The following is a 57040-nucleotide window of genomic DNA, read 5'->3' as shown; positions in this document are numbered from 1 at the left end:
GGGGCGGCGGGTCATGGATGTGGCGCTGATAGCCGTGGCGGGGACCCTGTTGGGCGTCATCGCCACGCACTGGTTCCAAGGGCGGGCCAGCGAACGCACGGCCTCGCTCGCCCGGACCGAGCAGCTCCGACAGGAGCGGATCGCGACCTACAGCGCCTACGCCGGCGCGGTCGTCGACTACCGGCACAGCCAGAACGACCGCTGGTTCCGGGCGTTCAAGCAGCCCGGCTCGGAGGAGGCGGAGGAGTCCCGGCACGCCTCCTACCGGCAGCGCACCGCCGCACGACAGGCTCTGTTCCGCGTCCAGTTGGTGTGCGACGACCCGGCTCTGCGCCGGCTGGCGGAGGCCGCCTTCGAGGAGACCCACTGCATGCACGACGCGGAGGGCGAGTCCGAGCGCGCCCGCCGCTCCGCGCAGGCGAAGGAGGCACTCGCCGTGTTCATCGCCGCCGCCGCGCCCGGCATCCGCTGAGCGGGGGGGCGGCACATGGACCTCGTCGCGCCGGTCGTCGTCGAGCCGCTGAAGCGCCGCCGCTGCTCGGAGTGCGGGCAGGGCCCGCTGGAGCGGATGATCGTCGAGTTCAACGCGCCGGTCTGTCTGGACTGCGCGGACCTCGGGCATCTCGTCTTCCTGCGGCGCGGGGACACCGCGCTCACCCGGCGGGCCCGCGAGAACAGCACCCTCTGGGCCGTGGTCGTACGGCACAACCGGCGCCGCACCCGGTACGAACGACAGGGTCTGCTCGTCGAGGAGGCGGCGCTCGCCGGGGCGGAGCGCGCCTGTCTGGCGGACGCGGACGCGCGGGCCAGGCGGCGGGCCAGGGACGCCGTACGGCGCGCGGCGCTCGACGCCGAGGTCACCGAGGTCCTCCGGGCGGAGATCCTGCGACTCTTCCCGTCCTGCCCGGCGGACCGGGCCACGGAGGTCGCCGTCCACGCCTCGGCGAAGGGCAGTGGACGGGTCGGGCGCACGGCCGCTGGCCGCGCGCTCGACCGCGGCGCCGTCACGGCCGCGGTGCGGGCCTCCGTGCGGCACGTGGACACGCCGTACGACACCCTGCTGATGCGGGGGGTTCCTCGGCACCAGGCCCGGACGAGGGTCGCTCCCGCCATCGAGGCGGTGCTCCGGGCCTGGCGTCACGGCGCCGAGAACGCCCTCGGCCGGGGACACGGCTGACGGCTCGGGCGTCAGCGCGTGTCGGCCGCTGAGACGGGGATCGTCAGGCGCGGTCTCCGGCGCGGCGCGCGCGACGGTACAGCAGGGCGCCGCCGAGCAGCAGGGCGGCGCTCGCGGGGGCGGCGTACCCGATGGTGTCCGAACCGGTGGCGGCCAGCGAGGCGGAGCTCGACTCGCCCTGCGGCGCGGGCGCCGGAGCGGGGGTCTCGGTCTCGGCCTGCGGAACCGGCACGTGGCGCACGGGGGTCCCCGGGCGCGGGGTCGGCTTCTCGATCGGCTGCTGGGGCTTGCCCGGGCCGTTGACCGAGGTGTTGCCGAAGACCGGGTTGCCGACACCGACCACGTTGACCGAGTTGCCGCTGAGGTTCACGGGCAGGTCGATGGGCAGCTGGAGGCCGTTCCCGGAGAGCACGCCGGGAGATCCCGCGACATGGGTCTCGGCCGTGGAACCGCCGCCGTTCGACGAACCGCCGCTCTGGGAGCCGCCCCTGCCGGAGCCGCCCGCCTGCTCGCCGCCGCGCGGGGTGCCGGGCTGGTCCTTGTGGGACCGGTCGCCGCCCTTCGACGACTTGTGCCCCCCGGACTCGGGCGCGGCCGAGCGGTTCGCACAGCCGTTGCCGAAGGCCGGGTTGAGGAGCCCGACGACGTTGACCGTGTTCCCGCAGACATTGACCGGCACGTGCACCGGCAGCTGAACCGTGTTGCCGGAACCGACGCCCGGCGAACCGACCGCGGCGCCCTGCGCGCCGGAGTCGGCGTGCGCGGCGCCCGCCGAGAGCGCGAGCGCTCCACCCGTGACCAACAGTGTGGCCAGACCACTTCGGCGAATCTGCCTCATGGCTTCCTGCCTTCCGGAGTTGTGCACGGGCAAGTGCCCGTACCGGAATCAACGCGACAAACGCGCCTCCCGGATCCGCCCATTGAGGGGTTTCACTCCAACGAGTGGGAATCCGTTCGAACGTTCCGTCAGTGCCCCAGAAGGTCGGTGAGGGCGCCGACCGGGTCCGGATCGGGGGCGCCGCGCGGCCACCAGTCCTCCCGTCCGGCGTCCGACTCGTACCCGTACCAGAGGCCGTCCCGGCCCAGACGGAGCTGGAGGGACTCGGTGGACAGCCGGTTGCGCCAGGGGCGGAAGGCGGGGAAGTCGGCGGCGATCAACGCGGGCCTTGCGCGGTCGAACGGGCCCGCCGGCGGATCCCAGGGCTCCTCCAGTACGGCGAGGCCGGCTGCGCCGCCCTGCCGCCAGGCGGCGACGGCGCGGGCGAGGTCCGTGGGCGTGCGGTCGAGCGCGTACGCCAGGTCCCGGTAGAGCGCGCGGGTCGAGGCGGTGAGTCCGGAGCCGGGGTGGGCGGCGGCCAGCCGGACGGCGTCCTGCCAGGGGGTGAGCGCGGCGACCGGGTCGTGGCCGGTGGCGAGGAAGGCGAGGGCCCGGGCGGCGGCCTCGGTGGCGAGCAGGTCGAGGGCGAGCGGATCGGGGGCGTCGGGATCGGGCGGGAAGACGGCGGGGCGGCCGGGACGGTCCGGGACGGGCAGCTCGGGCGGCAGCGGCAGCGCGGGCCCGGTGGCGCTGAGCACGGCACGGGCGGGGACGGTGGGCATCGGGGGCGCCGCGGCGGTGGTCTCGGCGGCGGACCTCGCGGCGTTGCGCCGGGTGAGTTCGGCGAGGAGTTCCTGCTCGCCACGGCCTCTCATCAGGAAGAGGACGAACGGGTCCTCGTCGAGGAGGCGCGCGGCCTGGTAGCAGAGGGCGGCGGCATGCTTGCAGGGGTAACCGTCGTCCGGGCAGGAGCAGTCGGGGACGAGGTCGCCGGGCGCGGGCAGCAGTCCGGTGACCGCCTCAAGGGCGTGCGGCACGTCCTTGTCGAGCAGGGCCGCGATGTGGTCGGGGCGGGCGGTGGCCTCGTCGAGGAACCGCTCCCAGCCGTCGTCGCCGAGGGTCCGCATCCTGATCTCGGTGCGGTACGGGCGGGGGCGGCTGCCGTGGACGTACGCGACGACCCGGCCGGGGGTGACGGTGATCGCGTCGACATGGCCACGGCCTGCGTACGCCTTGCCCCGGGCGAGGCGCGCCGGGTCGAGGGCGGCGTCCTCCAGGGCTTCCACCCACGCGTTCCCCCACCAGGTGGCGGCGAACCGCCCGTCGGGGGCCTCGCGGGGCGCGACCTGGGGGAAGCTGCGGCGGCGGTCGTCGTGGCGGGGGACGGCTCCGCGCGCGCCGCGTGCGCTGTTCACGAGGACCTCCTCAAGGACACCAGGTCGGCCAGCTCCCGGTCGGTCAGTTCGGTGAGGGCCGCCTCGCCCGAGCCGAGGACGGCGTCGGCGAGCGCCCGCTTGGCCCGGAGCATCTCGGCGATCCGGTCCTCGACGGTGCCCTCGGCGACGAGCCGGTGGACCTGCACCGGCTGGGTCTGCCCGATGCGGTAGGCCCGGTCGGTGGCCTGCTCCTCCACGGCGGGGTTCCACCAGCGGTCGTAGTGGACGACATGGCCGGCCCGGGTGAGGTTGAGGCCGGTGCCCGCCGCCTTCAGGGAGAGCAGGAAGACGGGCACCTCGCCCGCCTGGAAGTGGTCGACCATCCGCTCCCGCTCGGCCACCGGGGTGCCGCCGTGCAGGAGTTGGGCGGGGACGCCGCGCGCGGCCAGGTGGTCGGCGAGCAGCCGGGCCATCGACACGTACTGCGTGAAGACGAGCACCGATCCGTCCTCGGCGAGGATCGTGTCGAGCAGTTCGTCGAGCAGCGCGAGCTTCCCCGAGCGGCCGGCGAGCCGCGCGGTGCCGCTGCCGCGTGGCGCCTGTTCCTTCAGGTACTGCGCGGGATGGTTGCAGATCTGCTTGAGGGAGGTCAGCAGCTTCATGACGAGGCCGCGCCGGGCCATGCCCTCGGCCTCCTCGATCTGCCCCATGGCCTCCCGGACGACCGCCTCGTACAGCGAGGCCTGTTCCCGGGTGAGGGAGACGGGGTGGTCGGACTCGGTCTTGGGTGGCAGCTCGGGGACGATGCCGGGGTCGGACTTGCGGCGGCGCAGCAGGAAGGGCCGCACGAGCCGGGCGAGCCGCTCGACGGCCTCGGCGTGCTCGATCTCCTCGTGGTTCTCCACGGCGCGGGCGTGGCGCGCGCGGAAGGCCTTCAGCGGGCCGAGGAGGCCGGGGGTGGTCCAGTCGAGCAGCGCCCAGAGTTCGGAGAGGTTGTTCTCGACGGGGGTGCCGGTGAGGGCGACCCGGGCGGGCGCGGGGATCTCGCGCAGCGCCTTCGCGGTCGCGGAGAAGGGGTTCTTGACGTGCTGGGCCTCGTCGGCGACGACCATCCCCCATTCCCGCGCGGCGAGTTCGGCGGCGCTGGTGCGCAGGGTGCCGTAGGTGGTGAGGACGAAGCCGCCCTCGGCGCCCGCGAGATCGCGCTCGGCGCCGTGGAAGCGGCGTACGGGCACGTCGGGGGCGAACCTCCCCACTTCCCGCTGCCAGTTGCCGAGCAGGGAGGCGGGGCAGACGACGAGGGTGGGGGCGCGGCGAGCGCGGCGCAGATGGAGGGCGATCAGGGTGACGGTCTTGCCGAGGCCCATGTCGTCGGCGAGGCAGCCACCCAGGCCGAGCGAGGTCATCAGGTCGAGCCAGGCCAGACCGCGGAGCTGGTAGTCGCGGAGGGTGGCGGTCAGGCCGGGCGGGGGCTGTACGTCCTCGGGACCGGCGAGGAGCCGGTCGCGGAGCGTGGCGAGCGCCCCGACGGGGACGGCGGGCACGGTCTCGCCGTCCACCTCGGCGGTGCCGGTGAGGGCGACGGCGAGGGCGTCGACCGGTTCGAGCAGGCCGAGTTCCCGCTTGCGGGCCTTGCGGACGAGGGCCGGGTCGATGACGACCCACTGGTCGCGGAGCCGTACGACGGGCCGGTGCGCTTCGGCCAGGAGGTCCATCTCTCGGTCGGTGAGCGGATCGCCGTCGAGGGCGAGCTGCCAGTTGAACCGCAGCAGTTCCTCGCTGTCGAAGAAGGCGGTGCCGTCGGTCGCGGAGCCGGGCGCCGCCTGGGCGGGGCGCACGACGGCGGAGGCGCTGAGCGAGCGGGCGAGCTCGCGCGGCCAGTGGACGGCGACCCCGGCGTCGGCGAGGCGGGCGGCGGCCGGGCCGAGCAGTTCGTACAGCTCGTCCTCGGCGACGGCGAGGACGTCGGGCACGTCCCGCTCCAGGAGACGGGCGAGCGGGGGCCAGACGCGGGCGGCCCGGCGCAGGGCGAGGACGGCGTCGATCCGGGCGCGGGGGCCGAAGTGCTCGCCGTCCCCGGCCCACAGGGCGGTGGCGTCGATGACGAGGGTGGGGTCGGCGAGGCTGTGGATCTGGAGGATCGCGGCGGCGGCGTGCCGTCCGCGGTCAGCCCTTTCCCTCCGGTCGTCGCCCACCCGGTCGTCCGGGCCGGTACCGCCTCCGGTCGGGTCCTCCCCCGCGGCCGAGTCGAAGAGCTCCGACGCCGACAGGTCGAGGCGGAGCGAGACGCGGACGCCCGCGTCCATGCCTGCCGCCGCCTCGGCGGCCCAGGCCCGCGCGCGGGGCAGGTGCTGCGGGGCGCGTGCCGCGAACGGCGCCCCGACGGCGTACGCGGCTGCCGGGCTGCGGGGCAGGATGTCGGCGACCGCGTCGAGGAAGGCGCGCACCAGGGCCTCGGGGTCGGGCAGCCGCAGCGGTCCGCTCCCGGGGACGGGCACGGCGTGCGCCTCGTAGGGCAGGGCCGCGGCGACGGCCCGCAGATGGGCGATGTCGTCGGCGTCCAGCGGTCCGGCCCGCCAGGCGTCCAGGTCCTCGGGGGTCAGACCGGGCAGCAGCCGACCCCGTGCCAGGAGGTGCAGAGCGTGTAGGGCGGCGGCGCCCCAGCCGGCCGTGGCGGGGTGCGCGGCCGGATGGTGCCGGGCCTCGACGAGATGGGGCAGGGCGGCGTCGACGGGGAGTGTCAGGGCGGGCACGGTAAGGCTTCGGGCCCCGCCGCCGTGCCGCCGGACCACGGTCAGCTCGACGCGCTCCGCGCCGCTGTCCGCCGGGTCCGGGAGGGCCGCGCCGTCGGGTGCCCAGAACGCGACCCGCCCCTCGCGGGGCAGGGCGGCGGGCAGGAAGACGGCGGCGCTGCCGATCCAGGTGTGTGCCACTGCTTCGCTCTCCTTCCCGCCGGACGGGTTCGATCGGGTGGCGGAAGCCCGTACGGCGGAACTTCCGACTGGACCTCCGACCTTACGGGTGAGGTCTGACAACGCCCGCCAGGCGGGGTCGCCCGAGCGGCCCAGCCCCGGATGACAGCGGACTCCGGGGGCGGAAGGGTGGCGAGCAGCGCGTCGACCGTGCCAGGGACCGGCCGCGCCGGAGCTCCGCCACGACCGAGATCGACCACGACAGAAGAGGATCCGCCATGTCCGTACGCCGGCGTCTCACGACCGCCACCGGGGCCGTGCTGCTCACCCTCGCCGTCGCCGGTTGTTCGGGCCTGGGCCGCACCGCCGTGGGCACACTCTCCTACGAGACGCAGCGCGAGCTGGCGGTGACCTTGACGAGCCCCTCGGTGAGGGGCTGCCACCGCCTCGCGCCCAGCGGTGTGACCACCGTCGTGAACAACACCCTGGTCGACGTCGTGATGTACCGGACGCGCGACTGCAAGGGCGAGAACTCCATCTACGTCCCCACCAACAGCTCCAACCGGATCGCGCCGGGCACCCTGCCGTGGCGCAGCTACAGCGTCATCCACTAGCCACGACACGGCGCCGCTCCCGGGCGTCCGTCCTCGCCGGGACCGGCCGGTCCCGGCGCCGGTTCCCTTCCCCGGCCATCGGGTCCATCCTGGAAGTGCCCTTCCATGGGCTCCGACGGGAGACGGTGACCGTCATGCGGACCGGGAACGAACCGGCGAACGCGCGCAGCGCCCTGCGTCTGAGGTTCTGGCTGAGTGTGTGGGGGCTGCTCTGGGCGGCCTTCGGCACGACCGTGTTCTCGCTTCTCGACCGCGTCGGCTGGGCCACGGCCTGCGGTGTGCTGTTCCTGGTGGTCCTGGTCGACATGACGATGGTGCTGCACCACATCCACCAGGGTCCGCACTGGCAGCCGGGCCGGAACGTCCCCCCGTACGAACCCGACCACGGCGGCACCCGCCGCTGAGAGCCGTTGTGGCGTGCCGAGGCCCGCGCTCCGCGTCAACGGCCGGCCGCGCCTACTTCTCCGAGTCGAAGCCCGCCGCCTGGAGGTACTCCGGCTTGGGGTCGAGCGCGGCGGCGAGCCGGAAGTGCCGGGTGGCCTGGGCGGTCAGGCCGGAGCGCTCGAAGGTGCGGGCGAGCGCGAAGTGCGCGAACGCGTTGTCCGGCTCGCGCTCCAGGACCAGTTCGAATTCCAGCTGGGCGGGACGCAGCTGCGCGGCGGCGAAGAACGCCCGGGCGCGCAACAGCCGGGCGGCCGTGTTCTCGGGATGGGCGGCGATCACCGAGTCCAGCAGCTTGACGGCGCCCCGAGGGTCCCGCGCGGCCAGCAGGTGCTCGGCGGCGCGGAAATCGATGACGTGCGTTTCCGGGTTTCTGTCGGCCACCATGGCATCCTTCCCCTCGATCCGGTGGTTGAACACCGGACCCGGCACCCTCATTCCGCCGCCGGGCAGGCCGCTCCCCAGCGGCTCCTAGGCGGTGCCGGCCGCTCTGCTCTCCAGCTCCTCCCACACCTTCCGCACCTGCGGTTCCAGCGCGTCGAGCGGCCCGTCGTTGTCGATGACCACGTCCGCCACCTCCAGCCGCCGCGCACGCGTGACCTGGGCCGCCATCCGGTTGCGCGCCTCGGACTCGGCCATGCCCCGGAGCCGTACGAGCCGGTCGAGCTGGGTCTCGGGGGACGCGTCGACGACCACGACCAGGTCGTACAGGGGTGCGAGGCCGTTCTCGGCGAGCAGGGGTACGTCGTGGACGACGACGTCTCCGCTCCCCGCCCGGCCCTCCAGCTCCGCCGACCGGGCCCCGACCAGGGGGTGCACGATGGCGTTGAGGGTGGCGAGGCGGTCGGGGTCGGCGAACACGATGGAGCCGAGCTTCGGCCGGTCGAGCGCCCCTTCCCCGGTGAGTACGCCGTCCCCGAAGGCCTCGACGACGGCCGCGAGCCCCGGCGTACCGGGTTCGACGACCTCGCGGGCGATCCGGTCCGCATCGATCAGCACGGCCCCGTACGAAACGAGCAGCCGTGACACTTCGCTCTTGCCGGCGCCGATCCCGCCGGTCAGGCCCACCTTCAGCATGAGCGGCAGCTTAGGGCCTGCCCCGGCGTGGCTAGGCGTCGCCCTCGCGCTCCGCGAGGAAACGCTCGAACTCACGGCCGAGCTCGTCCGCCGACGGCAGGTCGACCGGCTCCGCGACCAGGCTGCCGCGGGTCTCGGCCCCGGCCACCGCGTCGTACTGGTGCTCAAGGCCCTGCACGAGCGCGACCAGTTCCTCGTCGCCCTCGCCGATCTGGCGGTCGATCTCGGTCTGGGTGCGGCGGGCCTCGGTCCGCAGGGAGTGGGCGACCCCGGGGAGGACGAGGCCGGTGGCGGCGGTGACGGCCTCCAGGGCGGTCAGGGCCGCGTCCGGGTACGGGGATCGCGCGACGTAGTGCGGGACGTGCGCGGCCACACCGAGGGTGTCGTGACCGGACTCGGTCAGCCGGTACTCGACGAGGGACTCGGCGCTGCCGGGCACCTGGGCCTCGTCGAAGGGGCTGCGGTGGCCGGGCATGAGGTCGGTGCGGCTGCCGTGCGGGGTGAGTCCCACGGGGCGGGTGTGCGGCACGCCCATCGGGATGCCGTGGAAGTTCACGGAGAGGCGCACACCGAGACGCTCGATGATCTGCCGGACGGCGGCGGCGAACCGCTCCCACTCCACGTCGGGCTCGGGGCCTGACAGTAGGAGGAAGGGGGCTCCGGTGGCGTCCTGGACGAGGCGGACCTCGATGGACGGCGTCTCGTACGCGGTCCAGCGGTCACGCCGGAAGGTGAGCAGCGGGCGGCGGGCGCGGTAGTCCACGAGCCGGTCGTGGTCGAAGCGGGCCACCAGCTGGTGGGGCAGGGTGTCGAGCAGTCCCTCGATGATCTGCTCGCCGGTCTCGCCCGCGTCGATGTAGCCCTCGAAGTGGTAGAGCATGACCAGCCCGGCCGACTCCTGCGCCAGGGCCAGATCGACGACCGCCAGGCCCTTCGCGTCCCATTCGTACAAATCCTGGGGATCAAGCACGATTACCGCTCCTCCTCGTGTTCTCACTGAAAACGTCTCGCGCCTCGCGACCATTCCCGTGACGCGCCGCCTTCCGGCGGGCGGTCCTCCGGCCGTGACCCCGCGAACTCCGGCCACTGGTCCAGACCTTGACACGTCCAGCACCACTCCCTACCGTCTCGGGACAGCATCGCGTTCAGCATTTCGACCATCGTGCACATACAGGAACTCCCCCACTCCGCACGGAAGGCATCCCCATGCGCACCCGGACGCTGCTCCTCCCCCTGATCCCGGCGCTCCTCGCCGTCCCCCTCGCCACCGCCCCGGCCTCCGCCACCCTCACCTCCACCTTCGCCGCGACCGTCGAGGTCTCGACGGCGGCGCAGCTGAAGACCGCGCTCACCCATGCCCGCCCCGGCGACACGATCCACCTCGCGGACGGCACGTACACGGGGAACTTCAAGGCCACGGCCCAGGGCACCTCCTCGGCCCGGATCACCCTGACCGGCTCCTCGCGCGCGGTGCTGACCGCCGGCGGCGGCTACGGGCTGCATCTGAACGGCGCCTCGTACTGGACGGTCGAGGGCCTCACGGTGAGGGGCGGCCAGAAGGGGATCATGGCCGACGCCGCGGAGAGCGTGGTGATCGACGGGGTGACCGTGCACGACCTGGACATGGAGGGCGTGCACTTCCGCAACTCCAGCAGGAACGGGGTGATCAGGAACTCGCGGATCTACGACACCGGGAACGACGGCCGGGGCATGGGCGAGGGGGTGTACGTCGGCACCGCCAACACGCTCGCCGACCGCAGCGACAACGCGCAGATCCTGAACAACGTCATCGGTCCGGGCGTCGGCGGCGAGAGCGTCGACATCAAGGAGGGTACGACCGGGGCGCGGATCGTCGGCAACACCTTCGACGGGCGCGGGCTGACCGGCGCCAACTACGACGACTCCTGGGTCGACGTGAAGGGCAACAACGTCCTCATCGAGAACAACACCGGAGTGAACACGACCAACAACGGCTACGAGACCCACACCCAGCAGAGCGGCTGGGGCTGCGGGACCGTCTTCCGCGGCAACCGCTCGGATCTGACCGGGGCCACCGGAGCGCAGCGGCTGGCGATCAACGTCACCAACCGGAGCGGGAGCTGTGCGACCACGGTGTACGCCTCGAACACGGTGACCGGCGGGAACGGCCTGACGAACATCCCCGTCACGCCCTGATCCGAAGGACGGTCTCCGCCGGGGAACAGCGCCGGAACATGACCGAGGCCCGCTTCCCCGAAGGGAAGCGGGCCTCGATTCGCTAGCGGCTAGCGCTCAGCGGAGAGCCTGTTCAGCTCTGGCCGCCGGCCAGCTTCTCGCGCAGGGCGGCAAGCGCCTCGTCCGACGCCAGGGCGCCGGAGTTGTCGTCCGACTCCGAGGAGTACGAACCACCCGAGATGCCCGCACCGGCGTTGCCACCGGCGGCCGGGGCGGCAGCGCCCTCGGCAGCAGCGGCCTCGTCGGCCTCGCGGGACTTGATGACCTGAGCCTGGTGCTGCTCGAAGCGAGTCTGCGCCTCGGCGTACTGGGTCTCCCAGGCCTCGCGCTGGGTCTCGAAGCCCTCGAGCCAGTCGTTGGTCTCGGGGTCGAAGCCCTCGGGGTAGATGTAGTTGCCCTGGTCGTCGTACGACGCGGCCATGCCGTACAGGGTCGGGTCGAACTCGACCGAGGCCGGGTCGGCACCGAAGGACTCGTTGGCCTGCTTCAGCGAGAGGCTGATGCGACGACGCTCGAGGTCGATGTCGATGACCTTGACGAAGATCTCGTCGTTGACCTGGACGACCTGCTCCGGGATCTCCACGTGGCGCTCGGCCAGCTCGGAGATGTGGACCAGACCCTCGATGCCCTCGTCCACGCGGACGAACGCACCGAACGGAACCAGCTTGGTGACCTTACCCGGGACGACCTGACCGATCTGGTGGGTCCGGGCGAACTGCTGCCACGGGTCCTCCTGCGTCGCCTTCAGCGACAGGGAGACACGCTCGCGGTCCATGTCCACGTCGAGAACCTCGACGGTGACCTCCTGGCCGACCTCGACAACCTCGGACGGGTGGTCGATGTGCTTCCAGGACAGCTCGGAGACGTGCACGAGACCGTCGACGCCACCCAGGTCCACGAAGGCACCGAAGTTGACGATCGAGGAAACGACGCCGGAGCGGACCTGACCCTTCTGCAGGGTGGTGAGGAACGTCTGGCGAACCTCGGACTGGGTCTGCTCGAGCCAGGCGCGGCGGGACAGGACCACGTTGTTGCGGTTCTTGTCCAGCTCGATGATCTTCGCCTCGAGCTCCTTGCCCACGTAGGGCTGGAGGTCGCGGACGCGACGCATCTCGACGAGGGAGGCCGGCAGGAAGCCACGGAGGCCGATGTCGAGGATGAGACCACCCTTGACGACCTCGATGACGGTACCGGTGACGATGCCGTCTTCTTCCTTGATCTTCTCGATCGTGCCCCAGGCACGCTCGTACTGAGCGCGCTTCTTGGACAGGATCAGGCGGCCTTCCTTGTCCTCCTTCTGGAGAACCAGGGCCTCGATCTCGTCGCCGACCTTGACGACCTCGTTCGGGTCGACATCGTGCTTGATCGAGAGCTCACGGCTCGGGATCACGCCTTCGGTCTTGTAACCGATGTCGAGCAGGACCTCGTCCCGGTCGACCTTCACGATGACGCCGTCGACGATGTCGCCGTCGTTGAAGTACTTGATCGTCTCGTCGATCGCGGCGAGGAAGGCTTCCTCGTTACCGATGTCGTTGACCGCAACCTGCGGGGTGGTGCTGGTGGCGGTGGTCTCGGTGCTGCTCGTCATGTGGGAAAGGGCTCCGGTTACGGACAGAAAGTCGTAGGTACTGCTACGCCGAGAGCCCGTATCGCACCAAGAAGCCGGACAGCCAATGAAGCAGCCTTCCCGAGGACGGGAGGAGCCTCGAAAACCGAGGGGACATACAACAGGTACGAGCGCGGCCTGCTCCGTCTGAGGCGCGCAGGCCCGCAGCGCAACCTTTAGCATACGGGGGCGGCCGGACAGGGTCAATGCGCGAAGCGCACACCCGGGGCAGATCCCCTCAACTCCGGCACCAACTTGTGTCCTTCCACGCCTCATCGGCGGGATCCGCGCACAGCGGCACTGAGCGCAAACTACATCGGCGGGCGAGATGAACCAAGAGTACGAACACGAAGTCCCCTCCGACTCGGCCGAGGACGAGGCGGAGGCGACCCGGCGTGACGCGGGGGACGCGGAGAGCAGCCGGGCCAGCCGTGGCTGGTGGGACAGGAACGCCGACGAGTACCAGAGCGACCACGGATCGTTCCTGGGCGACGACCGGTTCGTCTGGGGTCCGGAGGGGCTCGACGAGGCGGAGGCCGGCCTCCTCGGGCCGGCCGCGTCACTGAAGGGCCTCGACGTCCTGGAGATCGGCGCGGGCGCGGCCCAGTGCTCGCGGTGGCTGGCGGCGCAGGGGGCGCGGCCGGTGGCCCTCGACCTCTCGCACCGGCAGCTCCAGCACGCGCTGCGGATCGGCGGGGAGGTGCCGCTCGTGGAGGGCGACGCGGGGGCGCTGCCCTTCCGGGACGCCTCCTTCGACCTGGCGTGCTCGGCGTACGGCGCGGTGCCGTTCGTCGCCGACCCGGTGCGGGTGTTCCGTGAGGTGCGGCGGGTGCTGCGGCCGGGCAGCCGGTGGGTCTTCTCGGTGACCCACCCGATCCGCTGGGCGTTCCCGGACGAGCCGGGCCCCGAGGGCCTTTCGGTCGCGGCCTCCTATTTCGACCGCACCCCTTATGTGGAGCAGGACGAGCAGGGGCGGGCTGTGTACGTGGAGCACCACCGGACGATCGGCGACCGGGTGCGGGACGTGGTGGCCGGCGGCTTCCGGCTGGTGGACCTGGTCGAGCCGGAGTGGCCGGCGTGGAACAGCCAGGAGTGGGGCGGCTGGTCCCCGCTGCGGGGGAACCTGATCCCGGGAACGGCGATCTTCGTCTGCGAGCGCGCGGAGTAGCGGTGGGGTAGTCGTACGGCCGGGACGCGGCCGTACGGCACCGGCGCACCCATCTGAATCGTTACGCTTTTCGTACTTATAGGTGGGTCCTGTGGACAACGGGGCCCACCTTTTTTCTTCGCGTACGAGACTGAGTGCGTGATCCGAAATGACGCACTCGACCGTCTCCCCGTCCGCCATGCCGTCCCCGAGCTGCTCGACGCGCTCGACCGGCGCGGTACGGCCGTGCTTTCCGCGCCTCCCGGCACGGGCAAGACGACCCTGGTGCCGCTCGCGCTCGCGGGCCTCATAGGGGAGGGACCGGGGCGGCGGGTCCTGGTGGCCGAGCCGCGCCGGATGGCGGTGCGGGCGGCGGCGCGCCGGATGGCGTGGCTGCTGGGCGAGGAGGTCGGCGGCACGGTCGGCTTCTCCGTGCGCGGCGAGCGCCGGACCGGGCCCGCGACCAGGGTCGAGGTGGTGACCACGGGCATCCTGCTCCAGCGGCTCCAGCGGGACCCCGAGCTGGCGGGCGTGGACGTGGTCCTGCTCGACGAGTGCCATGAACGGCATCTGGACGCCGACACGGCGATGGCCTTCCTCGTGGACGTGCGGGCCACGCTGCGGCCGGAGCTGGCACTGATCGCCGCCTCGGCGACGAGCGACGCGGTGGCCTGGGCGGATCTGCTCACGGTCCTGGAGGGTTCGGGCCCGGCGCCGGTGGTGTGGAGCAAGGGCGAGGGTCACGGCTGCCGGGTCCACTACGCGGCTCCGCCCGCCGGCATCCGGCCCGCGCACGGCACCTGGGTGGACCCGGCGCTGCTGCGGCACGTCGCCGCGACGGTCCGGCTGGCGATGGAGCGGCACGAGGGGGACGTCCTCTGTTTCCTTCCGGGTACGGGGGAGATCGCCCGGACGGCCGGACTGCTGGCCGGCGTCGACGCGGAGGTGCTCCAACTGCACGGGCGGGCCGCCGCGCCAATACAGGACGCGGTGCTGCGCGGCACCGAACCCGGCGGTGGGCGCAGGGTGGTGCTCACGACCTCGGTGGCCGAGTCGAGCCTGACGGTGCCGGGGGTGCGGATCGTCGTGGACTCGGGGCTGGCGCGGGAGCCGCGGACGGACCACGCCAGGGGGCTGGGCTCGCTGGCGACGGTGACGGTCTCCGAGGCGACAGCGACCCAGCGCCTGGGCAGGGCGGGCCGTGAGGCCTTCGGGCAGGTGTACCGGTGCTGGGACGAGGCGAACGACGGGGGCAGGCCGCGGTTCCCGTCTCCGGAGATCAAGGTCGCCGACCTGGCGGACTTCGCCCTCCGGGTCGCCTGCTGGGGCGATCCGACGGCGCGGGGGCTCGCCCTGCTCGACCCGCCGCCCGCCGGGGCGATGGCGGCGGCGCGCTCGGTCCTCGGGTCGATCGGCGCCGTGGACGCGGCGGGCCGGGCCACCGTGCGCGGGGTACGCATGTCCCGTCTGGGGCTCCACCCCCGGCTGGGGCGCGCGCTTCTGGACGGCGCGCCGGAGGTCGGGGCACGGCGGGCGGCGGAGGTGGTGGCACTGCTCAGCGAGGAACCGCCGCGCGACTACGGGGACGACCTGGCGGCGGCCTGGCGGACGGCCCGCCGGGGCGCCGACGGATACGGCGCCCGCTGGAGGACGGAGGCGCGCCGCCTGGAGCGCTCGGCCGGGGAGGCGACGGGCGGAGCGGGAGCGGGCGGTACGAGGAAGGAGGGTGTCGGGCCCGGCGGTGGGGGACGGGACGGTGCGGGCACGGCCGGTGCGGAGAGGGGCGGTGCTGGTACTGGCGGTGCTCGTACTGGCGGTGCCGGCACTGGCGGTGCCGGTTCTGGCGGTGCCGGTTCTGGCGGTGCCGGTTCTGGCGGTGCCGGTTCTGGCGATGCTGGTTCTGGCGGTGCGGGAGGGGGCGACGCCGGGAAGGGGGCGGTGTCGGCCTGGGTGCCCGGCGCGGTGGCGGGGGGTGTGGTCGGGGACGACGCGGTGGTCGGGCTGGTGACGGCGCTGGCCTTTCCCGAGCGGGTGGCTCGGGCCCGGGAGCAGGGCGGGTATCTGATGGTGTCGGGGAGCGGGGCCCGGCTCGCCGAGGGCTCCGCGCTGCGGACCTCCCCCTGGCTGGCCGTGGCGGTGGCGGACCGTACGGCGCGGGACGCGACGGCCCGGGTGCGTCTGGCGGCCGTGGTGGACGGGGAGATGGCCCGGTGGGCGGCGGGGCACCTGCGCTCCACCGGTGAGGAGGTGCACTGGGAGGAGGGAGACGTGGTCGCCCGCTCGGTCGACCGGCTGGGAGCGGTCGAGCTGACGGTCCGTCCGCTGGGGGCGAAGGCCGATCCGGCGCTCGTGAGGGAGGCACTGCTCGACGGTCTGCGGCGGGAGGGGCTCGGGCTGCTGCGGTGGAGCCGGGAGGCCGGGGAACTGCGCGAGCGGCTGGCCTTCCTGCACCGGGAGCTGGGTGAGCCCTGGCCGGACATGGCGGACGGGACGCTGGTCGACCGGGCCGGGGAGTGGCTGGAGCCGGAGCTCTCCCGGGCCGCGCGGCGCGCCGATCTGGGGCGGATCGACGCCGGGGAGACCCTGCGGCGGCTGTTGCCGTGGGCGTCGGGCGAGGCGGGCCGGCTGGGCGAGCTCGCACCGGAGCGGATCGAGGTGCCGAGCGGTTCGAGGATCCGGGTCGAGTACGGGGGTGAGCGGCCGGTGCTCGCGGTGAAGCTCCAGGAGATGTTCGGGCTGGCCGAGACGCCCCGGGTGGCGGGGGTCCCGGTCCTTGTCCATCTTCTCTCCCCCGCCGGACGGCCGGCGGCCGTGACCGCCGACCTGGCGTCGTTCTGGAGGGACGGCTACCGCGCGGTGCGGGCGGAGCTGAGGGGGCGGTACCCGAAGCACCCGTGGCCGGAGGACCCCGCGACGGCGGAGCCGACCCGGCACACGAGCGCGCGGCTCAGACGGGAGGGGCGACCGGGGCCCCGGTCGTGAAGGTGTCGGTGGGCGCGTCGTCGGCCGGACGGCGGGAGCGGGCTTCGAGCCAGAGGGAGAGGGCGAGGAGAAGGAGAGCCAGGACGGTGAAGCTCCAGGGCAGGTAGGAGACGAGCATCAGCACCATCAGACGGTTGGAGGAGACCATGTCGCCGATGCTCTTGAGGTAGTCCTCGCGCATCTTCACGTGCCCCTCGAAGACCGTGAGGGTGTCCTGGCCCATCAGCGTCTTGGCGTTGCGGAGCTCCTCCTTGTGGATCTCCTCGCCGTTGACGGGGGCGCCGGTGACCGGCTCGATCCAGAACATCCGCTTGGTCGAGTACCAGCGGGTGAGACCGGATTCGGTGATGACCTCCGGCGGGATCTTCACCGGCATGGTCTTGGGCATGGGGACCTGGGTCCACGGAATGGTCTGCTCGAAGTAGTAGACCTCCATGCCCCGGAAGGTGCGGGTGCCCACGAAGTGGATGGGGGCCGAGGTGCGGGTCTGGGCGTCGAAGTACTGGTAGTCACGCTTCTCGGTGAGGAAGGGGAACTTGAACTCGATGCCCTCGCGCCGGACGGCGTCGCCGTCGACGGATTCGCCGGTGACGTGGACGGGGTCCTGGGAGTGGGCGTCGAAGATGTACCGCTCGGGGACCTTGGAGACCATCTTCCCGTCGGGGCCCATGACGTAGGCGAGGGCGTCCCAGACGACGACGTCCCGGCCGGCGTCCCGCTCGATGCGTCGCGACTCCTCCACGTTGCCCTTGAGGGTCTGGACGATCGTGATCTTGTCGACCTGCTCCGACTTGAGCGTGGAGTAGTTGAGGAGGGTCGCGGGCTTCGCCTCCAGGACGGTCTCCTGGTACTGGTTCGACGGGATCTTCGCCAGCCTGGGGAAGGCGTACCAGCGCAGGGTCGGGGCCATCGCGGCGCAGAAGACGGCGAGGGAGAGCAGGACGAGACTGGCTCGGCGGCGCACGGTCGCCCCCTACTTCTTGGGGCCGGGATCGGCGGTCAGCAGGGGCTTGGGCGAGGTGGGGCCGTCGGGCGGCAGATCGACCACCGAGATGAGCAGGACGAAGAGGAGGACTGGTGCGAGTCCGATGGCGGCGGCGACGAGGGCACGCATGGTCGGCCTCCCGGTATGCGATCTGATGAGTCGTCAGGGCGGGGGCACCGTAGCAACGTGACCGCGAGATGAGAACACGTTGTACCCGGGGAACGCGGAGCGCCGCCCCTCCGCCCGGTGGGCGGAGAAGCGGCGCGGGGAGGCGGCGCTGAGCGCGGGTGGTGTCCGGCCGAGGGCCCGGGGTCAGGCCGAGGGCGAGGAGGAGGGGGAGGAAGGGGAGGCGGAGGGGGTGGCCTCGGGCGAGCCGCTGCCGGACGGGGACGGGTCCGGGGAAGGTGTGGCCGGTGCCGTGACCGTCAGCTTGATCTCCGCGCTGCCTCCGCCGGGCGCGGTGAGGCGCAGCACGTAGTCGCCGGCCTTGTCGCCCGCGAAGAGCTCGGGGAGGGAGATCAGACCGCTCTCGTCGGTCGTGAGGGTGAGGGTGCGCAGGGGCTTGCCCGCCGCGTCCTTGAAGTACGGACCGTCGGCGCTCTCCTGGGTGTCCGCCGCCGAGGCGACGACCACGGCGGTGACGACGACTCCGGGGGCGAGCGCGCCTCCGTCGGTGGCCTTGACCTGCACCCGCTGGGCGTAGGCGGTGCCGGTGACGGCGGAGAGGGGGTCACCCGCGACCCGGGCGAGGGTGTCCGCCCGCCGCTCGGTGACGGTCGCGGTGAACTCGGTCGCGCCCAGGGTGCGGCCCACGACGGTGGCCTTGATCGTGAACGACCCGGTCTTCTCGCCGGCCTTCGGCAGGGGGGCCGTCGCGATGCCGGTGGAGCCCGTGGTGACGGTCGCGGTGGTCGAGCCGCCGGGGAAGCGGGTGTCGGTGGTCCCGGTGATCTCGAAGCGGATGTCGACCCCGCTGACCGGGGCGCCGACGCCGTCGAGCGCGGCGACTGCGGGGGCCTTGACGAAGGCGCTCCCGGTGGTCGCGGTCAACGGGCCCGTCGCGACGGGCGAGAGCCGGGTGACCTTGGCGGCGGCCGGGACGGTCGGCGGCTTGGTCGGCGTGGTGACCGGGGGCTTGACGGGGGTCGGGGGCTTGGTCGGCGGCGCGGTGGCATCGCCCGGGGTGCCCGGCTTCGGCTTCGGCTTCGGCGAGGGGGTCGCCGGGATCCGCGGCGGCGGCGAGGTGGGGGCGGGACGGTTGCCCTGGCCCCGGCCGTCGCTGCGGTCGACCGGGAGCACGCCCGTGCCGTCCGGGACCTGGTGGGTGCCGCGCTGGTAGTACGTGAACCAGGACAGGACCGTGTTCAGGTACTCCGTCGAGCGGTTGTAGCTGAGGATCGCCCGGTCGAGGTCGGCCTTGAGCGCCAGGTTGCGGTCGTTGGCGCAGAGGTACAGACCGGCGGCCTGGGCGGCGTCGTAGATGTTGTTCGGGTCCTTCTTCCCGTCGCTGTTGGCGTCCTGGCCCCAGGTAGCCCAGGTGGACGGGATGAACTGCATCGGGCCGACGGCGCGGTCGTGGGTCTTGTCGCCGTCGTAGGCGCCGCCGTCGGTGTCGGAGATGTTGGCGAATCCGACGCCGTCGAGGACGGGGCCGAGGATCGGCGAGAGCGTCGTGCCGTTGGCGTCGACCCGGCCGCCGCGCGCCTGGCCGGACTCGACCTTGCCGATGCCGGCGAGCAGCTGCCAGGGCAGGTTGCAGCCGGGGTCGGTGGAGCGGATCGACTGCTCGGCGCGCTGGTAGGCGGAGAACACGGACGCGGGTATGCCGGCTTCGGCGGGCCCGGTGAAGACCGGCGGAAGGGTGGGCATCGCCCCGGGCTTGTTCGGGGTGTTCAGCGGCGGGAGGTCCGTGTAGTACGGCGAGTCACCGGTGGCGGAACCGTCGCCGGACGGCGTCGCGGTGTCCCCGGCGCCGACGGAACGGTCGCCTCCGGCGTTGTCCGTGGGCGGAGAGACCGTCTCCGGAGCCTGCGAGGCGGCGAGCGCGGCGACCGCCGCGGCCACCACCGCACCGCTGGTGGCTCCCCTGCGCAGCCTGCGGCCCAAGTGCGTCGCTGACATGTCCGTGGTCCCTTCCCCCTCGACTCCGGCCCCACACTCCCCGCGTGCGACCCCTGGCGACCCTATGCCAACTCCAGCCCACCGGGCACCGGCGCCTGACCCTGTTTCACGCTTTCGTCACCTCTCGGCCGCTTCCGGACCGGACGCGTACCGGAACGGGCGCGGGCGGGACCGAAGGCGTACGGCACCGGAGGCGTACGGGAACCGGGGGGCGGGTCCGGGGCCTCTTCCTCTGCGGCCGACGAGGTGCCTCGGCCGTCACCACCGGAGCCTGGGGGACGTCCCGTTGCCGTTCACGCTGAGTCATGCCGCTGCCGTGCTGCCCGGACTGCGCCGGAACGGGACCGCGCGCGGGCCGCTGGTGGCGTCCGCGCTGCTCGCGGGCTCCTTCGCGCCCGACATGACCTACTTCGCCGCCACGGCCTTCCCCGGAGCGATGACCTTCGGGGACGTCACCCACTCCCCCGTCGGCATCGTCACCGCCGACGTGCTGATCACGACCCTGCTCGTGGGCCTGTGGCTGACCGTGCGCGAGCCGCTCGTGGCGCTGCTGCCCACCGGACGGCGCGGGCGGGTGTACGGGCTGGTCCGGGGCCTGCCCTGGCGTGACCGGCACCCCGCCGTGCTCGCCGGGTGGTTCGTCCTCTCCGCGGCGCTCGGCGCGACCACACACGTCGTGTGGGACTCCTTCACCCATATCGACCGCTGGGGCACGCGGGCGATCCCGGTGCTCGGCGACGTCGTCGCCGGGTTCCCGGTCTACCTCTACACGCAGTACGGGAGTTCGGCGCTGGCCCTGGGACTCCTCGGGTGGTTCCTCGCGCGGGCGCTGCGCTCCGCCGCTCCCGGCCCCGAGCTGCCCGCGGGGGTGCCGGTCCCGGACCGGCGGGGGCGGCTCCTGGCCGTCGGGCTGATCGGCGGCTGCGTCCTCGCCGGGATCGCGCACCGGGTGCTGCGCTGGGCCGCGTACTGGGGCTGGGACCGGATCGAGACGCCCCTGGACGTCATTCCGACGGCCTGCTTCGGCGCCGGCGCGGGGCTCGCCGTCGGGCTCGTGCTGTACGGGACGTGGGTACGGCTGTCCGCCCGGCCGGGCCGGGCCACCCCTGTTCCTTCGGGGGAAGCCGCCCTGTCGGAGGAAGCTGTTCCGTCGGGTCGGCCCGTTCCGGAGGGCGCGGGCCCGGCGTCTCGTGCGGGGCGCTCCCGTCAGGGGTATCGCTGATCTTCTCCGGCGGCGTGAAGCCCCGGGCCTCGGCGCCGCCGGAGAGGGCGCGGTGCACGACGAGGGCGACCCCCTCCAGGGTCCGTACGCCGTACCGCTTGGTGGGGTTGTCGTGGCTGAGGAGGGCGATCCGGTAGTCGATCGCACCGCCCGGGGCGGGGGCGGCCGGGCGCGCGAAGCCGATGCTGTGGACGCGCCAGGCGTGGGCGTCGCGGGACAGCCAGCCGTTCTTGAGGTGGACCTTGACCGTGGAGGGGGCTCCCGCGGAGACGCCCCAGGCCTGGCCGCGGACGACCTGGCCCATCAGGTCCATCGCCACGGCGCGGCGGGAGACGGCGGCGAGCAGGGCCAGTTGGTCGCGGGCGGTGGTGCGGGTGAGTCCCCAGTAGCGGTCGCGGCCGAGGACGGTGTCCTGGGCGCCGGCCTCCCGCAGCACCCTGTTCAGCCGGGCGCGGGAGAGCCCCTCCCACAGCTCGGATGCGGCGGTGTTGTCGGAGCGGGTGATCATCGCCTTCATCCGCCGGGATTCCACGGCGGTGGGCGCCCGGCCCAGTTCCTCCGCGCGGCCGAGGACGGCCTGCAGGATGAGGACCTTGGCGATGCTGGCGGAGTCGTAGGCCAGGGTGTCGCCGAGCCGGCAGCGCAGTCCGCGTCCGGGGTCGTGGACGGCGACGGAGACCGTGCCGTCGCGGCCCTTGAGGGCGGCCTCGATGTCCTGGGAGAGCCGGGCGGCGAGGGCGGGTTCGCGGGCCGAGGTACACAGGGCGGGGGCGCGGTGTGCCGCCGCGGGCCAGGACCAGGCGGTGGCGGACGCGCCGAGGAGGGCGCCGAGCAAGGCCCAGGTGGGGAGGTGGGGGCGGCGGCGCGGGATCATGCTGCCCAGTTTCGGGAGCGGGGGTGGTGGGCCGCCTTCTGACTGGTCCGACTGGCGCACAGGCGGCGGGGCCGGATCCGTACTGCCGCTACGCCCCTGCGCCTTGGCCCGCACTACCGGTGCGGTGCACGTGTGGTGCGGGTACGGGCGTAGGAGCCTCGGCCCGGCAAGGGGCGACGTCCCGTGTGCCCACCCTCCCCCAGACTTCGTCCGGGGGGACCCCCACGCCCCAGCGGGACGATTGCCCACACGGCGGCGGGGCGGCCGGCGCGGGTGGGGGCACCCGCGCCGGCCGGTGTCAGTGCGCCGCCGAGTCCCAGTTCGGGCCCACGCCTACCGAGACGTCCAGCGGGGCGCGCAGGTCGGCCGCGGCCGACATCTGTTCGCGGAGCAGGGCCTCGACCCGCTCGCGCTCGCCGGGGGCGAGTTCGAGCACGATTTCGTCGTGGACCTGGAGGAGCATCCGGGAGGCGAGGCCCGCCTCGGTCAGCGCCCGGTCGACCTTGAGCATGGCGACCTTGACGATGTCGGCGGCCGTGCCCTGGATCGGGGCGTTGAGCGCCATCCGCTCGGCGGCCTCGCGGCGCTGCCGGTTGTCGCTGTTGAGGTCGGGGAGGTAGCGGCGGCGGCCGAGCATCGTCTCGGTGTACCCGGTGGCGCGGGCCTCGTCGACGACGCGGCGCAGGTAGTCCCGTACCCCTCCGAAGCGCTCGAAGTAGGTGTCCATCAGGCCGCGGGCCTCGCCCGGGTCGATGTTCAGCTGCTGCGAGAGGCCGAAGGCGGAGAGGCCGTAGGCCAGGCCGTACGACATGGCCTTGATCTTGCGGCGCATCTCGGCGTCGACGGCGGACCGCTCGACGCCGAAGACCTGAGAGGCGACGGTGGTGTGCAGGTCCTCACCGGAGGTGAAGGCCTCGATGAGCCCCTCGTCCTCGGAGAGGTGGGCCATGACGCGCAGCTCGATCTGGCTGTAGTCGGCGGTCATGAGGGCCTCGAAGCCCTCGCCGACGACGAAGCCGTGCCGGATGGCGCGGCCCTCGTCCGTCCGCACCGGCACGTTCTGCAGGTTGGGGTCGGTGGAGGAGAGGCGGCCGGTGGCGGCGACGGTCTGGCTGAAGGTGGTGTGGATCCGGCCGTCGGCGGCGACGGTCTTGATCAGGCCCTCGACCGTGGAGCGCAGTCGTGCCTGCTCGCGGTGGCGGAGCATGATCACCGGCAGGTCGTGCTCGGTCTGGCCGGCCAGCCAGGCGAGCGCGTCGGCGTCCGTGGTGTACCCGGTCTTGGTCTTCTTGGTCTTCGGCAGGTTCAGCTCGCCGAAGAAGACCTCCTGGAGCTGCTTGGGCGAGCCGAGGTTGAACTCGTGGCCGACGGAGGCGTGCGCCTCCTTCACGGCCTGCTGCACGGCCCCGGCGAACTGCTGCTCCATGGCCTCCAGATGGTCGCGGTCGGCGGCGATGCCGTGCCGCTCCAGGCGGGCGAGGAGGGCGGAGGTCGGCAGCTCGACCTCGTGGAGCAGCTCGCGGGCGCCGACCTCGCCGAGCCGCTCCTCGAAGGCGCCCGCCAGGTCGAGGACGGCCCTCGCCTGGGTCATGAGGGCCTCGGCCTCGGCGGTGTCGTCGGCGCCGAAGGCGAGCTGTCCGTCGGCGGCGGCGGCCGGGGCCAGCTCACGGCCGAGGTACTCGACGGAGAGCGCGTCGAGGGCGAAGGAGCGGCGGCCGGGCTTGACGAGGTAGGCGGCGAGGGCGGTGTCCATGGTGACGCCCGCGATGCTCCAGCCGTGCTCGGGGAAGACCCGCATGGCGCCCTTGGCGTTGTGCAGGGCCTTGGGGCGGCCGGCGTCGGAGATCCACTCGGCCCAGGCGCGCTCGTCGGTCTCGTCGAGCGCGCTGGGCTCGAACCAGGCGGCGGCGCCGCCGGCGGCGGCGAGGGCGATCTCGCTCACGTTCCCCGTGCCGAGGGCCCAGCTGTCGACGGTGGCGACGCCGAGGGGCTCGGTGCCGTGCTCGGCGAGCCAGGGGGCCAGCTCGCCGGCGCCGAGGACGGTGCCGTCGATCTCGACCCCGGCGGCGGGGGCCGGGGCGGCCTCCTCGGCGGCGCCCGGGTCGACGGCGAGGAGCCGCTCGCGCAGCGAGGGGTTGCGGATCTCCAGGGTGTCGAGGACGAGGGCGACGGCCCCGCGGTCGTACGGCTCGCGGGCGAGGTCGGTCACCGTCTTCGGCAGCTCGACGTCCTTGGACATCTCGGTGAGCCGGCGGTTGAGCTTGACCGCTTCCAGGTGGTCGCGGAAGTTCTGTCCGGCCTTGCCCTTGACCTCCTCGGCGCGCTCGACGAGCTCGGCGAAGGAGCCGAACTGGTTGATCCACTTGGCGGCGGTCTTCTCGCCGACGCCGGGGATGCCGGGGAGGTTGTCGGACGGGTCGCCGCGCAGGGCCGCGAAGTCGGGGTACTGCGAGGGCGTGAGGCCGTACTTCTCCTGGACCTTCTCCGGGGTGAAGCGGGTCAGCTCGGAGACGCCCTTGGTGGGGTAGAGCACGGTCGTGCGGTCGGAGACCAGCTGGAAGGAGTCCCGGTCGCCGGTCACGATGAGGACGTCGAAGCCCTCGGCCTCGGCCTGGGTGGCGAGGGTCGCGATGACGTCGTCCGCCTCGAAGCCGTCGACGGCGAAGCGCGGCGCGTGCATCGCGTCGAGCAGCTCGCCGATCAGCTCGACCTGCCCCCTGAACTCGTCGGGGGTCTTGGAACGGTTCGCCTTGTACTCCGGGAACTCCTCGGACCGCCAGGTCTTGCGGGACACGTCGAAGGCGACCGCGAAGTGCGTGGGGGCCTCGTCGCGGAGCGTGTTCGCCAGCATCGAGGCGAACCCGTAGATCGCGTTCGTCGGCTGTCCGGTCGCGGTGGTGAAGTTCTCCGCGGGCAGCGCGAAGAACGCCCGGTACGCGAGCGAGTGCCCGTCCATGAGGAGCAGGCGGGGGCGGGTGTCTGCGGGGTTCTTCGATGCTGTCTCGGCCACACGACGATCCTGCCACGGACCGCTGACAATCCCGTCCACACCGGTGGGGTCCCGGGCTGTCGGTGCCGCGTGACAGGATCGGAGACGTACGACACAGGATTACCGCTCAAGGGAGAGCGCGATGGTCAGCAAGCCGCCGGTCGGCGACCCGGTCCAGGACGCACCGCAGGTCACGCCGCCGCAGCACGCCGCCGCCGGCCTGCCCGCGGTCGGTCACACGCTGCGGATCGCGCAGGAGCAGATGGGCACGCTGCGCACCGCCCGGACCCTGCTCAAGGTCAATCAGAAGGACGGTTTCGACTGTCCCGGCTGCGCCTGGCCGGAGGGCGACAAGAGGCATGTGGCGGAGTTCTGCGAGAACGGCGCGAAGGCGGTCGCCGAGGAGGCGACGCTGCGCCGGGTGACCCCGGAGTTCTTCGCCGCGCACCCGGTGGCGGACCTGGCGACCCGCAGCGGGTACTGGCTGGGGCAGCAGGGCCGGATCACGGAGCCGATGCTGCTGCCCGAGGGCGGCGACCGGTACGAGCCGGTGACCTGGGAGCGGGCCTTCGCGATCCTCGCGGAGGAGCTCCGGGCGCTCGGCTCCCCCGACGAGGCGCTCTTCTACACCTCGGGGCGTACGAGCAACGAGGCCGCGTTCCTGCTCCAGCTCTTCGCCCGCGAGTTCGGCACGAACAACCTGCCGGACTGCTCCAACATGTGCCACGAGTCCTCGGGCTCGGCGCTGACGGAGACCATCGGCATAGGAAAGGGCAGCGTCTCCCTGGAGGACCTGCACCGGGCGGACCTGATCATCGTGGCCGGGCAGAACCCGGGGACGAACCATCCCCGGATGCTCTCCGCCCTGGAGAAGGCGAAGTCGGCGGGCGCGCGGATCATCTCGGTGAACCCGCTGCCGGAGGCGGGGCTCGAACGCTTCAAGAACCCGCAGGGCATGCTCAAGGGCGCCGCGCTCACCGATCTCTTCCTCCAGATCAGGATCGGCGGCGACCAGGCCCTCTTCCGGCTGCTCAACAAGCTGGTCCTGGAGACGGCCGGGGCGGTCGACGAGGCGTTCGTCCGCGAACACACCCATGGGTACGAGGAGTTCGCCGAGGCGGCGAAGGCGGCCGACTGGGACGAGACGCTCACCGCGACCGGTCTGACGCGCGCCGAGATCGAGCGGGCTCTCGAGCTGGTGCTCGCCTCGGAGCGGACGGTGGTCTGCTGGGCGATGGGGCTCACCCAGCACAAGCACTCCGTGCCGACCATCCGCGAGGTGGTCAACTTCCTGCTGCTGCGCGGGAACATCGGCCGGCCGGGCGCCGGGGTGTGCCCGGTGCGCGGCCATTCGAACGTGCAGGGCGACCGCACGATGGGGATCTTCGAGCGGCCCGCGCCCGCCTTCCTGGACGCGCTGGACAAGGAGTTCGGGATCGTCTCGCCGCGCCACCACGGCTTCGACGTGGTGCGGTCGATCCAGGCGCTGCGGGACGGCGAGGCGAAGGTGTTCTTCGCGATGGGCGGGAACTTCGTCGGCGCGACCCCGGACACCGAGGTCACCGAGGCCGCGATGCGGAACGCCCGGCTGACCGTGCACGTGTCGACGAAGCTGAACCGCTCGCACACGGTCACGGGCACGCGCGCGCTCATCCTGCCCACGCTCGGGCGTACCGACAAGGACGTGCAGAAGAGCGGCAAGCAGTTCGTGACGGTCGAGGACTCGATGAGCCTGGTGCACGCCTCGCGCGGCAATCTGCCGCCGGCGGGCCCGCGTCTGCTGTCGGAGCCGGCGATCGTGGCGCGGCTGGCGCGCGCCGTCCTCGGAGCCGGATCGGCCACGCCCTGGGAGGAGTTCGAGGCGGACTACGCGACGATCAGGGACCGCATCGCGCGCGTGGTGCCCGGTTTCGAGGACTTCAACGCACGGCTCGCGGCGAACCCCGGCGGCTTCGCGCTGCCGCACGGGCCGCGTGACGAGCGCCGTTTCCCGACGAAGACGGGCAAGGCCAACTTCACGGCGGCGCCCGTGGAGTACCCGCGGGTGCCGGAGGGGCGGCTGCTGCTCCAGACGCTGCGCTCGCACGATCAGTACAACACCACCATCTACGGTCTGGACGACCGCTACCGGGGCATCAAGGGGGGCCGCCGGGTGGTGCTGGTGCATCCGGAGGACGCGGCGGCGCTGGGCTTCGCCGACGGCGCGTACGCGGATCTGGTGAGCGAGTGGACGGACGGCAGCGAGCGGCGGGCGCCCGGCTTCCGGGTGGTGCACTACCCGACGTCACGGGGGTGCGCCGCGGCCTATTACCCGGAGACGAACGTGCTGGTGCCGCTGGAGTCGACGGCGGACGTCAGCAACACCCCCGCGAGCAAGTCCGTGGTCGTCCGTCTGGAACAATCCCCTTCCGCCTAAGCGTTTGCTCAGGCGGTATCAGCAGCCGTACGAAGAGCAGTCGCCGTACGAAGACGAACGGAGCCGGCCCATGGGTGAGCAGCAGCACGTGACGTTCCCGCAGGAGGTCATCGACGAGTACGCGGCGCTGGGCGTCGACCTCCCGGCGCTCTTCTCCGCCGGGCACCTGGGGAACCGGATGGGTGTCCAGATCGTGGAGGCGTCCGCCGAGCGGGTGGTCGGCACGATGCCCGTGGAGGGGAACACCCAGCCGTACGGTCTGCTGCACGGCGGCGCGTCGGCGGTGCTCGCCGAGACGCTGGGCTCGGTCGGCTCGATGCTGCACGGCGGGTCCTCCCGGATCGCCGTGGGCGTCGACCTGAACTGCACCCATCACCGCGGGGTGCGCAGCGGGCTGGTGACCGGTGTGGCGACCCCGGTGCATCGGGGTCGGACGACGGCCACGTACGAGATCGTGATCAGTGACGAGCAGGGCAACCGGGTCTGCTCGGCGCGACTGACCTGTCTGCTGCGCGAGGTCACCGCGAAGGACGCCGCGATGCCGGCCGGCGGCGGCCCCGCCGCGGGCGGGGAGCCGGGCTCCGGCGCGGGCGCCGCGGTGACCCCGGGCGCCTGACCAGCGACGGACCACGAAGGGGGCGGCACCCGTAGGTGCCGCCCCCTTCGGCGTTCCCGCCCGTCCCCCGCCCGTCCCCCGCCCGCCCGCTCGTCACGCTGTGTCACATGCACACGAGGGGCCCCGACCAGAAGCGGAAGGGCCGGTTCGTCCGCTCAGGTTTCTGCCGTTGTCCGATATCCGGAGAGTCCGCTGAGCGGACCGTCAGTACCAAGAATCGCTCAAGCCCCTTAGCGGAACTGGGCGTTCTCAGTATGTGAACACCGCGTTAGCGACCCCTATGCCCCGGTATTCCCAGGCGCCGCGCACACTCTTCCCCCCTCGGCATAACAAGACAGTCACATCCTGACCTCGCCGCTCCCCGACCCTCCCCACCTGCGCTTAGAGTCACCGCCAGTCACCGCGCCGCCGGGCGCGTTCTACTGCACGGCCCTGTACCAAACCCAGTACGGCCCGGCGTTCCAAAACGGCACCCCTCGCTCCGCAGCTTCACGGCACCGCCTCTTCCGAGGGGGCCGCGCCAGGGAAAGGACCCTTCGTGCGAAACCGTTCGTTGCTCATACTCACCACCGCGGTCACCGCGGGAGCGCTCACGCTCACCGCCTGTGGTTCTCGCGACGACAAGGGTGGCGCGGCCGAGAACGGTGACGGCGGCAACGTCACCGTGACCATCGGTCTCGACGCGCCCCTCACGGGTGAGCTGTCCGCCCTCGGCCTCGGCATCAAGAACTCGGCCGACCTCGCGGTCAAGACGGCCAACGAGAAGGCCTACGTCAAGGGCGTGACCTTCAAGCTGGAGACCCTGGACGACCAGGCGCAGCCCTCCGCCGGCCAGCAGAACGCCACGAAGTTCGTCGCCGACAAGGGCGTCCTCGGCGTCGTGGGCCCGCTGAACTCCTCGGTGTCCGAGTCGATGCAGAAGGTCTTCGACGACGCCAAGCTGGTGCAGGTCTCCCCGGCCAACACCAACCCGTCCCTGAGCCAGGGCCCCAACTGGTCCACCGGTGACAAGAAGCGCGGCTACAAGTCGTACTTCCGTACCGCGACCACGGACGCCATCCAGGGCCCGTTCGCCGCGCAGTACGTCTTCAACAAGGCCAAGAAGACCAAGGCCTTCATCATCGACGACAAGAAGACCTACGGCGCCGGCCTCGCGGGCACCTTCAAGGGCGAGTTCGAGAAGCTCGGCGGCAAGGTCCTCGGCACCGAGCACATCAACCCGGACACCAAGGACTTCTCCGCGGTCGCGACCAAGGTGAAGAGCTCCGGCGCCGACGTCGTCTACTACGGTGGCGAGTACCCGGCCGCCGGCCCGCTGGCCAAGCAGATCAAGGAGGCCGGCGCGAAGGTCACCGTCGTCGGCGGCGACGCGATCTACAGCCCCGAGTACGTGAAGCTGGCGGGCGCCGCGGCGGCCGAGGGCGACATCGCCACCTCCGTCGGTTCGCCGATCGAGTCCCTGCCGTCCGCCAAGGAGTTCCTGGCCAACTACAAGGCCAAGGGCTACAAGGAGGCCTACGAGGCCTACGGCGGCTACGCCTACGACTCGACCTGGGCGGTCATCGAGGCCGTCAAGAAGGCCACCGAGGGCAACGGCGGCAAGGTCCCGGAGCGCGCCAAGGTCGTCGAGGCCATGCAGGGCGTCTCCTTCGAGGGTGTGACCGGCAAGGTCTCCTTCGACGAGTTCGGTGACACCACCAACAAGCAGCTGACCGTCTACAAGGTCACGGGCGGCGCGTACAAGCCGGTCGAGTCCGGCACCTTCGGCGGCTGATCCTCAGCAGTCCCACTCTCAGCACCACCTTCATCGCGCGGGGGGCCGCACCAGGCGCCCCGCGCGGTGTCACATCCGTCGAAAGTCTCGGAGGACAATGCGGTGAACGAACTGCCGCAGCAGCTGGTCAACGGCCTGCTACTGGGATCCATGTACGGGCTGGTCGCCGTCGGCTACACGATGGTCTACGGCATCGTCCAGCTCATCAACTTCGCCCATGGCGAGATCTTCATGACCGGCGGCTTCGGGGCGCTCACGGTCTGGCTCATCCTGCCCGGCGGCACCACGATGTGGGTCGCGCTGCCCCTCATGATCATCGGTGCCGTGCTCGTCGCGACGACGATAGCCGTCGGGGCCGAGCGCCTGGCCTACCGCCCGTTGCGCGGTGGCCCCCGCCTCGCCCCGCTCATCACCGCGATCGGTCTCTCGCTCGCCCTCCAGCAGGCCGTCTGGACCTTCTACCCGGAGGCGAAGTCCGCCCGGACCTTCCCGCAGATCCCCGGCGGTCCGATCGAGCTCGGCCCGGTCACCATCCAGACCGGCGACGTCTTCCTCCTGATCGCCGCCCCCATCTGCATGGCCGTCCTCGCCTTCTTCGTGATGCGCACCCGCGTCGGCCGCGGCATGCAGGCCACGGCGCAGGACCCGGACACCGCGAAGCTCATGGGCGTCAACACCGACCGGATCATCGTGATCGCGTTCGCCCTCGGCGCCGCGTTCGCCGCGGTCGGCGCCGTCGCCTACGGCCTCAAGTACGGCGTCGTCGACTACAAGATGGGCTTCCTCCTCGGACTCAAGGCGTTCACCGCCGCCGTCCTCGGCGGCATCGGCAACATCTACGGGGCCATGATCGGCGGTGTCGTCCTCGGCGTCGCGGAGACCATGGCGACGGCGTACATCAGCCACATCCCCGGTATGGATCAGCTCGGCGGCCAGTCCTGGGCCGACGTCTGGGCCTTCGTACTCCTCATCGTCGTACTCCTCGCCCGGCCACAAGGCCTCCTCGGCGAGCGCGTCGCGGACAGGGCGTGAGCACCATGACCACCATCTCCGAGAACACCACGGCGGCAACGGCTCCCACCACCGACGCGACCGGCCTCATCGGCTTCGTGCCGGCCAAGGCCGCCCGCGCCCTCGCCCTCGGCGGCGGCGTCCTCACGGTCGCCAGCTGCTTCCTCTCCTGGACCTGGACGCCCCGCTTCCCCGGCGACCTCACGTTCTACGGCTCCCCCGCCGGCCTGCAGATGCAGGTCCTGGTCCTGGGCCTGCTCACCGTCCTCTTCGCCCTCTCGTCGTACGGCGTCAAGGGCACCCGCTGGCTGACCCCGGCCGGCGGTGACGCGGCCCTCAAGCTCGCCGCGCTCGCCTCCTTCGGCACCGCCTGGTTCACGGTCGGCGCCATCAGCATCGAGCTCGGCGGCCCGGTCAACCTGGAACCGGGTGGCGCGATCCTCGCACTCGCCACCCTGCTCGGCCTCCTCGGCGCCCTCGCCCTCCCCTTCGAGCGGCCGAAGCTGCTGCCCGTGGACCCCGAGGACTCCGGCTGGGACCAGTTCAAGCACGACATGAGCAACAACTGGGCCACCTTCAAGGCGGCCTTCGCCACCACCGGTTCGGTGCGCCGGCTGCCCACGATGCACTCCTCCCTGGAGATCCTGATCATCGCGGGCGTGCTCGCCGTGGCGCTCGGTGTCTTCACCTACGGTGTCGGCACGGAGTACGACGAGCTGTTCCTCGGCTTCCTGATCACGGCCGGCCTCGGCTTCGCCGCGCTCAACAAGTCGGGCCTCGTCGCGCAGGCCACGCAGCTCACCGGCAAGCACCAGAACCTGTCCATCGCGGGCGCGTTCACCGCCGCGGCGCTCTTCCCCTTCACCCAGACCGACGACCAGTACGCGACGCTCGGCGTCTACATCCTGATCTTCGCCACGGTCGCCCTGGGCCTGAACATCGTCGTCGGCCTCGCCGGTCTCCTCGACCTCGGTTACGTCGCCTTCCTCGGCGTCGGCGCCTACGCCGCCGCCCTCGTCTCGGGCGCCCCGACCTCCCCGTTCGGCCTGCACTTCCCCTTCTGGGCGGCCATCCTGGTCGGTGCGGCGGCCTCCCTGGTCTTCGGTGTCCTCATCGGCGCCCCGACCCTGCGGCTGCGCGGCGACTACCTCGCGATCGTCACGCTCGGTTTCGGTGAGATCTTCCGGATCACGGTGAACAACACCGACGGCACCTCCGGTCCCGACATCACCAACGGCTCCAACGGCATCGCGTCCATCCCGAACCTGAGCATGTTCGGGTTCGACTTCGGCGCCGAGCACGTGATCGGCGGCTTCACCATCGGCCGCTTCGCGAACTACTTCTTCCTGATGCTGCTGATCATGGCGGTCGTCGTGCTGGTCTTCCGGCGCAGCGGCGACTCCCGTATCGGCCGTGCCTGGGTCGCCATCCGCGAGGACGAGACCGCCGCGCTCGCCATGGGCATCAACGGCTTCCGGGTCAAGCTCATCGCCTTCGCGCTCGGCGCCTCGCTGGCCGGTCTCGCGGGCACGGTGCAGGCGCACGTCACCTACACGGTGACCCCGGAGCAGTACCTCTTCGCCGGTCCCATCCCGCCCAACTCCGCCTTCCTGCTCGCGGCCGTCGTCCTCGGCGGCATGGGCACCATGAGCGGTCCCCTGGTCGGCGCGTCCCTGCTCTTCCTCATCCCGAACAAGCTCCAGTTCATGGGCGAGTACCAGCTGCTGCTCTTCGGCGTCGCGCTGATCCTGCTCATGCGCTTCCGCCCGGAGGGCATGATCGCCAACCGGCGCAACCAGCTGGAGTTCCACGAGAAGGACGAGACGCCCGCCACGCTCGCCAAGGCAGGTGCCTGAACCATGACGACCACCACCACCAAGGCCGAGGCCACCGCCGAGCCGGCCGCCCGCGAGACCGTGCTCGACGCGCGCGGGGTCACCATGCGGTTCGGCGGCCTCACCGCCGTGCGCGATGTGAACCTCACCGTGAACAGCGGCGAGATCGTCGGTCTCATCGGCCCCAACGGCGCCGGCAAGACCACCTTCTTCAACTGTCTCACCGGTCTCTACATCCCGACCGAGGGTGAAGTCCGGTACAAGGGCACGGTCCTGCCGCCCACGTCCTTCAAGGTCACCGACGCCGGCATCGCCCGTACCTTCCAGAACATCCGTCTCTTCCACAACATGACGGTCCTGGAGAACGTGCTCGTCGGACGCCACACCCGGATGAAGCAGGGCCTCTGGTCCGCGCTGCTCCGGCTGCCCGGCTTCCGGAAGACCGAGGCCGAGGCGTCGAAGCGGGCGATGGAGCTGCTGGAGTTCATCGGCCTCCAGGACAAGGCGCAGCACCTCGCGAAGAACCTCCCGTACGGCGAGCAGCGCAAGCTGGAGATCGCCCGCGCCCTCGCGAGCGACCCCGGTCTGATCCTGCTCGACGAGCCCACCGCCGGCATGAACCCGCAGGAGACGCGGGCGGCGGAGGAACTCATCTTCGCCATCCGGGACATGGGCGTCGCCGTGCTCGTCATCGAGCACGACATGCGGTTCATCTTCAACCTCTGCGACCGGGTCGCCGTGCTCGTCCAGGGCCAGAAGCTGATCGAGGGCGACAGCCAGACCGTGCAGAGCGACGAGCGGGTCATCGCCGCGTACCTGGGCGAGCCGGTCGAGTCGGAGAAGCCCCCGGTCGCGGAGCCCGACGCCCCGGAGGCCCCCGCGGCCGAAGAGGCTGACGAGGCCCCCGCCGACGACGAGACCGCCGAGGCCGGCGCGAGCGAGGACGCCCCCGGGGCCGCCGCCGAAGAGTCCTCGGAGGACACCCCGCACGACCCTGCTTCGGGCAAGGAGAACGACGCATGACCGCACTGCTCGAAGTCGAGGACCTGCGCGTCGCCTACGGAAAGATCGAGGCCGTCAAGGGCATCTCCTTCTCCGTCGACGCCGGTGAGGTCGTCACCCTCATCGGCACCAACGGCGCCGGGAAGACCACCACCCTGCGGACCCTCTCCGGGCTCCTCAAGCCGGTCGGCGGCCAGATCAAGTTCGAGGGCAAGTCCCTCCGCAAGATCCCCGCGCACAAGATCGTCTCGCTGGGTCTGGCCCACTCCCCCGAGGGCCGCCACATCTTCCCCCGGATGTCGATCGAGGAGAACCTGCTCCTCGGCGCCTTCCTCCGGAAGGACACCGCGGGCATCGCCAAGGACGTCCAGCGCGCCTACGACCTCTTCCCGATCCTGGGCGAGCGTCGCAAGCAGGCGGCCGGCACGCTCTCCGGCGGTGAGCAGCAGATGCTCGCCATGGGCCGGGCGCTGATGTCCCAGCCGAAGCTGCTCATGCTCGACGAGCCCTCGATGGGTCTCTCGCCGATCATGATGCAGAAGATCATGGCGACCATCGCCGAGCTGAAGTCCCAGGGCACCACCATCCTGCTCGTCGAGCAGAACGCCCAGGCGGCGCTGGCCCTGGCGGACCAGGGTCATGTGATGGAGATCGGCAGGATCGTGCTCTCGGGCACGGGGCAGAACCTGCTCCACGACGAGTCCGTCCGCAAGGCGTACCTCGGCGAGGACTGAGCACCACGAACCGAAGGCCCGCCCCACAGTGCTTCCGTGCTGTGGGGCGGGCCTTCTCGTGTTCGGGGCGCGGGGCCGGCTACTGACCCTTGGCCGCCTTCTTCTCCTCGGCGTCCTCGATGACCGCCTCGGCGACCTGCTGCATCGACATGCGGCGGTCCATGGAGGTCTTCTGGATCCAGCGGAACGCGGCCGGCTCCGTCAGCCCGTACTGGGTCTGCAGGACCGACTTGGCACGGTCCACCAGCTTGCGGGTCTCCAGGCGCTGGGAGAGGTCCGCGACCTCCTGCTCCAGGGCGCGCAGTTCGGAGAAGCGGGAGACGGCCATCTCGATGGCGGGCACGACGTCGCTCTTGCTGAACGGCTTCACCAGGTACGCCATGGCGCCGGCGTCCCGGGCCCGCTCGACGAGCTCGCGCTGCGAGAAGGCGGTGAGCATGAGGACCGGGGCGATGGACTCGCCCGCGATCTTCTCGGCGGCCGAGATGCCGTCGAGGACGGGCATCTTCACATCGAGGATGACGAGGTCGGGGCGGTGCTCGCGGGCGAGCTCGACGGCGGTGGCGCCGTCGCCTGCCTCACCGACGACCGTGTAGCCCTCTTCCTCCAGCATCTCTTTGAGGTCGAGGCGGATGAGGGCCTCGTCCTCGGCGATGACGACGCGGGTCGTCAGCGGCGGGACGTGCGACGTGTCGGCGTCGTCGGCGGGCTGGGGCGACTCGGGGGCGGTCACGCGGGCTCCTCGTTCGATGGCCTCGTTCCGAGGCGGATACAGCTCCCCATGAGCCTACCCACCTCCTGTAAGGTAGGGACACGGCGGGTGATCACCGACCTTCGTTTCGAAGGATGCCCCGGTAGCCCAGCGGAAGAGGCAGTGGTCTCAAACACCATACAGCGTGGGTTCGAATCCCACCCGGGGCACTTTACCTTTGATTCCAAGGTTTGAGACGAATAGCCCGTCCTACGTCAGAGCCTCTCCGATGTGGTGCACCCGGACCAGGTTCGTCGACCCCGCGACACCCGGCGGGGAGCCCGCCGTGATGACCACGATGTCGCCCTTCCGGCAGCGGCCGATCCGCAGCAGTTCCTCGTCCACCTGGGCCACCATCGCGTCCGTCGAGTCGACGTGCGGGCCGAGGAAGGTCTCGACGCCCCAGGTCAGATTGAGCTGGGAGCGGGTCTCCGGCTCCGGGGTGAAGGCAAGCAGCGGGATCGGCGAGCGGTAGCGGGACAGCCGCTTGACCGTGTCGCCGGACTGCGTGAAGGCCACCAGGAACTTCGCGCCGAGGAAGTCGCCCATCTCGGCCGCCGCGCGGGCCACCGCGCCGCCCTGGGTCCGGGGCTTGTTCCGCTCGGTCAGCGGCGGCAGACCCTTGGCGAGGACGTCCTCCTCGGCGGCCTGGACGATCCGGCTCATGGTGCGCACGGTCTCGATCGGGTGGCGGCCGACGCTGGTCTCGCCGGAGAGCATCACCGCGTCGGTGCCGTCGATGACGGCGTTGGCGACATCGCTCGCCTCCGCGCGGGTGGGGCGGGAGTTGTCGATCATCGAGTCGAGCATCTGGGTGGCGACGATGACCGGCTTGGCGTTGCGCTTGGCCAGCTTGACGGCGCGCTTCTGGACGATCGGCACCTGCTCCAGGGGCATTTCGACGCCCAGGTCGCCGCGGGCGACCATGATGCCGTCGAAGGCGGCGACGATCTCCTCGATGTTCTCGACGGCCTGCGGCTTCTCGATCTTGGCGATGACGGGCAGCCGGCGGTCCTCCTCGTCCATGATCCGGTGCACGTCGTCGATGTCACGGGCGCTGCGGACGAAGGACAGGGCGATGACGTCGGCGCCGACGCGCAGCGCCCACCGCAGGTCCTCGATGTCCTTCTCGGAGAGGGCGGGGACGGAGACGGAGACACCGGGGAGGTTGAGGCCCTTGTGGTCGGAGACCATGCCGCCCTCGATGACCAGGGTGTTCACCCGGGGGCCCTCCACGGAGGTGACCTCCAGGGTGACGCGGCCGTCGTCGACGAGGATGCGCTCCCCGGCGGTCACGTCCTCGGCGAGGCCCGAGTAGGTCGTCCCGCAGCAGTGGCGGTCACCCTCCATCGGCTCGACGGTGATGGCGAACTCGTCACCGCGTTCAAGGAGTACGGGACCTTCACGGAAGCGGCCGAGGCGGATCTTCGGGCCTTGAAGGTCGGCGAGGACGCCGACACTCCGGCCGGTCTCGTCGGAGGCCTTGCGGACGTGCCGGTAGCGCTCCTCGTGCTCGACGTACGAACCGTGGCTGAGATTGAGGCGGGCCACGTCCATTCCGGCCTCGACCAACGCCTTGATCTGGTCGTATGTTTCGGTGGCGGGCCCAAGGGTACAAACGATTTTCGCTCGGCGCATGGGTCGAGCCTAGGCCTTACCCACCAGTAGCGAGTTGGCGGGACATGACTACTCAACAACCTTTCCGTGAAAGGCTGTTGACAAGTCTTGAATCTGTGCACCGGGGTGCTCCGATGAGCGATTTCCGCGCCCCCGCGCCCCCCGTCTCAGAGCGCGGGCGGCCGCATCGTGAACCGTGCCACGACCTCCGCCGTGACCGTCTGCCGCTGCGGCTCCAGGTCGAGCGCCGGGGCCACCCCGGCCGCCTCCGCCGCGAAGGCGACCGGCCCCCCGCCGTACCCCATGTCCCTCGACATCGGGCCCCGGTCCGCGCCGGCGTCCGACAGTTCGAGGAGTGAGGCCAGTGAGGTGCCGAGCGCCTCGGCGTACGCCCGCGCCCGCTGCACCGCCTCCGTCACCGCGAGCCGGCGCGCCTCCGCGTACGCCGGGGAGTCCGGCCGCAGCGCCCACCACGGGCCCTCCACGCTCGTCATCTCCAGATCGGCCAGCCGCGCCACCAACTCCCCGAGCACCGTGAAGTCGGTCAGCTCGGCCTTCACCAGGACCCGGCCCCGATAACTCTGCACCCGCTCGCCGCGCCCGCGCCTGCCGAGGTCCGGGGCGATCGACAGGCTGCCCGTCTCCACCTTCTCCACCGACGTGCCCTGCGCCTTGAGCAGATCGAGCACCCGGGCGTTGCGCCCGGTCAGATCGGCGAGCGCCGCCGCCCGGTCCGTCCCGCGCACGGCGACCGTCACCCAGACCTGGGCCAGCTCGGGATCGACCTCCAGGCGGCCCTCCCCACGGACCGTCACCTGGGGCGCCTCGGGGGTCGGGTGTTCCTGCGTCATCGCGGGCTCCTCCAGGTACGGCTTCGGCGGTGTCACCGAACACTTTCCCACTCCGTAACCCGAAAGGTCTGTTGCCGAGGTGACTCCTGAGCCAGAATCTACGCGCGTTGTGTGCCGCAGTCGGCGCCGATGTCACTGAACCAAGGGGAGAGAAGAACATGCCGCTGAACCGCAGGACGTTCCTGGAGCGCACCGCCGCCGCCGGGGCCGGAGTGGCCGTCGCCGGAGCCGTAGCCGTTCCCGCCGAGGCCCACGGGCCCGGCCGCCCGCGTCCGCAGAAGCGGTACTCCTTCACCGTGATGGGCACGACCGACCTGCACGGCAACGTCTTCAACTGGGACTACTTCACGGACAAGGAGTTCGACGACAAGGCCCACAACGACGTCGGCCTCGCCAAGATCTCCACCCTCGTCGACCAGGTCCGCGCGGCCAAGGGCCGCCGCAACACCCTGCTCATCGACGCCGGTGACACCATCCAGGGCACCCAGCTGTCGTACTACTACGCCAAGGTCGACCCGATCACCGCCCGCCGCGGCCCGGTCCACCCGATGGCCCAGGCCATGAACGCCATCGGCTACGACGCCGCCGCGCTCGGCAACCACGAGTTCAACTACGGCATCCCGGTGCTGCGGAAGTTCGAGGAGCAGTGCGACTTCCCGCTGCTCGGCGCCAACGCCCTCGACGCCAAGACGCTGCGCCCGGCCTTCGCCCCGTACAGCATGCACCGCCTGCGCACCCCGCACGGCAAGGACGTCACGGTCGCCGTGCTCGGCCTGACCAACCCCGGCATCGCCATCTGGGACAAGGCGAACGTCAGCGGGAAGATGGTCTTCCCCGGCCTCGAGGAGCAGGCCGCGAAGTGGGTGCCGAAGCTGCGCTCGATGGGCGCCGACGTGGTCGTCGTCTCCGCGCACTCCGGGTCCAGCGGCACCTCCTCGTACGGTGACCAGCTCCCGTACGTCGAGAACGCGGCCGGGCTCGTCGCCGAGCAGGTGCCGGGCATCGACGCGATCCTCGTCGGCCACGCGCACAGCGAGATCCCCGAGTACCGGGTGAAGAACAAGGAGACCGGCAAGGACGTCGTCCTGTCCGAGCCGCTCAAGTGGGGCCAGCGCCTCACCCTCTTCGACTTCGACCTGGTGTGGGAGAAGGGCCGCTGGGTCGTCGAGAAGGTCGGCGCGCAGGTCCTCAACTCCAACACGGTGGCGGAGGACCCGGAGATCACCGGGCTGCTCGCGGACGAGCACAAGAAGGTCGTCGCGTACGTCAACCAGGTCATCGGCACCTCCACCGCCGCCATGACCACGGCCGACGCGCCGTGGAAGGACGAGCCGATCATCGACCTGATCAACGTCGTCCAGGCCGAGACGGTGAAGGCGGCCCTCGCGGGCGGCGCGTACGCGGCCCTGCCGGTGCTCTCGCAGGCCTCCTGCTTCTCGCGTACGGCCCGCATCCCGTCCGGTGAGATCACCATCAAGGACGCCGCCGGCCTGTACCCCTTCGAGAACACCATGGAAGCCCGGCTGATGACGGGCGCCCAGCTGAAGGACTACCTGGAGTACTCGGCGAGGTACTACGTCCAGACCCCGGCGGGCGCGCCCGTCGACACCGCGAAGCTGACGAACGCGGACAACACCCCGGACTACAACTACGACGCCGTGTCCGGTCTGACCTACGAGATCGACATCGCGAAGCCGACCGGCTCCCGGATCGTGAACCTGGCCTTCGAGGGCGAGCCGCTCGACCCGGCGGCGAAGTTCGTCCTCGCGGTGAACAACTACCGGGCGAGCGGCGGCGGCGCGTTCCCGCACGTCGCGGGCGCCCAGCAGCTGTGGGCGAACTCGGACGAGATCCGCAACACCATCATCCAGTGGGTGAAGACGAAGGGGACGGTCGACCCGGGCACCTTCGCGTCGGTGGACTGGAAGCTGACCCGGGACGGCGTGCCGGTGTTCTAGCCCCGGCTAGACGATCTGTGTGAGGGGCGTCAGCTTCCGGTCCTGGGACGGGATGCTCGGCGCCTCTCGCGCCTCCAGGCCGAAGCGGGTGAAGGCGGTCCTGCGGGGCAGCGGGTACGGCTCCTTGCCGGTGACCGCGTTGAGGATGGTCGCGCTGCGCCAGGCCGCGAGGCCGAGGTCGGGGGCACCGACGCCGTGGGTGTGCCGCTCGGCGTTCTGGACGTACACGGAGCCGGTGACGGAGGGGTCCAGGACCAGCCGGTAGTGCTCGTCGATCCGGGCGCGCCCCGCGGAATCGTGCCGCAGGTACGGGTCGAGCCCGGCCAGCATCCGGTCCACCGGGCGCTCCCGGTAGCCGGTAGCGAGGACGACTGCGTCGGTGGTGAGCCGCGAGCGGCTGCCCTGCTGGAGGTGCTCCAGGTGCAGTTCGACCCGGGTGGTGGCGACGCGGCCCGCCGTGCGGACCCGGACGCCGGGGGTGAGGACGGCGTCCGGCCAGCCGCCGTGCAGGGTGCGGCGGTACAGCTCGTCGTGGATGGCCGCGATCGTCTCGGCGTCGATGCCCTTGTGCAGCTGCCACTGCCGGGGCATGAGTTCGGCCCGTACCGGCTCGGGCAGGGCGTGGAAGTAGCGGGTGTAGTCGGGGGTGAAGTGCTCCAGGCCCAGCTTGGAGTACTCCATCGGGGCGAAGGCCTCGGTGCGGGTCAGCCAGTGGACGCGCTCGGCTCCGGCGGGGCGGGCCCTGAGCAGGTCGAGGAAGATCTCGGCGCCGGACTGGCCGGAGCCGATGACGGTGACGTGCCCGGCGCGCAGCAGGGTCTCGCGGTGGGTGAGGTAGTCGGCGGAGTGGATCACCGGGACGCCGGGGGCATCGGCGAGCGGCCTCAGCGGCTCGGGGACGTACGGTGCGGTGCCGACGCCCAGGACGACGTTCCGGGTGTAGGCGCGGCCCAGGGCCTCCGCCTCGCCGTCCGGGTCGATCTGGGTGAAGTCGACCTCGAACAGACGCCGTTCGGGGTTCCAGCGGACCGAGTCGACCTGGTGGCCGAAGTGCAGTCCGGGCAGCCGCTCGCTGACCCAGCGGCAGTAGGCGTCGTACTCGGCTCGCTGGATGTGGAACTTCTCGGCGAAGTAGAAGGGGAAGAGGCGCTCACGGCTCTTCAGGTAGTTGAGGAAGGTCCACGGGCTGGCCGGGTCGGCCAGGGTCACCAGGTCGGCGAGGAAGGGGACCTGGAGGGTGGCGCCCTCGATGAGGAGCCCCGGGTGCCACCGGAAGGCCGGCTTCTGCTCGTAGAAGGTGGCGGCGAGTCCGCCGGGGACGCCGTGCGCGAGCGCCGCGAGCGAGAGGTTGAAGGGGCCGATGCCGACGCCCACCAGATCGTGGGGGCGGTCGAGGTCGTCCTTGGGGGTGCTGCCGGTCATCGGTGCGCACTGCCTTCCACGAGGGTGATGAGCTGAGCCAGGTCGCCGGGGGTGGCGTGGGGGTTGAGCAGGGTGGCCTTGAGCCAGAGCCGGCCGTCGGCCTCGGCGCGGCCGAGAACGGCGCGGCCCTCGGTGAGGAGGGTGCGGCGGATCGCGGCGACCGTGGTGTCCTCGGCGCCGCTCGGCCGGAACAGGACGGTGGTGAGCGTCGGCCGGGCGCGCAGGTCGAGCCCCGGCGCCTTCTCCACCAGGTCGGCGAGGTCCCGGGCCCGGTCGAAACAGGCGTCGACGAGGGCGCCGAGCCCCTCGCGGCCGAGGGCCCGGAGGGTCACGGCGGTCTTGAGGACGTCCGGGCGGCGGGTGGTGCGCAGGGAGCGCCCGAGCAGGTCGGGCAGGCCCGCGTCGGTGTCGTCGTCGGCGTTGAGGTAGTCGGCGGTGTGCCCGAGGACGGCGAGGTCGTCGGCGTCGCGCACGGCGAGGAGTCCGGCGGCGGCCGGCTGCCAGCCGAGTTTGTGCAGGTCGACGGTGACGGTACGGGCGCGGGCCAGGCCGTCCAGGAGGTGCCGGTGGGTACGGCTGAAGAGGGTGGGGCCGCCGTAGGCCGCGTCCACGTGGAACACGGCGTGCCGCGCCTCGCAGAGCTCGGCGAGGTCCGGGAGCGGGTCGATCAGGCCCTCGTCGGTGGTGCCGGCGGTGGCGGCGACGAGGACGGGGCCCCGGAGGACCGCCAGTGTCGTGTCGAGGGCGGCCGGGTCGAGCGTCCCCCGGGGCGTGGGCACGACGACCGGCTCGGGCAGGCCGAGGAGCCAGGCGGCGCGGTGGAAGGAGTGGTGGGCGTTGGCTCCGACGACGGTACGGAGGGCCGGGCCGTGGCGCTCCCTGGCGAGGAGCAGGGCCAGCTGGTTGGACTCGGTGCCGCCGGTCGTGACGAGGGCGTCGGGCCGGTCTGCGGCGGGGAAGACCTCGGCGGCGAGCGCGGCCGTCACCAGGGCCTCCAGGGCGGAGGCGGCGGGCGCCTGGTCCCAGGAGTCCATGGACGGGTTCAGCGCGGAGGCCGCCAGATCGGCGGCGGCGGCGAGGGCGAGGGGCGGGGTGTGGAGGTGGGCGGCGCAGAGGGGGTGGGCGGGGTCGGCGGCGCCTTCCGCCAGGGCGTGCACGAGGGTGCGGAGGGCTTCACCGGCGCCCCGGCCCGTCTCCGGGAGCGGCTCCCCGAGGGCCTCGCGGACCCGCCGTGCCGCCGCCTCCGGACCGCCGGCCGGGAGGGGGCCGCCCCTGCTGTGCGCCCCTTCCCGGAGGGCGTCGAGGACGGTGTCGAGGAGGGGGCGGAGGGCGTCGGCGCCGGGGGCGCCTCCGGCGAGAGGTGGGGGTGCGGCACGCATGGACGACAGGGTGCCGGGGGTTGTCGGGGTTTGTCCGGGGAGTGGGGTCGCTGTGACCCGAACGGGGGATGGGACGCGGGGCGGCAGGAAACCCCGCTGCGGCCTCACGCCCGCCGGGTCGCGGGCCGCACGCCCACCGCGTTGCGGGCCGAGCCCCGCCCCGGGCTGCGTCCGCCGCGTTGTGGTCTCCGCCCCACCCGGGCTGCGCCCGCCCCGTTGTGGGCCGCACGCCCGCCTCGTTGTGGGCCTTCGTTCCGCTGGGGCGGAACGGGTGGGCACAACGGACGTCGCCCCTTGCCGGGCCTAGGCTTCCGCGCCTGGACCCGCACCACCTGTGCACCGCGCTGGTGGTGCGGGTCAGGGCACAAGGGGCCGAGGCACGGCCAAGTGCGCCGTCCCGTGTGCCCACCCGTCCCTCCCCCAAGGACTTCGTCCAGGGGACCCCCGAGCGGGACGACTGCCCACACGGAGGCGGCGGGGCGCCCGGCCCCGCACGCGGCAGGCGTGCGGGCTGGGTGGGAGCAGTCCCGGTGGAACGGCCCCGCGACCGGGTCAGGCCGTTCGGGCCGTCAGTGCGCGGCGCAGGTCGTCCAGTTGGTCCACCAGCTTGCGGTGGAGGGCCGGGATCATCGTGTCCTGCGCGAGGTGGGACTCTCCCAGGGCCAGGGCGTCCGCGTCGATCGCGTACGACGGGAACGCGTAGCGCCCCGCCGCCTCCGCCATCGCCGGGCCCCGGCGGTCGGCCAGCGCGATGGCCGCCGGGTAGAAGCGCGGCACGTACTCCCGTACCAGCTCCGCCTGTTCGGGCTGCCAGAAGCCCACGGCGGTCGCGGTGAACAGGTAGTTGGACAGCTCGTCCGTGTCGAAGAGGGCCGACCAGGCCGCCGCCTTGGCCTCCGCCGTGGGGAGCGAGGCCCGGCAGCGGGCGGCGCCCTCCTGGCCGGTGGCGCTCCGGTCCCGCTCGAGCTCGGCGGCGATCACGGTCTCGTCGGTGGCGCCGAGGACGGCGAGCCTGGCGAGGATGCGCCAGCGCAGCTCCGGGTCGAGTTCCGGGCCGCCGTGGACGGTGTCCTCGTCGAGCCAGGAGGCGATCTTGTCGGGGGTGGTGGCGCTGTCGACGCAGGCGCGGACGGCGGTGAGGCGCAGTCCGGGCTCCTCCCCGTCCTCGGTGCGGCGGAGCAGCGCGCGGGCGATCTCGCCGATCACGGCGAGGGCGGCCGGACGCTCGGCCTCCGTGACGTACCGGTCGGCGATCTGGTGGCGGGCGAAGCCGAGGACGCCCTGGACGAGGGCGAGTTCGGTCTCCTCGGCGAGGTGCGCCCGCGCGGCCTCCAGATAGGCGGCGGGTTCCAGCTGCCCGTCGCGGACCATGTCGCGCAGGCTGTTCCAGACGACGGCCCGGGTGAGGGCGTCGGGGATACGGGAGAGGCCGCGCAGGGCGGACTCCTCGGAGACCTCGTCGAAGCGGAGCTTGGTGTAGGTGAGGTCGCCGTCGTTGAGGACGACGAGCGCGGGGCGCGGGCCGGTCAGCTCGGCGGGCGCCTCCTGCGGGACGTCGAGCTCGCGGCGCTCGCGCAGGGAGAGCGCGCCGTCGGGCTGCCGGTCGTAGATCCCCGCCCGGATGCGGTGCGGACGGCTGCCGTCGCGGTCGACGTGCAGCCGCCACTGGCTTCCCTCGCCTTCGAGGCGGGGGGTGAGGGTGTCGACGCCGGTGGTGCGCAGCCACTGCTCGGCCCAGGCGTGGACGTCGCGGTCGGTGGCGGCGGCGAGGTTGTCGATGAAGTCGGCGAGGGTGGCGTTGCCGAACTTGTGGCGCTTGAAGTGGATGTTGATGCCGGCGAGGAAGTCCTTCTCGCCGAGCCAGGTGACGAGCTGGCGGAGGGCGGAGGCGCCCTTGGCGTAGGAGATGCCGTCGAAGTTGAGGAGTGCGGAGGCGGTGTCGGGGACGGACTCCGGGTCGGGGGCCACGGGGTGGGTGGAGGGCCGCTGGTCGGCCTCGTAACCCCAGGCCTTCCGGGTGACGCCGAAGTCGACCCAGGTGTCGGGGAAGAGGTCGGCGCAGGCTTCGTTGACGGTCTGGAAGCCCATGTACTCGGCGAAGGACTCGTTCAGCCAGATGTCGTCCCACCAGCGCAGGGTGACGAGGTCGCCGAACCACATGTGGGCCATCTCGTGGGCGATGACCATGGCGCGGCTCTGGCGCTCGGTGACGGTGACGGCGGAGCGGAAGACGAACTCGTCGCGGAAGGTGACGAGGCCGGGATTCTCCATGGCGCCCGCGTTGAACTCGGGGACGAAGGCCTGGTCGTACGAGTCGAAGGGATACGGCTCGTCGAACTTCTCGTGGTAGCGGTCGTAGCAGGCCCTGGTGACGGCGAGGATCTCGTCGGCGTCGGCGTCGAGGTGGGCGGCGAGGGAGCGGCGGCAGTGGATGCCGAACGGCAGCCCGGCGTGCTCGGTGCGGACGCTGTGCCAGGGGCCGGCGGCGACGCAGACGAAGTAGGTGGAGAGCAGCGGGGTGGGGGCGGCCTGCCAGCGGCCGTCGGGCTGCCGCTCGGTGATGCCGTTGGAGAGGACGGTCCAGCCCTCGGGGGCGGTGACGGACAGCTCGAAGACGGCCTTCAGGTCGGGCTGGTCGAAGGCGGCGAAGACGCGCTGGACGTCCTCCATGAAGAGCTGGGTGTAGGCGTACGACTCGCCGTCCGTGGGGTCGGTGAAGCGGTGCATGCCCTCGCCGGTACGGGAGTACCGCATGGTGGTGCTGATCCGCAGTGTGTGCTCGCCCTCGGTGACGCTCAGCGGCAGGCGGTTGCCGTCGAGGGCGGTGATGTCGAGGGGAACGTCGTCGAGGAGGGCGGAGTGCAGTGCCTCGGGCTTGAGCTCGACGAAGGTGTCCCCCGCGGCGCGGGCCGTGAAGCGGATGAGGCTCCGTGAGTGGAAGGTCTCGTCGCCGGTGGTGAGGTCGAGGTCCACGCGGTAGTGGTGGACGTCGAGGAGCTGGGCACGGGTCTGCGCTTCGTCGCGCGTCAGTACGGACATGGCCCTATGCTGCCCGATGCTCGCGGCGACGGGCAGGGGTGGTCGGACAATCCCGCTCAGGCGAGTCCGGAGCCGTTCAGGTGGGCGAAGGCGGCGGCGATCCTGGGGCGGTCGTAGCCGGCCGGGCCGGCCGCGCCGCTGGAGAGCAGGGTGTGGAGCAGGATCCGGGCCTTGGCGGGGTCGAGCGGGCCGGCCGGGATCAGTCCGCGGTGCAGCAGGTCGTACTCGGAGCCTGGGCCGCGGTAGGTGTGCGAGAGGGTCGCTCCGCCGCCGGTACGGGAGGCGAGGACGACCGGGATGCGGTGGGCGAGCTCTTCGAGGGGTTCGACCAGCCAGGTGGGGACGTGTCCGGCGCCGAAGGCGGCGACGACGAGGCCCTGGAAGCGGTGGTCGACGGCTTCGAGGAGTTCGCCGCGGTCGCCCTGGGAGAGGGTCACCAGGGCCACCCGTACCTCGGGGTCGAGTTTCAGCCGGCAGAGGGCGGGCGGGACGGCGGGGCGGAGCAGGACGCGGGGCTCCCCCTCGACGATCGAGCCGATCGGCCCGGCGCCGGGCGAGGCGAAGGTGGCGACGGAGGTCGTGTGGGTCTTCCGGGCGAACCGGGCGGCGTGGATCTCGTCGGCGAGGACGACGAGGACGCCGAGGCCGCGACAGGCGGGGGCGGCGGCGACGGCCAGCGCGGCGGCCAGGTTGGCGGGGCCGTCGGCGCCCGGCAGGTCGGGGCGGCGCATGGCGCCGGTGACGGCGATCGGCTGCTCGGTGGTGCAGAGCAGGTCGAGGACGAAGGCGGTCTCCTCCAGGGTGTCGGTGCCCTGGACGACGACCACGCCGGAGCCGTCGGCGACGGTGGCGCGCACCTCGGCGGCGAGGGCGGCGAGGTCCTCGTGGCTGAGGGAGGAGCTGGGGACGCGGCGGAAGTCCTTGAGGACCACGTCGAGGTCGCCGCCGAGCTCGGCGAGGACCTCCTGTCCGCTCATCCGGGCCGCGTCGCCGCCGCGGGCGGAGATCGTCCCTCCGAGGGTGAAGACCGTCACGCGGGCCATCAGCGTGCTCCGTCCGCAATCGTCTCGTGGTGGCGGATGACCTCGGCGATGATGAAGTTGAGGAGTTTCTCCGCGAAGGCCGGGTCCAGTTTCGCGCTCCCGGCGAGTTCCCGCAGCCGGGCGATCTGGCGGGCCTCGCGTGCGGGGTCGGCGGGCGGCAGCTGGTGGCGGGCCTTGAGGACACCGACCTGCTGGGTGCACTTGAAGCGCTCGGCGAGCATGTGGACGACCGCCGCGTCGATGTTGTCGATGCTTTCGCGCAGGCGGGTCAGTTCGGCGGTGACGGTCGGGTCGATCGCGTCTGCGGGGACGGTGGGGTCATTCGCGCGGGAGTCGCTCATGATCTGCGAGCTTAGACGGATCTCGGGAGGATCGTGGGCGGGTGTTCGGGATCCGGAACGCGGTTGCTCCAGCCCCCGTGCACGGACCGTCCCTGCTGCTCGCGGAAGCGGATGGGGGCGGTGCCTACCCGGCGGGTGAAGAGCCGGGAGAAGTAGGCGGGGTCGTCGTAGCCGACGCGGCGGGCGACGGCGGCGACGGGCAGTTCGGTGGCGGCGAGCAGTTCCTTGGCGCGGCCGAGGCGGACGGTGAGCAGGTAGTCCTTGGGGCTGCACCCGGCGGCCCGGCGGACGGCGGTGCGCAGTTCGGCGGCGGTCATGCCGTGCCGGGCGGCGTGCTCGGCGACGGAGAGCGGCTGGAAGGCGTCGCGGGCGAGGGCGGCGAGGACGGGGTCGCCGTCGGCGTTGCTGTCGGCGCGGGCGCGGCGCAGCGCGACGAGGAGTTCGTGGACGGCGGCGCCGGTCTCGACCTCCAGGAGGGGGTTGCCGGGGCGGGCGGCGCGGGCGATCCGGGCGATGGCGGAGCGGGCGGGCGCGGCGTCGGAGAGGGGGACGACGGGCCGGTCGGGTTCGATGTAGCCGAGTTCGGTGTAGGTGGTGGTGGCCGGTCCCGAGAAGTCGACGAAGGCCTCGTCCCAGCCGGTGCCGGGGTCGGCCCCGTAGTGGTGGGGGACGCCGGGGGTGAGCCAGAGGAGGGCGGGGGCGGTGACGGTGGTGCGGCGCCCGTCGGCGCCCCGGTACCAGCCGCTGCCGGCGGAGACGACGACGGCCACGTGGTGGTCGAGGGTGCGGGGGCCCACCGTGGGCAGGGTGCCGTGCTGGAGTCCGACGCCGAGGCAGACGAGGCCGAGGCGGTGGTGGACGGGGCTGGGCGTGAAGTAGCGCATCCAGGTGTGGTACATGCGGTGGTTGCCCTCCCCGGGCCGGCACGTGGTCGGGCGGGCCCCGTCGGGCCCTGACGTCGGGGCCGGCATCGGCGGACCCTGAACGTCCAAACTTCGACGATCTTTGTCCATGGACCGGTTCGCCGCCAGGGGGTGAGGGTGAGGCCATGAGCACGTTCGCTGTGGGTGACGAGGACTTTCTGCTCGACGGGCGGCCGGTGCGGCTGCTCTCGGGGGCGCTGCACTACTTCCGGGTGCACGAGGGCCACTGGGAGCACCGGCTCGGGATGCTGCGTGCGATGGGCCTCGACTGCGTGGAGACGTACGTCCCCTGGAATCTGCACGAGCCCGAGCCTGGCCGGTTCGCGGACGTGGAGGCGCTCGGCCGGTTCCTTGACGTGGTGGCGCGGGCCGGGATGCGCGCGATCGTGCGCCCGGGGCCGTACATCTGCGCCGAGTGGGAGAACGGCGGGCTGCCGCACTGGGTGACCGGGCCGCTCGGCCGACGGGTGCGGACCCTCGACCCGGAGTTCCTGGCCCCGGTGGAGGCCTGGTTCCGGCGGCTCCTTCCGCAGGTGGTGGAGCGGCAGGTGGACCGCGGCGGCCCGGTGGTCCTCGTGCAGGTGGAGAACGAGTACGGGAGTTACGGCAGCGACCGGGACTATCTGGAGTGGCTGGCGCGGCTGCTGCGGGACTGCGGGGTGAGCGTGCCGCTGTTCACCTCGGACGGTCCCGAGGACCACATGCTGACGGGTGGTTCGGTGCCGGGGGCGCTCGCCACGGCGAACTTCGGTTCGGGGGCGCGGGAGGGCTTCGCGACGCTGCGGCGGCATCAGCCGTCGGGGCCGCTGATGTGCATGGAGTTCTGGTGCGGCTGGTTCGACCACTGGGGCACCGAGCACGCGGTGCGGGGCGCGGCGGACGCGGCGGAGGCGCTGCGGGAGATCCTGGAGTGCGGGGCCTCGGTCAACGTCTACATGGCGCACGGCGGGACGAACTTCGGCGGCTGGGCGGGGGCGAACCGGGACGGTGAGCTGCATGACGGGCCGCTGCGGGCGACGGTGACCTCGTACGACTACGACGCTCCCATCGACGAGGCGGGGCGGCCGACGGAGAAGTTCCGGGCCTTCCGCGAGGTGCTCGCGGCGTACGCGGAGGGGCCGCTGCCGGAGCTTCCGGAGCCGCCGGCGCGGCTCGCGGCGCCGGTCTCCGGGACGCTCGACGGCTGGGTGGCGCTGGACGGGGTCCTGGGGGCGCTCGGCGGGGAGGAGACGGTGACGCCGGTGCCGCCGACCTTCGAGGAACTGGGCGTGGACCGGGGTCTGGTCCGCTACCGGGTGGCGGTGCCGGGTCCCCGGCAGCCGTATCCGCTGGGCGTGACGGGGCTGCGGGACCGGGCGGTGGTTCGGGTCGACGGGATGCCGGCGGGGGTGCTGGACGGGGAGGACTCGGTCCTGCCCGAGCGCGTGGCGGGTCCCGCGGTCGTGGATCTGTGGGTGGAGTCCCTCGGCCGGGTCAACTACGGGCCGCGCCTCGCGGAGCCGAAGGGGATCACCGGGGGCGTACGGCACGAGCGGCAGTATCTGCACGGGTTCCGGTCCCGGGGGCTGCGGCTCGACGCGTTCGAGGCGGCGGCGGTGGACAAGCTGCCGTTCGAGGCGGCGGCGGAGGTGTACGGGCCGGGTCTCCACCGGGGGACGCTGGAGGTGACCGGGGCCGGGGACGCGGTGCTGCGGCTGCCGGGCGCGACCCGGGGCTTCGTGTGGGTGAACGGCTTCTGCCTGGGCCGCTACTGGGCGGCGGCCGGGCCGCAGGACGCGCTGTTCGTGCCGGGTCCGGTGCTGCGGGAGGGCGTGAACGAGGTGTGGGTGCTGGAGCTGGAGGGGGACGCGGCTCCGTCGGTGGAGCTGGGGCCGGCGTAGACGCGACGGCGCCCGGGAGCCCGCGTGGACGTGACGTGTCTCCCGTGAACGGGTGCCCCGCCCGGACGCGACGGTGCCCCGGAGCCGAGGCCGCTCCGGGGCACCTGCTTCACGGGGCCGCTACAGCGTGGCCGCCGCCGAGTTGATCGCGGCGGCGAAGGTCGAGACCTCCGTGTAGACGCCGGGGTAGCCGGCCCGCGCGCAGCCCTCGCCCCAGCTCACGATGCCGACCTGGACCCAGGCGCCGGCGTCGTCCTTGCGGAACATCGGGCCGCCGGAGTCGCCCTGGCAGGTGTCGACGCCGCCCTGGCTGTAGCCGGCACAGATCTCCTCGGCGGGGACGAGGTCGGTGCCGTACGAGGACTGGCAGGAGGCGTCGGAGACGAACGGCACGTTCGCCTTGCGCAGGTAGCGCTGCTGGCCGCCGCCCTCGGTCGCGGCGCCCCAGCCGGCGACGGTGAAGGTGCCGCTGTTGTACGCGGTGGTGTCGGCGATCTTCAGGTTGGGCACCGAGGTGATGGGGCTGGCGAGCTTGATCAGCGCCCAGTCCTTGCCCTTGCCGTTGTAGCCCGGGGCCTGGAGCACCTTGGTGGACTTGACCTTGACGGCGCTGGAGCTCTGCAGGTCGACGACACCGGCGGTGGCGGTGATGCTGGTGTTGTTGCCGGAGCCGCTGACGCAGTGCGCGGCGGTGAGCACGACCTGGGGGCTGATCAGCGAGCCGCCGCAGCCCATGGAGAGCCTGACCATCCAGGGGAACTCGCCCTGGGCGGCGCGGGTGCCGCCGACGACGGGGGCGGGGGCGGCGGAGGCGGTGGTGGGCTGGAGGCTGACGGCCGCCAGGACGACGGCGCCTGCGGCGGCCAGCTTCTGGAGTGCGCGGACCATGCGGTGCTGCTTCATGTGCCTGCCTTCTCTCATGGGGGGTTGGCCTCCACAGGCGATGACATGCGCCCGTCAAGGCATGTCCGGATTATGGACATCGGCCAACTGGCCCCACAAGGAAGCGTTTTCGGCCAGGCCCCGCAAGGGGACCGTACAGTGGACGGAAGGGGGGTACCGGTATGCCGCACCGCCAGGAGGGCGCTCGCGTCGCCCACGGCTTCCCGCACCGCGCCGCGGTCGGGGACTCCGTCACCGCGCTCTACCGACGCCTCTCCCCCGACGGCGTGCACCGCTACCCGGCGAGCGTGCCGGCCGCCGACGTGGCCCTCGGCGACGACGAGGACCTCCACCTCGGCACCCAGCGGGTGGCCCGCGCCCTCGTCCGGCACCTGCGGCTGCCCGAGGCGCGCATGGTGGTCAGCTTCCGGCCGATGGAACACGCGGCGGCCGTCGAACTCGCGGCGGGACCCGAGTACTTCGTGGAGCTGAACGACCGCTTCCGGAGCCGCCGCCGGGACATCGGCGCGGCCCTCGCCCACGAGATCACCCATGTCCTGCTGCACCGGCTCGGCCTCGGCTTCCCCGGCACCGCGGAGAACGAGATCCTCACCGATGTCGTCACCACCTATCTGGGCGCGGGCTGGCTGCTGCTCGACGCGTTCCGGCAGGACGGCGTGGAGAGCCAGAAGCTCGGCTATCTGACCCCGGAGGAGTTCGGCTACGTCCTCGCCAAACGGGCCGAGGTCTTCGGCGAGGACCCCTCGCCCTGGTTCACCAGCGACGTGGCCTACGAGGCATGGGTACGCGGCCGGGCCGAGGCCGACCGGGAGCGGACGCCGCCGCCGCTCGTCGGAGCGGGCTGGGCCGAGCGCCGCCGGTACGGCTGGGAGCGCCGGCGGGGCCGGGCGGGTGAGGGCGCCCCGTACCGCTTCGACGGCGGAGCACCCGCCACGGGCGTCTCCTTCCGCTGCCCGGTCTGCCGCCAGCGCCTCCGCGTCCCGGCGGGCCGGGCGCTGCGGGCCCGGTGCGGGGTGTGCCGGACGGTCCTGGAGTGCGCGGGGTAGGGCGTGGGGCCCCGGGGGCGCGCCCCGCCCGGCGGGCAATCGATTTGCGCCAGGACCGGACGGGGGGTCAGGGTCGGGGCATGAGCACGTTGTTCGACGCCATCCGGGACGGGGACGAGGACGGGGCCGTACGCGCCCTGCGGGACGGGGCCGACCCCGAGGACCGGGAGGACGAGGAGACCGCCCTCTACCGGGCGGCCGTCAGCGACGAGGCCGGAATCGTACGGATCCTGTTGGCCGCCGGGGCGGACCCCGGCCGGGGCAGCGGCGAGGACGACGGCGACCTGCCGCTGTGCGGGGCCGCCTGCGGCGGGCACGCCGGAGTGGTGCGGGCGCTGCTCTCGGCGGGCGCGCCGGCGGACCAGGAGGAGGCCTACGGCTTCACGGCACTCGCCTGGGCGCTGCGCCTCGGGCACGCCGACACGGCCAGGGTCCTCCTGGAGTACGGGGCCGACCCGGACCGGCGCGGGCCCGACGGGCTGCTCCCCCTGGTGGCCGCCGCCCGGCGCGGCTCCACCGGCTGTGTGCGGGCGCTCCTGGACCACGGGGCGGACGCGCGGGAGGCCGCGCTCCGGGAGGCGCGGCGCTGGATCGGCGTGGACATCGCGGCCGAGCTGCGGCGCGGGCTCGTGGCCGGGAACGAGGGCGGGGAGACGTACGAGGCGGTGGTGCGCCGGGTCCGGGAGGGCGGCGGGGTGACGGTGGTCGTCGAACTGCTGCGGGAGGACGGCGCCCCGGGGCGCGGCGACGACCGGGGAACCGGGCACGCGGCGGTCTCCACCCTCCTGGAGACCTCGCTCGGACTGCACACCTCGCACGAGGAGCTGGCCGCGCGGGCGCTGCGCTGCGGCGATCCGGAGCTGGACGACTGGACGACGGCGGTGGCCGAACTGGCCGGCCGGGCCGACGAGGAGACCTTCGTGGCGGCGGCGGCCTGGTGCGCGTACCGCGATCCGCTGCGCCGGGCGCTCGGCGCGCGGGTCCTCGGCGCCCTGCCCGGCTTCGGGCCGAGCGCGGTGCCGGTGCTGCGGAGGGTGGCGGCGGGGGCGACGGGCACCGCGCGCGAACCGGCGCTCTCGGTGGTGTGGGCGCTCGGGGAGTGCGCGGAGCCGTCGGCCGTGCCCGAACTCCTCGCGGTGGCGGAGCATCCCGACCCGGTGGTGCGGCGGGCCGTCGCGGGGGCGCTCGCCGGGATCGTGCCGGCCGGGCACGTGGAGGCGCTCGGGGTGCTGCTCGCGCTGAGCCGGGAGGGTGACGCGCGGGTACGGGACTGGGCGACGCTCGCCCTCGCCGAACTGCCCGACGACACCCCGCTCGTACGGGAGGGGCTCGCGGAGCGGCTCGGCGACAGCGATCCGGAGACGGCGGCGGAGGCGGCGCGCGGGCTGGCGATCCGTCAGGACCCGCGCGCCGTCGACGCGCTGGCCGCGGTCCTGGCGGACGGCGACCCGGAGGGGGCGGCGCGGGAGACGGCGCTGGCCGCCCTGGAGTACGTCCACGACCCCCGGGTCAGGACCCGGCTGGAGTGGATGCACCCACGCCGCGCCTGAGCGCGCGGAGGGGCGTCAGCAGCCGTAGTCGATCAGGTCGAACGACGCGTAGTGGTCGGAGGTGTAGTAGTCCTCGTCCGTCGCGTTCCCGGTCACGATCCGACGGGCGCCCCGGGTGGAGACGTTCGGGGTCTTGACCGTGTACTCGTGGTAGTAGCCCAGCGTGTGGGAGGGCAGGACGCCTTCCCGGTTCTGGAAGACGGCGCCGTCCTGGCTGTACGGGAAGGGCCCGCCCGCGTCGATGAGGCGCAGCGTCGTGTACGCCTGGCTCGGCAGGGCGGAGTAGCAGATGTCCCCGACGGAGGCGGTCGCCGCGACGGTGGTCACGACGGCGGCGGGGGCGGGGGCCGGCGCGGCGGTGGCGGGGGCGCCGAGGAGGAGGGAGGACAGGAGGGCGGTGGCGACACCGCCGGCGAGGGTGAGTCGAGGGGGGATTCGCATGCCTACGACGATGACGCGCGTAGATCCCGCCGGGAAGCCCGACGGTCCTCAATTCTCCGGACGTCAACGCCTTCCCCGCGAACGTGGAGATCCCGTGTACGGCGCGGGGACCGCGTGGATCGCGAGGAAGCCACGCATGCCGGAGGTGGCGGGGAGCCGGCGACGGTCACCCGTCTCCCGGCCGGGGCGACCGACCGCCGGGCGCCCGGCGACCGACCGCCGGCCCGCGACCGGGCGCCTCACCGAAGAAGGCCCGGACACCCCCGGCATGACCCGGGAGGCAGTCCCTAGGCCCCGTACACCTTGCCCGGCGGCTCCGCCTCCGCGAGGAGTTCGCGGGCCGTCTCCCCCGCCTCCGCCGGGGTCCGGCGTCCGCCCTTGTCCGCCGTCGGGCCCGGGCGCCAGCCCTCCATGACGGTGAGCCGGCCGCCCTCGGACTCGAAGACCCTGCCGGTCACGCCCTCGGAGGCGGCCGAGCCCAGCCACACCACCAGCGGTGACACGTCCTCGGGCAGCGCTTCGAGCCCGTCGAAGACCTGCTCGGTCATCCGTGTCCTGGCCGACGGGGCGATGGCGTTGACCTGGACCCCGTAGCGGGCCAGTTCCGCCGCCGCGACCAGGGTGAGGCCGACGATCGCGGCCTTGGCCGCCGCGTAGTTGCCCTGCCCGACGCTGCCCAGGAGCCCGGCGCCCGAGGTGGTGTGGACGATCCGCGCCACCGGTGTCCGTCCGGCCTTCGCCTCGGCCCGCCAGTGCGCGGCGGCGTGCCGCAGCGGCAGGAAGTGGCCCTTGCCGTGGACCCGCATGACGGCGTCCCAGTCCTCCTCGTCGAGGTTGACGAGCATCCGGTCGCGCAGGAAGCCGGCGTTGCTGACGAGGGTGTCAAGCCGCCCGTAGGTGTCGAGGGCGGTCGCGACGAGGGAGGCGGCGCCCTCGGTGGTGGCGATGTCGCCGCCGTGCGCGACGGCCTCGCCGCCCGCGGCCCTGATCTCCGCGACGACCGCCGCCGCCGGGCTGTCGGGCCCGGGGCGGCCGTCGAGGCCGACCCCCAGGTCGTTGACGACGACCCGGGCGCCCTCGGCGGCGAAGGCGAGCGCGTGCGCCCGCCCGAGCCCGCGTCCGGCTCCCGTCACGATGACCACGCGACCCTCGCAGATCCCCATGTCAGCTCTCCTTGTTGGCGGTTGCGGCGTCCAGGAAGGCGGGGCGTTCGCCGCCGCCGTGCACGAGGAGCGAGGCCCCCGAGACGTAGCCGGCCCGGCCGGAGGCGAGGAAGACGGCCGCCTCCCCGATCTCGTCCGGTTCGGCGAGCCGGCCCAGCGGTACGGTCCGGCCGACGGCGGCGATCCCGTCCTCGTCGCCGTAGTGCAGATGGGACAGTTCGGTCCTGACCATGCCGAGGACGAGGGTGTTGACCCGTATCTCGGGGGCCCATTCGACGGCCATGGAGCGGGCCAGGTTCTCCAGGCCCGCCTTGGCCGCGCCGTAGGCGGCGGTCCCCGGGGAGGGCCGGGCGCCGCTGACGCTGCCGATCATGACGACCGCGCCGCGCGAGGCGCGGAGCAGTGGGCGGGCGGCGAGGCTGACGGCGAGCGGGGCGGTGAGGTTGAGTTCGACGACCCGCGCGTGGCGTTCGGCCTCGCCCTCGCCGAGGAGTCGGTACGGCGTGCCGCCCGCGTTGTTGACGAGGGCGTCGAGCCGTCCGTACCGCTCGGCGAAGGCGGTGAAGAACTCCCGTACGGCGGTGGGTTCCCGCAGGTCGAGCGGGTGGAAGTCGGCGGTGCGGCCCTCCGCCGCGACCAGTGTGTCCGGGGGTCTGCGGGCGCAGACGGCGACCCGGGCGCCGGCCCGCAGAAAGGCGCGTGCGATGCCCGCTCCGACGCCTCGGGTTCCGCCGGTGACGAGCACGACCCTCCCGTCCAGCTCCATCGGCTGCTACCTTCCTCCTCAAGAGGTTACCTAACAAACGTTTGGTGGAAAGGTAGCTGATCCACTCATGGGTGTCTGCACCTCGCGCCCCGCTCCGGGCGTGGCCCTGGTCACCGTCGACTTCCCCCCCGTCAACGCCCTGCCCGTCAAGGGCTGGTACGCACTCGCCGACGCCGTCCGCACGGCCGGCCGCGACCCCGAGGTCCGCTGTGTCGTCCTCACCGCCGAGGGCCGCGGCTTCAACGCGGGCGTCGACATCAAGGAGTTGCAGCGCGACCCCGGGCACACCTCCCTGATCGGCGCCAACAGCGGCTGCGCCGAGGCCTTCGCCGCCGTCTACGAGTGCGAGGTGCCCGTGGTGGCCGCGGTCGCCGGGCACTGCCTGGGCGGCGGCATCGGACTCGTCGGCAACGCCGACGCGATCGTCGCCGCCGAGGACGCCGTCTTCGGGCTGCCCGAGCTGGACCGGGGCGCGCTCGGCGCCGCCACCCATCTCGCCCGGCTGGTCCCCCAGCATCTGATGCGGACGCTCTACTACACCTCGCGGACCGCGACCGCCGCCGAACTGCACGCCCACGGCTCGGTGTGGCAGGTGGTCCCCCGCGCCGGTCTCCTGGACGCCGCCCTCGGGCTCGCCGGGGAGATCGCGGCGAAGGACGGCAGCCTGCTGCGGCTCGCCAAGGCCGCGCTCAACGGCATCGACCCCGTGGACGTACGGCGCAGCTACCGCTTCGAGCAGGGCTTCACCTTCGAGGCCAATCTGAGCGGGGTCGCCGACCGGGTCCGCGACACCTTCGGGAAGGAGAACTCCCCGTGACGGACAAGACCATGACCCCCGAGGACGTGGTGGGCCGGCTCCGCTCCGGCATGACGATCGGGATCGGCGGCTGGGGCTCCCGGCGCAAGCCGATGGCCCTGGTCAGAGCGCTGCTCCGGTCCGAGATCACCGATCTCACGGTGGTCTCCTACGGCGGCCCCGACATCGGCCTGCTCGCCGCCGCCGGCCGGATCCGGCGGCTCGTCGCCCCCTTCGTGACCCTGGACTCCATCCCGCTCGAACCCCACTTCAGGGCGGCCCGTGAGCGCGGCTCCCTCGAACTCACCGAGTACGACGAGGCGATGTTCATGTGGGGCCTGCACGCCGCCGCCAACCGGCTGCCCTTCCTGCCGGTGCGCGCCGGACTCGGCTCCGACGTGATGCGGGTCAACCCGGGCCTGCGGACCGTCACCTCGCCCTACGGGGACGGCGAGGAGTTCGTCGCCGTCCCCGGCCTGCGGCTCGACGCGGCCCTCGTCCACGTCAACCGCGCCGACCGGCTCGGCAACGGCCAGTACCTCGGCCCCGACCCCTACTTCGACGACCTCTTCTGCGAGGCCGCCGACACCGCGTACGTCTCGTGCGAGGCGATCGTCGACGGCTTCGGGCCCGACACCGTGCCCCAGACCCTCCTGATCGGCCGCCACAGCGTCACCGGCGTCGTCGAGACCCCGAACGGGGCGCACTTCACCTCCTGCGCCCCCGACCACGACCGCGACGAGCCCTTCCAGAAGCTCTACGCGACCACTCCCTGGCCCGAGTTCGCCGAGCGCTTCCTCTCGGGCAAGAGCGAGAACGACTACCAGGCGGCCGTACGGGCCTGGCACGAAGAGCGCGAGGAGCAGCGGACGTGACGACGGAAACGACGACGACGGCGGTCAGCCGGGCCGAACACTGTCTGATCGCCTGTGCCGAGGCCTGGCGCGACAACGGCGAGGTGCTCGCCAGCCCGATGGGCCTGATCCCCTCCTTCGGCGCCCGCCTCGCCAAGCGCACCTTCTCCCCCGACCTCCTCCTCACCGACGGCGAGGCCCTGCTCGTCGGCCTGGACGGGCAGCCCGAGGGCTGGCTGCCGTACCGGAGGCACCTCACCATGGTCACCGGCGGCAAGCGGCACGTGATGATGGGCGCCAGCCAGATCGACCGGTACGGCAACCAGAACATCTCCTGCATCGGCGACTGGGAGCGCCCCACCCGCCAGCTCCTAG

The 57040-nt window shown here is 72.5% G+C and carries 46 protein-coding genes, 1 tRNA gene and 1 pseudogene (1 of these 48 running past the window's edge); 23 read left to right on the top strand and 25 right to left on the bottom strand.

Going from position 1 to position 57040, the window contains the following annotated elements; all coding sequences use genetic code 11:
* Positions 1–13 precede the first annotated feature (13 nt).
* Positions 14–472, top strand: coding sequence for a plasmid transfer protein KilB (gene kilB / locus ABT154_RS06975; protein WP_351853814.1), 459 nt, complete (start codon positions 14–16; stop codon positions 470–472).
* Between the two features lie 15 nt (positions 473–487).
* Positions 488–1177 carry a DUF2293 domain-containing protein gene (locus ABT154_RS06970; protein ID WP_351853811.1) on the top strand — a complete coding sequence of 230 codons (690 nt, stop codon included), beginning with the start codon at positions 488–490 and terminating at the stop codon, positions 1175–1177.
* A gap of 43 nt (positions 1178–1220) precedes the next feature.
* On the opposite strand, the gene ABT154_RS06965 is transcribed toward ABT154_RS06970, so the two are convergent.
* The 3 genes from ABT154_RS06965 to ABT154_RS06955 form a co-directional block, all read right to left on the bottom strand.
* Entirely contained in the window at positions 1221–2015 is a 795-nt protein-coding gene (locus ABT154_RS06965; protein ID WP_351853809.1) for a chaplin, read from the bottom strand.
* A gap of 128 nt (positions 2016–2143) precedes the next feature.
* A complete protein-coding gene (locus ABT154_RS06960; protein WP_351853806.1) occupies positions 2144–3409 on the bottom strand; it encodes an SWIM zinc finger family protein in 1266 nt (421 codons plus the stop codon).
* Positions 3406–6303, bottom strand: a complete 2898-nt coding sequence (locus ABT154_RS06955; protein WP_351853804.1) for an SCO1167/SCO6262 family helicase — start codon at positions 6301–6303, stop codon at positions 3406–3408. The genes ABT154_RS06960 and ABT154_RS06955 overlap by 4 nt, the downstream gene beginning before the upstream one ends.
* 257 nt (positions 6304–6560) lie before the next feature.
* On the opposite strand from ABT154_RS06955, the gene ABT154_RS06950 reads away from it, so the two are divergent.
* Together ABT154_RS06950 and ABT154_RS06945 are read left to right on the top strand one after the other, a co-directional pair.
* Positions 6561–6896 (top strand): hypothetical protein, encoded by a 336-nt coding sequence (locus ABT154_RS06950; protein ID WP_351853801.1) that lies wholly within the window; start codon positions 6561–6563, stop codon positions 6894–6896.
* A 134-nt stretch (positions 6897–7030) separates the two neighbouring features.
* Positions 7031–7300 carry a DUF6343 family protein gene (locus tag ABT154_RS06945; RefSeq protein WP_351853799.1) on the top strand — a complete coding sequence of 90 codons (270 nt, stop codon included), beginning with the start codon at positions 7031–7033 and terminating at the stop codon, positions 7298–7300.
* Between the two features lie 52 nt (positions 7301–7352).
* On the opposite strand, the gene ABT154_RS06940 is transcribed toward ABT154_RS06945, so the two are convergent.
* The 3 genes from ABT154_RS06940 to ABT154_RS06930 all read right to left on the bottom strand — a co-directional run bounded on the left by ABT154_RS06940 (position 7353) and on the right by ABT154_RS06930 (position 9384).
* The gene (locus tag ABT154_RS06940) at positions 7353–7721 is read right to left on the bottom strand and encodes a tetratricopeptide repeat protein (RefSeq protein WP_317877240.1); all 369 of its coding nucleotides are present in this window, start codon (positions 7719–7721) and stop codon (positions 7353–7355) included.
* Between the two features lie 87 nt (positions 7722–7808).
* Entirely contained in the window at positions 7809–8414 is a 606-nt protein-coding gene (gene coaE, locus ABT154_RS06935; protein WP_351853796.1) for a dephospho-CoA kinase, read from the bottom strand.
* A 31-nt stretch (positions 8415–8445) separates the two neighbouring features.
* Positions 8446–9384: a PAC2 family protein gene (locus ABT154_RS06930; RefSeq protein ID WP_351853793.1), complete on the bottom strand. Its 939-nt coding sequence runs from the start codon at positions 9382–9384 to the stop codon at positions 8446–8448.
* Between the two features lie 236 nt (positions 9385–9620).
* On the opposite strand from ABT154_RS06930, the gene ABT154_RS06925 reads away from it, so the two are divergent.
* On the top strand, positions 9621–10589 hold the full coding sequence (locus ABT154_RS06925) for a right-handed parallel beta-helix repeat-containing protein (RefSeq protein ID WP_351853791.1): 969 nt from the start codon (positions 9621–9623) through the stop codon (positions 10587–10589).
* 112 nt (positions 10590–10701) lie between these two features.
* Here ABT154_RS06925 and rpsA read toward each other — a convergent pair whose 3' ends face one another.
* Entirely contained in the window at positions 10702–12216 is a 1515-nt protein-coding gene (gene rpsA, locus ABT154_RS06920; protein WP_148004571.1) for a 30S ribosomal protein S1, read from the bottom strand.
* Positions 12217–12562: 346 nt separating this feature from the next.
* Between rpsA and ABT154_RS06915 the strand changes: the two genes are divergently transcribed.
* Both ABT154_RS06915 and ABT154_RS06910 read left to right on the top strand, forming a co-directional pair.
* Complete coding sequence (locus tag ABT154_RS06915; RefSeq protein ID WP_351853788.1) at positions 12563–13402, top strand: class I SAM-dependent methyltransferase; 840 nt, start codon at positions 12563–12565, stop codon at positions 13400–13402.
* A gap of 138 nt (positions 13403–13540) precedes the next feature.
* Entirely contained in the window at positions 13541–16363 is a 2823-nt protein-coding gene (locus tag ABT154_RS06910; RefSeq protein ID WP_351853786.1) for an ATP-dependent RNA helicase, read from the top strand.
* Here the strand turns inward: ABT154_RS06910 and pgfA are convergent.
* The 3 genes from pgfA to ABT154_RS06895 all read right to left on the bottom strand — a co-directional run bounded on the left by pgfA (position 16329) and on the right by ABT154_RS06895 (position 19469).
* Positions 16329–17327, bottom strand: coding sequence for a cell envelope lipid trafficking protein PgfA (gene pgfA, locus ABT154_RS06905; protein ID WP_351853783.1), 999 nt, complete (start codon positions 17325–17327; stop codon positions 16329–16331). The genes ABT154_RS06910 and pgfA overlap by 35 nt on opposite strands.
* 9 nt (positions 17328–17336) lie before the next feature.
* Positions 17337–17477, bottom strand: a complete 141-nt coding sequence (locus ABT154_RS06900; RefSeq protein WP_317878654.1) for an SPW_0924 family protein — start codon at positions 17475–17477, stop codon at positions 17337–17339.
* Between the two features lie 183 nt (positions 17478–17660).
* The gene (locus tag ABT154_RS06895) at positions 17661–19469 is read right to left on the bottom strand and encodes a lytic transglycosylase domain-containing protein (RefSeq protein WP_351853780.1); all 1809 of its coding nucleotides are present in this window, start codon (positions 19467–19469) and stop codon (positions 17661–17663) included.
* 286 nt (positions 19470–19755) lie between these two features.
* Between ABT154_RS06895 and ABT154_RS06890 the strand changes: the two genes are divergently transcribed.
* Positions 19756–20691, top strand: coding sequence for a DUF4184 family protein (locus ABT154_RS06890; protein WP_351853777.1), 936 nt, complete (start codon positions 19756–19758; stop codon positions 20689–20691).
* Positions 20692–20905: 214 nt separating this feature from the next.
* On the opposite strand, the pseudogene ABT154_RS06885 reads toward ABT154_RS06890, so the two are convergent.
* Positions 20906–21199: pseudogene (locus ABT154_RS06885) on the bottom strand (serine hydrolase); the annotation flags it as partial.
* Positions 21200–21863: 664 nt separating this feature from the next.
* Positions 21864–24575 (bottom strand): DNA polymerase I, encoded by a 2712-nt coding sequence (gene polA, locus ABT154_RS06880; protein WP_502969455.1) that lies wholly within the window; start codon positions 24573–24575, stop codon positions 21864–21866.
* Between the two features lie 121 nt (positions 24576–24696).
* On the opposite strand from polA, the gene ABT154_RS06875 reads away from it, so the two are divergent.
* The 7 genes from ABT154_RS06875 (at position 24697) to ABT154_RS06845 (ending at position 33942) form a co-directional block, all read left to right on the top strand.
* Positions 24697–26970, top strand: a complete 2274-nt coding sequence (locus ABT154_RS06875) for an FdhF/YdeP family oxidoreductase (protein ID WP_351853775.1) — start codon at positions 24697–24699, stop codon at positions 26968–26970.
* Between the two features lie 70 nt (positions 26971–27040).
* The gene (locus ABT154_RS06870) at positions 27041–27586 is read left to right on the top strand and encodes a PaaI family thioesterase (RefSeq protein ID WP_351853772.1); all 546 of its coding nucleotides are present in this window, start codon (positions 27041–27043) and stop codon (positions 27584–27586) included.
* A gap of 538 nt (positions 27587–28124) precedes the next feature.
* Positions 28125–29360, top strand: a complete 1236-nt coding sequence (locus tag ABT154_RS06865) for a branched-chain amino acid ABC transporter substrate-binding protein (RefSeq protein WP_317874355.1) — start codon at positions 28125–28127, stop codon at positions 29358–29360.
* A 102-nt stretch (positions 29361–29462) separates the two neighbouring features.
* Positions 29463–30392 (top strand): branched-chain amino acid ABC transporter permease, encoded by a 930-nt coding sequence (locus tag ABT154_RS06860; protein WP_056560876.1) that lies wholly within the window; start codon positions 29463–29465, stop codon positions 30390–30392.
* Between the two features lie 5 nt (positions 30393–30397).
* Positions 30398–32227, top strand: coding sequence for a branched-chain amino acid ABC transporter permease (locus ABT154_RS06855; RefSeq protein ID WP_351853768.1), 1830 nt, complete (start codon positions 30398–30400; stop codon positions 32225–32227).
* Positions 32228–32230: 3 nt separating this feature from the next.
* Positions 32231–33229 carry an ABC transporter ATP-binding protein gene (locus ABT154_RS06850; RefSeq protein WP_351853767.1) on the top strand — a complete coding sequence of 333 codons (999 nt, stop codon included), beginning with the start codon at positions 32231–32233 and terminating at the stop codon, positions 33227–33229.
* Positions 33226–33942, top strand: a complete 717-nt coding sequence (locus tag ABT154_RS06845; RefSeq protein WP_351853764.1) for an ABC transporter ATP-binding protein — start codon at positions 33226–33228, stop codon at positions 33940–33942. Before ABT154_RS06850 ends, ABT154_RS06845 begins: the two co-directional genes overlap by 4 nt.
* Positions 33943–34021: 79 nt before the next feature.
* On the opposite strand, the gene ABT154_RS06840 is transcribed toward ABT154_RS06845, so the two are convergent.
* Positions 34022–34675, bottom strand: a complete 654-nt coding sequence (locus tag ABT154_RS06840; RefSeq protein WP_317874352.1) for an ANTAR domain-containing response regulator — start codon at positions 34673–34675, stop codon at positions 34022–34024.
* A gap of 115 nt (positions 34676–34790) precedes the next feature.
* Between ABT154_RS06840 and ABT154_RS06835 the strand changes: the two genes are divergently transcribed.
* Positions 34791–34863 (top strand) — tRNA-Leu (locus tag ABT154_RS06835).
* Between the two features lie 40 nt (positions 34864–34903).
* Here ABT154_RS06835 and pyk read toward each other — a convergent pair.
* Both pyk and ABT154_RS06825 read right to left on the bottom strand, forming a co-directional pair.
* On the bottom strand, positions 34904–36331 hold the full coding sequence (pyk, locus tag ABT154_RS06830) for a pyruvate kinase (RefSeq protein ID WP_351853761.1): 1428 nt from the start codon (positions 36329–36331) through the stop codon (positions 34904–34906).
* A gap of 146 nt (positions 36332–36477) precedes the next feature.
* Positions 36478–37161: an SIMPL domain-containing protein gene (locus ABT154_RS06825; protein ID WP_351853758.1), complete on the bottom strand. Its 684-nt coding sequence runs from the start codon at positions 37159–37161 to the stop codon at positions 36478–36480.
* Positions 37162–37319: 158 nt separating this feature from the next.
* Between ABT154_RS06825 and ABT154_RS06820 the strand changes: the two genes are divergently transcribed.
* Entirely contained in the window at positions 37320–39119 is a 1800-nt protein-coding gene (locus ABT154_RS06820; RefSeq protein WP_351853757.1) for a bifunctional metallophosphatase/5'-nucleotidase, read from the top strand.
* A 6-nt stretch (positions 39120–39125) separates the two neighbouring features.
* On the opposite strand, the gene ABT154_RS06815 is transcribed toward ABT154_RS06820, so the two are convergent.
* The 6 genes from ABT154_RS06815 to ABT154_RS06790 all read right to left on the bottom strand — a co-directional run bounded on the left by ABT154_RS06815 (position 39126) and on the right by ABT154_RS06790 (position 47242).
* The gene (locus tag ABT154_RS06815) at positions 39126–40541 is read right to left on the bottom strand and encodes a lysine N(6)-hydroxylase/L-ornithine N(5)-oxygenase family protein (protein WP_351853755.1); all 1416 of its coding nucleotides are present in this window, start codon (positions 40539–40541) and stop codon (positions 39126–39128) included.
* The gene (locus tag ABT154_RS06810) at positions 40538–41920 is read right to left on the bottom strand and encodes a pyridoxal phosphate-dependent decarboxylase family protein (RefSeq protein WP_351853753.1); all 1383 of its coding nucleotides are present in this window, start codon (positions 41918–41920) and stop codon (positions 40538–40540) included. Before ABT154_RS06810 ends, ABT154_RS06815 begins: the two co-directional genes overlap by 4 nt.
* Before the next feature lie 552 nt (positions 41921–42472).
* Positions 42473–44959, bottom strand: coding sequence for an aminopeptidase N (gene pepN, locus ABT154_RS06805; RefSeq protein ID WP_351853750.1), 2487 nt, complete (start codon positions 44957–44959; stop codon positions 42473–42475).
* Positions 44960–45015: 56 nt separating this feature from the next.
* Entirely contained in the window at positions 45016–46002 is a 987-nt protein-coding gene (locus tag ABT154_RS06800) for an asparaginase (RefSeq protein WP_351853748.1), read from the bottom strand.
* Positions 46002–46343 carry a chorismate mutase gene (locus tag ABT154_RS06795; protein WP_351853745.1) on the bottom strand — a complete coding sequence of 114 codons (342 nt, stop codon included), beginning with the start codon at positions 46341–46343 and terminating at the stop codon, positions 46002–46004. The genes ABT154_RS06800 and ABT154_RS06795 overlap by 1 nt, the downstream gene beginning before the upstream one ends.
* An 11-nt stretch (positions 46344–46354) precedes the next feature.
* On the bottom strand, positions 46355–47242 hold the full coding sequence (locus ABT154_RS06790; protein ID WP_351853743.1) for a helix-turn-helix domain-containing protein: 888 nt from the start codon (positions 47240–47242) through the stop codon (positions 46355–46357).
* Between the two features lie 149 nt (positions 47243–47391).
* Here ABT154_RS06790 and ABT154_RS06785 point away from each other — a divergent pair, with 149 nt between their 5' ends.
* Positions 47392–49146 carry a glycoside hydrolase family 35 protein gene (locus ABT154_RS06785; RefSeq protein ID WP_351853741.1) on the top strand — a complete coding sequence of 585 codons (1755 nt, stop codon included), beginning with the start codon at positions 47392–47394 and terminating at the stop codon, positions 49144–49146.
* A 120-nt stretch (positions 49147–49266) separates the two neighbouring features.
* Here the strand turns inward: ABT154_RS06785 and ABT154_RS06780 are convergent, their stop codons facing one another.
* The gene (locus tag ABT154_RS06780) at positions 49267–50049 is read right to left on the bottom strand and encodes a S1 family peptidase (RefSeq protein ID WP_351853739.1); all 783 of its coding nucleotides are present in this window, start codon (positions 50047–50049) and stop codon (positions 49267–49269) included.
* Between the two features lie 161 nt (positions 50050–50210).
* Here ABT154_RS06780 and ABT154_RS06775 point away from each other — a divergent pair, with 161 nt between their 5' ends.
* Both ABT154_RS06775 and ABT154_RS06770 read left to right on the top strand, forming a co-directional pair.
* Complete coding sequence (locus tag ABT154_RS06775; protein WP_351853736.1) at positions 50211–51095, top strand: hypothetical protein; 885 nt, start codon at positions 50211–50213, stop codon at positions 51093–51095.
* Between the two features lie 80 nt (positions 51096–51175).
* Entirely contained in the window at positions 51176–52645 is a 1470-nt protein-coding gene (locus tag ABT154_RS06770) for an ankyrin repeat domain-containing protein (RefSeq protein WP_351853734.1), read from the top strand.
* 15 nt (positions 52646–52660) lie between these two features.
* Here the strand turns inward: ABT154_RS06770 and ABT154_RS06765 are convergent, their stop codons facing one another.
* The 3 genes from ABT154_RS06765 to ABT154_RS06755 all read right to left on the bottom strand — a co-directional run bounded on the left by ABT154_RS06765 (position 52661) and on the right by ABT154_RS06755 (position 55015).
* Positions 52661–53086, bottom strand: coding sequence for a guanyl-specific ribonuclease (locus tag ABT154_RS06765; protein WP_351853732.1), 426 nt, complete (start codon positions 53084–53086; stop codon positions 52661–52663).
* Between the two features lie 287 nt (positions 53087–53373).
* A complete protein-coding gene (locus ABT154_RS06760; protein WP_351853730.1) occupies positions 53374–54249 on the bottom strand; it encodes an SDR family oxidoreductase in 876 nt (291 codons plus the stop codon).
* A 1-nt stretch (position 54250) separates the two neighbouring features.
* Entirely contained in the window at positions 54251–55015 is a 765-nt protein-coding gene (locus ABT154_RS06755) for an SDR family oxidoreductase (RefSeq protein ID WP_351853727.1), read from the bottom strand.
* 67 nt (positions 55016–55082) lie between these two features.
* Here ABT154_RS06755 and ABT154_RS06750 point away from each other — a divergent pair, with 67 nt between their 5' ends.
* The 3 genes in view from ABT154_RS06750 to ABT154_RS06740 are tightly spaced (each overlapping or abutting the next) and all read left to right on the top strand, a layout consistent with a single transcriptional unit that may run on beyond the window.
* On the top strand, positions 55083–55832 hold the full coding sequence (locus ABT154_RS06750; RefSeq protein WP_317877632.1) for an enoyl-CoA hydratase family protein: 750 nt from the start codon (positions 55083–55085) through the stop codon (positions 55830–55832).
* Positions 55829–56686 carry a CoA transferase subunit A gene (locus ABT154_RS06745; RefSeq protein WP_351853724.1) on the top strand — a complete coding sequence of 286 codons (858 nt, stop codon included), beginning with the start codon at positions 55829–55831 and terminating at the stop codon, positions 56684–56686. The genes ABT154_RS06750 and ABT154_RS06745 overlap by 4 nt, the downstream gene beginning before the upstream one ends.
* Positions 56683–57040, top strand: partial view of a CoA-transferase subunit beta gene (locus ABT154_RS06740; RefSeq protein WP_351853721.1) — the 5' end (the start) only. It continues 380 nt past the right edge of the window; only the first 358 of its 738 coding nucleotides appear in the window; the start codon lies at positions 56683–56685; the stop codon falls past the right edge of the window. The genes ABT154_RS06745 and ABT154_RS06740 overlap by 4 nt, the downstream gene beginning before the upstream one ends.

Source organism: Streptomyces sp. NPDC001728 (assembly GCF_040297565.1).
Taxonomy (GTDB): Bacteria; Actinomycetota; Actinomycetes; order Streptomycetales; family Streptomycetaceae; genus Streptomyces.
The sequence above is the reverse complement of the archived record's forward strand: the minus strand, read 5'-3'. Positions and strand labels throughout refer to the sequence as shown.

Excerpts from the sequence above, each read along its gene's own strand:
- ABT154_RS06900 (WP_317878654.1), bottom strand. The coding sequence starts at position 17,477 with ATGCGTGCCCTCGTCGCCGCCGCCATCGGACTCGCACCAGTCCTCCTC.
- ABT154_RS06770 (WP_351853734.1), top strand. The coding sequence starts at position 51,176 with ATGAGCACGTTGTTCGACGCCATCCGGGACGGGGACGAGGACGGGGCC.
- ABT154_RS06965 (WP_351853809.1), bottom strand. The coding sequence starts at position 2,015 with ATGAGGCAGATTCGCCGAAGTGGTCTGGCCACACTGTTGGTCACGGGT.
- ABT154_RS06790 (WP_351853743.1), bottom strand. The coding sequence starts at position 47,242 with ATGTACCACACCTGGATGCGCTACTTCACGCCCAGCCCCGTCCACCAC.
- ABT154_RS06750 (WP_317877632.1), top strand. The coding sequence starts at position 55,083 with ATGGGTGTCTGCACCTCGCGCCCCGCTCCGGGCGTGGCCCTGGTCACC.
- coaE (WP_351853796.1), bottom strand. The coding sequence starts at position 8,414 with ATGCTGAAGGTGGGCCTGACCGGCGGGATCGGCGCCGGCAAGAGCGAA.
- ABT154_RS06820 (WP_351853757.1), top strand. The coding sequence starts at position 37,320 with ATGCCGCTGAACCGCAGGACGTTCCTGGAGCGCACCGCCGCCGCCGGG.
- ABT154_RS06970 (WP_351853811.1), top strand. The coding sequence starts at position 488 with ATGGACCTCGTCGCGCCGGTCGTCGTCGAGCCGCTGAAGCGCCGCCGC.
- ABT154_RS06850 (WP_351853767.1), top strand. The coding sequence starts at position 32,231 with ATGACGACCACCACCACCAAGGCCGAGGCCACCGCCGAGCCGGCCGCC.
- ABT154_RS06870 (WP_351853772.1), top strand. The coding sequence starts at position 27,041 with ATGGGTGAGCAGCAGCACGTGACGTTCCCGCAGGAGGTCATCGACGAG.
- ABT154_RS06950 (WP_351853801.1), top strand. The coding sequence starts at position 6,561 with ATGTCCGTACGCCGGCGTCTCACGACCGCCACCGGGGCCGTGCTGCTC.
- ABT154_RS06780 (WP_351853739.1), bottom strand. The coding sequence starts at position 50,049 with ATGAAGCAGCACCGCATGGTCCGCGCACTCCAGAAGCTGGCCGCCGCA.
- ABT154_RS06915 (WP_351853788.1), top strand. The coding sequence starts at position 12,563 with ATGAACCAAGAGTACGAACACGAAGTCCCCTCCGACTCGGCCGAGGAC.
- ABT154_RS06855 (WP_351853768.1), top strand. The coding sequence starts at position 30,398 with ATGACCACCATCTCCGAGAACACCACGGCGGCAACGGCTCCCACCACC.
- ABT154_RS06760 (WP_351853730.1), bottom strand. The coding sequence starts at position 54,249 with ATGGGGATCTGCGAGGGTCGCGTGGTCATCGTGACGGGAGCCGGACGC.
- ABT154_RS06925 (WP_351853791.1), top strand. The coding sequence starts at position 9,621 with ATGCGCACCCGGACGCTGCTCCTCCCCCTGATCCCGGCGCTCCTCGCC.
- ABT154_RS06785 (WP_351853741.1), top strand. The coding sequence starts at position 47,392 with ATGAGCACGTTCGCTGTGGGTGACGAGGACTTTCTGCTCGACGGGCGG.
- ABT154_RS06795 (WP_351853745.1), bottom strand. The coding sequence starts at position 46,343 with ATGAGCGACTCCCGCGCGAATGACCCCACCGTCCCCGCAGACGCGATC.
- ABT154_RS06775 (WP_351853736.1), top strand. The coding sequence starts at position 50,211 with ATGCCGCACCGCCAGGAGGGCGCTCGCGTCGCCCACGGCTTCCCGCAC.
- ABT154_RS06755 (WP_351853727.1), bottom strand. The coding sequence starts at position 55,015 with ATGGAGCTGGACGGGAGGGTCGTGCTCGTCACCGGCGGAACCCGAGGC.
- ABT154_RS06810 (WP_351853753.1), bottom strand. The coding sequence starts at position 41,920 with ATGCGTGCCGCACCCCCACCTCTCGCCGGAGGCGCCCCCGGCGCCGAC.
- pepN (WP_351853750.1), bottom strand. The coding sequence starts at position 44,959 with ATGTCCGTACTGACGCGCGACGAAGCGCAGACCCGTGCCCAGCTCCTC.
- ABT154_RS06945 (WP_351853799.1), top strand. The coding sequence starts at position 7,031 with ATGCGGACCGGGAACGAACCGGCGAACGCGCGCAGCGCCCTGCGTCTG.
- rpsA (WP_148004571.1), bottom strand. The coding sequence starts at position 12,216 with ATGACGAGCAGCACCGAGACCACCGCCACCAGCACCACCCCGCAGGTT.
- ABT154_RS06875 (WP_351853775.1), top strand. The coding sequence starts at position 24,697 with ATGGTCAGCAAGCCGCCGGTCGGCGACCCGGTCCAGGACGCACCGCAG.
- kilB (WP_351853814.1), top strand. The coding sequence starts at position 14 with ATGGATGTGGCGCTGATAGCCGTGGCGGGGACCCTGTTGGGCGTCATC.
- ABT154_RS06825 (WP_351853758.1), bottom strand. The coding sequence starts at position 37,161 with ATGACGCAGGAACACCCGACCCCCGAGGCGCCCCAGGTGACGGTCCGT.
- ABT154_RS06845 (WP_351853764.1), top strand. The coding sequence starts at position 33,226 with ATGACCGCACTGCTCGAAGTCGAGGACCTGCGCGTCGCCTACGGAAAG.
- ABT154_RS06765 (WP_351853732.1), bottom strand. The coding sequence starts at position 53,086 with ATGCGAATCCCCCCTCGACTCACCCTCGCCGGCGGTGTCGCCACCGCC.
- ABT154_RS06815 (WP_351853755.1), bottom strand. The coding sequence starts at position 40,541 with ATGACCGGCAGCACCCCCAAGGACGACCTCGACCGCCCCCACGATCTG.
- ABT154_RS06800 (WP_351853748.1), bottom strand. The coding sequence starts at position 46,002 with ATGGCCCGCGTGACGGTCTTCACCCTCGGAGGGACGATCTCCGCCCGC.
- ABT154_RS06895 (WP_351853780.1), bottom strand. The coding sequence starts at position 19,469 with ATGTCAGCGACGCACTTGGGCCGCAGGCTGCGCAGGGGAGCCACCAGC.
- pyk (WP_351853761.1), bottom strand. The coding sequence starts at position 36,331 with ATGCGCCGAGCGAAAATCGTTTGTACCCTTGGGCCCGCCACCGAAACA.